Source organism: Sivoneniella epilithica UHCC 1019 (assembly GCF_040830845.1).
Classification (GTDB): Bacteria; Cyanobacteriota; Cyanobacteriia; order Leptolyngbyales; family Leptolyngbyaceae; genus ULC077BIN1.
Map to the genome: position 1 here is coordinate 1 of NZ_JBFPDP010000025.1, position 57,671 is coordinate 57,671.

Annotated in this window: 50 protein-coding genes and 1 pseudogene (1 of these 51 running past the window's edge); 19 read left to right on the forward strand and 32 right to left on the reverse strand. The window is 48.0% G+C overall.

Features of this window, described 5'->3' with window-relative positions; translation table 11 throughout:
• Positions 1-30 precede the first annotated feature (30 nt).
• Entirely contained in the window at positions 31-1,017 is a 987-nt protein-coding gene (locus tag AB3R30_RS15555; protein ID WP_458650118.1) for a filamentous hemagglutinin N-terminal domain-containing protein, read from the reverse strand.
• 137 nt (positions 1,018-1,154) lie between these two features.
• Between AB3R30_RS15555 and AB3R30_RS15560 the strand changes: the two genes are divergently transcribed.
• Entirely contained in the window at positions 1,155-1,670 is a 516-nt protein-coding gene (locus tag AB3R30_RS15560; protein ID WP_458650119.1) for a Uma2 family endonuclease, read from the forward strand.
• Between the two features lie 241 nt (positions 1,671-1,911).
• Here AB3R30_RS15560 and glgX read toward each other — a convergent pair whose 3' ends face one another.
• Positions 1,912-3,999, reverse strand: coding sequence for a glycogen debranching protein GlgX (gene glgX, locus AB3R30_RS15565; protein WP_458650120.1), 2,088 nt, complete (start codon positions 3,997-3,999; stop codon positions 1,912-1,914).
• A gap of 162 nt (positions 4,000-4,161) precedes the next feature.
• Between glgX and AB3R30_RS15570 the strand changes: the two genes are divergently transcribed.
• Positions 4,162-5,010, forward strand: a complete 849-nt coding sequence (locus tag AB3R30_RS15570; RefSeq protein ID WP_458650121.1) for a glycosyltransferase family 2 protein — start codon at positions 4,162-4,164, stop codon at positions 5,008-5,010.
• Between the two features lie 39 nt (positions 5,011-5,049).
• Here the strand turns inward: AB3R30_RS15570 and AB3R30_RS15575 are convergent, their stop codons facing one another.
• The 3 genes from AB3R30_RS15575 to groL form a co-directional block, all read right to left on the reverse strand.
• Entirely contained in the window at positions 5,050-6,159 is a 1,110-nt protein-coding gene (locus AB3R30_RS15575) for a hypothetical protein (protein ID WP_458650122.1), read from the reverse strand.
• A gap of 232 nt (positions 6,160-6,391) precedes the next feature.
• Positions 6,392-7,174 (reverse strand): ABC transporter permease, encoded by a 783-nt coding sequence (locus tag AB3R30_RS15580; RefSeq protein ID WP_458650123.1) that lies wholly within the window; start codon positions 7,172-7,174, stop codon positions 6,392-6,394.
• A 265-nt stretch (positions 7,175-7,439) separates the two neighbouring features.
• On the reverse strand, positions 7,440-9,128 hold the full coding sequence (gene groL / locus AB3R30_RS15585; protein WP_458650124.1) for a chaperonin GroEL: 1,689 nt from the start codon (positions 9,126-9,128) through the stop codon (positions 7,440-7,442).
• A 146-nt stretch (positions 9,129-9,274) separates the two neighbouring features.
• On the opposite strand from groL, the gene AB3R30_RS15590 reads away from it, so the two are divergent.
• Positions 9,275-10,465 carry an aminotransferase class V-fold PLP-dependent enzyme gene (locus tag AB3R30_RS15590; protein WP_458650125.1) on the forward strand — a complete coding sequence of 397 codons (1,191 nt, stop codon included), beginning with the start codon at positions 9,275-9,277 and terminating at the stop codon, positions 10,463-10,465.
• A 29-nt stretch (positions 10,466-10,494) separates the two neighbouring features.
• On the opposite strand, the gene AB3R30_RS15595 is transcribed toward AB3R30_RS15590, so the two are convergent.
• Both AB3R30_RS15595 and AB3R30_RS15600 read right to left on the reverse strand, forming a co-directional pair.
• Entirely contained in the window at positions 10,495-11,265 is a 771-nt protein-coding gene (locus AB3R30_RS15595) for a TIGR03943 family putative permease subunit (RefSeq protein ID WP_458650126.1), read from the reverse strand.
• Between the two features lie 97 nt (positions 11,266-11,362).
• Positions 11,363-12,394 carry a permease gene (locus AB3R30_RS15600; protein ID WP_458650127.1) on the reverse strand — a complete coding sequence of 344 codons (1,032 nt, stop codon included), beginning with the start codon at positions 12,392-12,394 and terminating at the stop codon, positions 11,363-11,365.
• A 218-nt stretch (positions 12,395-12,612) separates the two neighbouring features.
• Between AB3R30_RS15600 and AB3R30_RS15605 the strand changes: the two genes are divergently transcribed.
• Positions 12,613-12,858 (forward strand): hypothetical protein, encoded by a 246-nt coding sequence (locus tag AB3R30_RS15605; RefSeq protein ID WP_458650128.1) that lies wholly within the window; start codon positions 12,613-12,615, stop codon positions 12,856-12,858.
• Positions 12,859-12,874: 16 nt separating this feature from the next.
• Here AB3R30_RS15605 and AB3R30_RS15610 read toward each other — a convergent pair whose 3' ends face one another.
• The gene (locus AB3R30_RS15610; protein WP_458650182.1) at positions 12,875-13,552 is read right to left on the reverse strand and encodes a TVP38/TMEM64 family protein; all 678 of its coding nucleotides are present in this window, start codon (positions 13,550-13,552) and stop codon (positions 12,875-12,877) included.
• A gap of 223 nt (positions 13,553-13,775) precedes the next feature.
• Between AB3R30_RS15610 and AB3R30_RS15615 the strand changes: the two genes are divergently transcribed.
• Positions 13,776-15,368 carry a M16 family metallopeptidase gene (locus tag AB3R30_RS15615; protein WP_458650129.1) on the forward strand — a complete coding sequence of 531 codons (1,593 nt, stop codon included), beginning with the start codon at positions 13,776-13,778 and terminating at the stop codon, positions 15,366-15,368.
• 131 nt (positions 15,369-15,499) lie between these two features.
• Entirely contained in the window at positions 15,500-16,573 is a 1,074-nt protein-coding gene (locus tag AB3R30_RS15620) for a fatty acid desaturase (RefSeq protein WP_458650130.1), read from the forward strand.
• A gap of 158 nt (positions 16,574-16,731) precedes the next feature.
• Here the strand turns inward: AB3R30_RS15620 and AB3R30_RS15625 are convergent, their stop codons facing one another.
• From AB3R30_RS15625 to rseP, 7 genes are all read right to left on the reverse strand, one after another.
• On the reverse strand, positions 16,732-17,166 hold the full coding sequence (locus tag AB3R30_RS15625; RefSeq protein ID WP_458650131.1) for a DUF29 domain-containing protein: 435 nt from the start codon (positions 17,164-17,166) through the stop codon (positions 16,732-16,734).
• A 119-nt stretch (positions 17,167-17,285) separates the two neighbouring features.
• Positions 17,286-17,408: a hypothetical protein gene (locus AB3R30_RS15630; protein WP_458650132.1), complete on the reverse strand. Its 123-nt coding sequence runs from the start codon at positions 17,406-17,408 to the stop codon at positions 17,286-17,288.
• Positions 17,405-17,626 (reverse strand): Nif11-like leader peptide family natural product precursor, encoded by a 222-nt coding sequence (locus tag AB3R30_RS15635; RefSeq protein WP_171575679.1) that lies wholly within the window; start codon positions 17,624-17,626, stop codon positions 17,405-17,407. The genes AB3R30_RS15630 and AB3R30_RS15635 overlap by 4 nt, the downstream gene beginning before the upstream one ends.
• 801 nt (positions 17,627-18,427) lie before the next feature.
• The gene (locus AB3R30_RS15640) at positions 18,428-18,937 is read right to left on the reverse strand and encodes a DUF1993 domain-containing protein (RefSeq protein ID WP_458650133.1); all 510 of its coding nucleotides are present in this window, start codon (positions 18,935-18,937) and stop codon (positions 18,428-18,430) included.
• A 296-nt stretch (positions 18,938-19,233) separates the two neighbouring features.
• Positions 19,234-19,536, reverse strand: a complete 303-nt coding sequence (rpsN, locus tag AB3R30_RS15645) for a 30S ribosomal protein S14 (RefSeq protein WP_458650134.1) — start codon at positions 19,534-19,536, stop codon at positions 19,234-19,236.
• A gap of 36 nt (positions 19,537-19,572) precedes the next feature.
• Entirely contained in the window at positions 19,573-20,349 is a 777-nt protein-coding gene (nth, locus tag AB3R30_RS15650; protein ID WP_458650135.1) for an endonuclease III, read from the reverse strand.
• A gap of 10 nt (positions 20,350-20,359) precedes the next feature.
• On the reverse strand, positions 20,360-21,682 hold the full coding sequence (gene rseP, locus AB3R30_RS15655) for an RIP metalloprotease RseP (protein WP_458650136.1): 1,323 nt from the start codon (positions 21,680-21,682) through the stop codon (positions 20,360-20,362).
• Between the two features lie 119 nt (positions 21,683-21,801).
• Here rseP and AB3R30_RS15660 point away from each other — a divergent pair, with 119 nt between their 5' ends.
• Positions 21,802-22,929 carry an aldo/keto reductase gene (locus AB3R30_RS15660; RefSeq protein ID WP_458650137.1) on the forward strand — a complete coding sequence of 376 codons (1,128 nt, stop codon included), beginning with the start codon at positions 21,802-21,804 and terminating at the stop codon, positions 22,927-22,929.
• Between the two features lie 69 nt (positions 22,930-22,998).
• On the opposite strand, the gene AB3R30_RS15665 is transcribed toward AB3R30_RS15660, so the two are convergent.
• The 4 genes from AB3R30_RS15665 to fabG form a co-directional block, all read right to left on the reverse strand.
• On the reverse strand, positions 22,999-23,955 hold the full coding sequence (locus tag AB3R30_RS15665) for an RNA polymerase sigma factor, RpoD/SigA family (RefSeq protein WP_458650138.1): 957 nt from the start codon (positions 23,953-23,955) through the stop codon (positions 22,999-23,001).
• A 754-nt stretch (positions 23,956-24,709) separates the two neighbouring features.
• Positions 24,710-27,970, reverse strand: coding sequence for a carbamoyl-phosphate synthase large subunit (gene carB, locus AB3R30_RS15670; protein ID WP_458650139.1), 3,261 nt, complete (start codon positions 27,968-27,970; stop codon positions 24,710-24,712).
• Positions 27,971-28,096: 126 nt separating this feature from the next.
• On the reverse strand, positions 28,097-28,855 hold the full coding sequence (locus AB3R30_RS15675; protein ID WP_458650140.1) for an ABC transporter permease: 759 nt from the start codon (positions 28,853-28,855) through the stop codon (positions 28,097-28,099).
• Between the two features lie 27 nt (positions 28,856-28,882).
• Positions 28,883-29,647, reverse strand: a complete 765-nt coding sequence (fabG, locus tag AB3R30_RS15680) for a 3-oxoacyl-[acyl-carrier-protein] reductase (protein ID WP_458650141.1) — start codon at positions 29,645-29,647, stop codon at positions 28,883-28,885.
• Positions 29,648-29,860: 213 nt separating this feature from the next.
• On the opposite strand from fabG, the gene trxA reads away from it, so the two are divergent.
• The 4 genes from trxA (at position 29,861) to cobD (ending at position 32,148) form a co-directional block, all read left to right on the forward strand.
• Positions 29,861-30,178: a thioredoxin gene (gene trxA, locus AB3R30_RS15685; RefSeq protein ID WP_458650142.1), complete on the forward strand. Its 318-nt coding sequence runs from the start codon at positions 29,861-29,863 to the stop codon at positions 30,176-30,178.
• 38 nt (positions 30,179-30,216) lie between these two features.
• The gene (locus AB3R30_RS15690; RefSeq protein ID WP_458650143.1) at positions 30,217-30,456 is read left to right on the forward strand and encodes a hypothetical protein; all 240 of its coding nucleotides are present in this window, start codon (positions 30,217-30,219) and stop codon (positions 30,454-30,456) included.
• A gap of 269 nt (positions 30,457-30,725) precedes the next feature.
• Positions 30,726-31,016, forward strand: coding sequence for an HU family DNA-binding protein (locus tag AB3R30_RS15695; RefSeq protein ID WP_458650144.1), 291 nt, complete (start codon positions 30,726-30,728; stop codon positions 31,014-31,016).
• 4 nt (positions 31,017-31,020) lie between these two features.
• Entirely contained in the window at positions 31,021-32,148 is a 1,128-nt protein-coding gene (gene cobD / locus AB3R30_RS15700; RefSeq protein ID WP_458650145.1) for a threonine-phosphate decarboxylase CobD, read from the forward strand.
• A gap of 62 nt (positions 32,149-32,210) precedes the next feature.
• Here cobD and AB3R30_RS15705 read toward each other — a convergent pair whose 3' ends face one another.
• A complete protein-coding gene (locus AB3R30_RS15705; RefSeq protein ID WP_458650146.1) occupies positions 32,211-33,197 on the reverse strand; it encodes an XdhC family protein in 987 nt (328 codons plus the stop codon).
• Between the two features lie 91 nt (positions 33,198-33,288).
• A complete protein-coding gene (locus AB3R30_RS15710) occupies positions 33,289-34,275 on the reverse strand; it encodes an Npun_R2479 family HD domain-containing metalloprotein (protein WP_458650147.1) in 987 nt (328 codons plus the stop codon).
• Positions 34,276-34,797: 522 nt separating this feature from the next.
• On the opposite strand from AB3R30_RS15710, the gene AB3R30_RS15715 reads away from it, so the two are divergent.
• Entirely contained in the window at positions 34,798-36,714 is a 1,917-nt protein-coding gene (locus AB3R30_RS15715) for an AAA-like domain-containing protein (protein ID WP_458650148.1), read from the forward strand.
• Between the two features lie 121 nt (positions 36,715-36,835).
• On the forward strand, positions 36,836-40,291 hold the full coding sequence (locus AB3R30_RS15720) for a GAF domain-containing protein (RefSeq protein ID WP_458650149.1): 3,456 nt from the start codon (positions 36,836-36,838) through the stop codon (positions 40,289-40,291).
• A 13-nt stretch (positions 40,292-40,304) separates the two neighbouring features.
• On the opposite strand, the gene AB3R30_RS15725 is transcribed toward AB3R30_RS15720, so the two are convergent.
• Positions 40,305-41,210 carry an alpha/beta fold hydrolase gene (locus AB3R30_RS15725; protein WP_458650150.1) on the reverse strand — a complete coding sequence of 302 codons (906 nt, stop codon included), beginning with the start codon at positions 41,208-41,210 and terminating at the stop codon, positions 40,305-40,307.
• A gap of 96 nt (positions 41,211-41,306) precedes the next feature.
• On the opposite strand from AB3R30_RS15725, the gene AB3R30_RS15730 reads away from it, so the two are divergent.
• A complete protein-coding gene (locus tag AB3R30_RS15730) occupies positions 41,307-41,762 on the forward strand; it encodes an MEKHLA domain-containing protein (RefSeq protein ID WP_458650151.1) in 456 nt (151 codons plus the stop codon).
• Between the two features lie 2 nt (positions 41,763-41,764).
• Positions 41,765-42,682, forward strand: a complete 918-nt coding sequence (locus AB3R30_RS15735) for a histone deacetylase family protein (protein WP_458650152.1) — start codon at positions 41,765-41,767, stop codon at positions 42,680-42,682.
• A gap of 29 nt (positions 42,683-42,711) precedes the next feature.
• Here AB3R30_RS15735 and AB3R30_RS15740 read toward each other — a convergent pair whose 3' ends face one another.
• The gene (locus AB3R30_RS15740; RefSeq protein WP_458650153.1) at positions 42,712-43,803 is read right to left on the reverse strand and encodes a tetratricopeptide repeat protein; all 1,092 of its coding nucleotides are present in this window, start codon (positions 43,801-43,803) and stop codon (positions 42,712-42,714) included.
• A 465-nt stretch (positions 43,804-44,268) separates the two neighbouring features.
• Between AB3R30_RS15740 and AB3R30_RS15745 the strand changes: the two genes are divergently transcribed.
• Positions 44,269-44,721 carry a peroxiredoxin gene (locus tag AB3R30_RS15745; RefSeq protein ID WP_458650154.1) on the forward strand — a complete coding sequence of 151 codons (453 nt, stop codon included), beginning with the start codon at positions 44,269-44,271 and terminating at the stop codon, positions 44,719-44,721.
• Positions 44,722-44,729: 8 nt separating this feature from the next.
• On the opposite strand, the gene AB3R30_RS15750 is transcribed toward AB3R30_RS15745, so the two are convergent.
• A complete protein-coding gene (locus AB3R30_RS15750; RefSeq protein WP_458650155.1) occupies positions 44,730-45,098 on the reverse strand; it encodes a hypothetical protein in 369 nt (122 codons plus the stop codon).
• A 312-nt stretch (positions 45,099-45,410) separates the two neighbouring features.
• On the opposite strand from AB3R30_RS15750, the gene AB3R30_RS15755 reads away from it, so the two are divergent.
• Positions 45,411-45,980, forward strand: coding sequence for a DUF3124 domain-containing protein (locus AB3R30_RS15755; RefSeq protein WP_458650156.1), 570 nt, complete (start codon positions 45,411-45,413; stop codon positions 45,978-45,980).
• A gap of 101 nt (positions 45,981-46,081) precedes the next feature.
• Here AB3R30_RS15755 and AB3R30_RS15760 read toward each other — a convergent pair.
• From AB3R30_RS15760 to AB3R30_RS15790, 7 genes and pseudogenes are all read right to left on the reverse strand, one after another.
• Positions 46,082-46,279 (reverse strand): annotated as a pseudogene (locus AB3R30_RS15760) (IS5/IS1182 family transposase); the annotation flags it as partial.
• A gap of 187 nt (positions 46,280-46,466) precedes the next feature.
• A complete protein-coding gene (locus AB3R30_RS15765; RefSeq protein WP_458650157.1) occupies positions 46,467-47,879 on the reverse strand; it encodes a DUF4335 domain-containing protein in 1,413 nt (470 codons plus the stop codon).
• A gap of 64 nt (positions 47,880-47,943) precedes the next feature.
• A complete protein-coding gene (locus tag AB3R30_RS15770) occupies positions 47,944-48,534 on the reverse strand; it encodes a DUF3038 domain-containing protein (protein WP_458650158.1) in 591 nt (196 codons plus the stop codon).
• 116 nt (positions 48,535-48,650) lie between these two features.
• Positions 48,651-49,352, reverse strand: a complete 702-nt coding sequence (locus AB3R30_RS15775) for a diacylglycerol/polyprenol kinase family protein (protein WP_458650183.1) — start codon at positions 49,350-49,352, stop codon at positions 48,651-48,653.
• A gap of 119 nt (positions 49,353-49,471) precedes the next feature.
• Complete coding sequence (locus AB3R30_RS15780; RefSeq protein ID WP_458650159.1) at positions 49,472-49,864, reverse strand: surface-adhesin E family protein; 393 nt, start codon at positions 49,862-49,864, stop codon at positions 49,472-49,474.
• Between the two features lie 203 nt (positions 49,865-50,067).
• On the reverse strand, positions 50,068-50,487 hold the full coding sequence (locus tag AB3R30_RS15785; RefSeq protein ID WP_458650160.1) for a GFA family protein: 420 nt from the start codon (positions 50,485-50,487) through the stop codon (positions 50,068-50,070).
• Positions 50,488-50,849: 362 nt separating this feature from the next.
• A complete protein-coding gene (locus AB3R30_RS15790) occupies positions 50,850-51,806 on the reverse strand; it encodes a protochlorophyllide reductase (RefSeq protein WP_458650161.1) in 957 nt (318 codons plus the stop codon).
• 271 nt (positions 51,807-52,077) lie between these two features.
• Between AB3R30_RS15790 and AB3R30_RS15795 the strand changes: the two genes are divergently transcribed.
• On the forward strand, positions 52,078-53,376 hold the full coding sequence (locus AB3R30_RS15795) for a Glu/Leu/Phe/Val family dehydrogenase (RefSeq protein WP_458650162.1): 1,299 nt from the start codon (positions 52,078-52,080) through the stop codon (positions 53,374-53,376).
• Positions 53,377-53,510: 134 nt separating this feature from the next.
• Here AB3R30_RS15795 and AB3R30_RS15800 read toward each other — a convergent pair whose 3' ends face one another.
• Positions 53,511-56,192 carry a DUF4912 domain-containing protein gene (locus AB3R30_RS15800; RefSeq protein WP_458650163.1) on the reverse strand — a complete coding sequence of 894 codons (2,682 nt, stop codon included), beginning with the start codon at positions 56,190-56,192 and terminating at the stop codon, positions 53,511-53,513.
• Between the two features lie 367 nt (positions 56,193-56,559).
• Here AB3R30_RS15800 and AB3R30_RS15805 point away from each other — a divergent pair, with 367 nt between their 5' ends.
• A protein-coding gene (locus AB3R30_RS15805; protein ID WP_458650164.1) for a mechanosensitive ion channel family protein crosses the window boundary here: on the forward strand, positions 56,560-57,671 show its 5' portion. 613 nt of this gene lie beyond the right edge of the window; the window shows 1,112 of its 1,725 coding nt (coding positions 1-1,112); it begins with the start codon at positions 56,560-56,562; its stop codon lies off the right edge, out of view.

Consider the following 57,671-nt stretch of genomic DNA (forward strand, 5'->3'; position numbering starts at 1 on the left):
GGCATGATTGGTTCAGAGGTAGCTGCCGCTCTATTCTCTCCCATCTATCCACCAAAATAAAGTTGACAGCCTACTAGCGATCGCAGAAATCGCAATATTGCCCGCTTGATTGGTAACAGCGTTGTCGATTCCAGGAAGGATTCCCGTAAAAATAGAACTTGCATAAAGACTAATATTCCGCCCCATCAGTACTACCTCACCGCTGCCAGTGCTTGCTCCTGCGTCAAGGGTCGAACCATTGGTTAAAGTAATATCCCGACGGGGTGTACTTGCAGCTAAGCTCAAACTCAGGCGATCGCCATTTTGCCGCAGTCCCACCGTGCCATTTTCGCCCACTCCGCCTAACTCTATTCGTCCTCCCGGTGCAGAGACACGCGAATCATCCAGCGTAACATTGCCTCCTACCAAGGCAATGTCAGTCAAGCGACTATTAAAACCCGCGACAATTTGCATTCCAGATCGAATCTCGCCCGGTGTTTGTCCAAACTGTAAGCCCGTAGGCACACTGACTGTCAACAACGGTCTTAGGGTCTGATCGCGAGTGTCAAACACGGTGCCATCCTGAAACAGCATTCGCTCGGCTGTGCTTGCCAGAAACGAACCGCCGACGAAGATTCGGGCACCGGAACCAAAGACGATGCCATTTGGGTTGAGTAAGAAGAAGTTGGTGGGAATGATGTTGGTAAGGGTTGGATCAGTGGTCGCGATCGTGCCGTTAATATTGGAAATGTCCGCTCCAGTGACGCGCACAATCACATTTTGAATTGCAGGATTGGTGATGAATGCAGCAAAATCGCCATTGGGCAAGGAGAACTGCTGGAGGCTATGAAATAGGTTGCTACCTCGCGTTGTACCGTTGATGATTCCGCAAGCGCCACCTGTTCCAGCACAAGCACCGATCGCCTGAGTGCCCAAGGTTCCATCCGGCACAATTTGAGCTTGACCAGATAGAGAAAAGAGAATAGTGGAAACAGCAGCGCTGGCAAGGGCGAAGCGGTACGGCAGGCTCAGCGGCATGGTAGGTGACGGGGGTAGAGTTGCGGTTATTCTACCAGCAGAATCAAGGAGCGATTACCAAAATTTTGGGTGGTGGCAGACGTAGATCCGATCGCCCACTAAACTAGGACTTAGCACCCGATCGCAAGGATAGTGCCATGACTACCGCCACTCAAAACCCACTTCCACGCCTAAACTCAACCCGATTTGTCTTCCCCTATTTTATGACCTGGGCTGAGTTTCAAGCATTGGACAGCGCTCTATCAGGTCGGCGTAGTGTCCGGCTATCCTATCTGGACGGTCACGTAGAAATCATGCCCATCTCCACCGATCGCGAAACATTCAAATGCTTACTTGCCGGGTTACTGATCCTTTTCTTTATGGAAAAAGACCTTGATTTCACCCCAACGGGAAGCGCAACGCTGCTTTCAGAAGTTCAAGGAGCCAGTAAAGAACCGGATTTATCCTATCGATTTGGCGAAAATCGGCGGCAAAAAGAGTTTCCAGACTTGGCGATAGAGATTGTGTTTACGAGCGGCGATGCCAAAGTGTTGGAGTATTATCGACGGTTTGAAATTCCAGAGATCTGGTTTTGGGAAGATGGCGTGTTTTCGCTTTACCAGTTGCAGGGCGATCGCTATGGAGCGATCAAAGCCAGTGCTTACCAGACCTAGATTTCAGCGTGTTGTCTCGCTGTTTGCAAATGACCGAGGAAAAAGAAGCGCTGAAGGTATTTCGGCAAGCAATGCAGCCAAAAAACATCCAGGGGTAAGGATACTTGCGGCGTTGGTGAATGCAAGTATGATTTCTGACTGTAGGGGTAGATCTTGTGCCTACCCTGTCGGAGATCAAGGGCAACCACAAGGGATTGCCCCTACAAATTTCATCCCCAGATTCAGCAATATCACCTGCATATCATCTTCGCCCCTTTTGGGTCGGCAAAGACATTAACACAATTGAAGACCGAGCTTCCGCAGGATAGGTGGCTTTCTGAAAGCGTTGTGCGTTCTGAGGGTGTTGAAAGTCCTCTGGGGATGGCAGGCTAGTATCCACAATTCGATGCCAGCCATGACCCGGTTCCAACGTGGGCAGTTCAAAGGTCAAGGGTTTCCAATCTGCATTAAAAATGACATAGAGATGTTCTTGGGCAGTGGGATGATACAGGCTAAAGGCAAGGCTATGGGAGTTTTCGCCCCAATCTGGTTTCCCAAGTTTAAGCCCATGCCAGAGAAGGTAGGGCTTGTGATCATCAGCCGAAAGTTCTAGCAAACGCTCCTGTTGATACAACTCAAGGGATTGATTTAGGGTGATCATGCCCCGCACAAACCTGAGCAAATCGGCGTTTTTGTCGATCAGGCTCCAGTCAAACCAACTGAGTTCGTTATTTTGGCAGTAGGCGTTGTTGTTGCCCATTTGAGTTCGCCGGACTTCATCCCCCATCAATAGCATGGGTGTTCCTTGAGACAAAAGCAGCGTCGTTAAAAAATTTCTAATTTGCCGATCGCGCAATCGCGCAATAGTAACCTCTTTCGTGTCTCCCTCAGTGCCGCAATTCCAACTGTGATTATCATTCGCACCATCGCGGCTTTGTTCGCCATTGTCTTCATTGTGTTTGTCATTGTAGGAAACCAGATCATTCAGCGTAAAGCCATCGTGACAGGTAACAAAGTTGATGCTGCGATTGGTTTCGCGATCGGGCTGCGAAAAAATATCGGGACTGCCCAAAATCCGTAAGGCAAACTCGTTAATTGCGCCAGAATCACTTTTAATAAAGCGCCGCACATCATCGCGAAACGGTCCATTCCATTCAGCAAAGCGATCGCCAATAAACGACCCCACCTGATACAAGCCCCCCGCATCCCACGCCTCCGCAATGATCTTAACCCCAGCTAACACCGGATCGGATTCAATCGACCAGAGCAGCGGCGGATCTTCCATCGGATGCCCCAACTTGCCGCGTGATAGGCACGAAGCTAAATCAAACCGAAATCCATCCACATGCATCACATCCACCCAATAGCGCAAACAATCCAGAATTAATCGAGTCACCACTTCATGATTGGCTCTGACCGTGTTGCCACAGCCTGTGTAATTGCTGTAATAGGTTGGGTCTTTTTCCAGAATGTAATACGCGCGGTTTTCCAGACCTCGAAACGACAGGGTTGGACCTTCCTCATTCCCTTCTGCCGTATGGTTAAACACTACATCTAAAATTACCTCAATCCCCGCCTTGTGAAAGGCTTTCACCATGTCTCGAAATTCATTGACTGGACCCAGCGGATCTTTGGAGTAGCTATAGGCACGATGGGGCGCAAAGAATGCCAGAGTGCTGTATCCCCAATAATTTCTTAAACCCGGTCGAGCGTCTTGCTCATCAAATTCATGAATTGGCATCAACTCCACCGCCGTAATGCCTAATTGCTTCAGATAGGGGATTTTTTCAATTAGTCCCGCATAGGTGCCGCGTTTTGCCGGAGCAACTCCAGAGTTGGGATGACGAGTAAAGCCAGCAACGTGCAATTCATAAATGATGGTGTTGGCATAGGGAGTATGCAGCGGGATATCCCCCTCCCAGTCATAGGTCGTCGGATCAAGAACCACGCTTCTCAGCGCTTGCGGACAATTATCTCCAGGCGCAATTGCCGCTTCCCGGCTGTAATGCTCCCATCCCACTACTGCGGTTGTGTAGGGGTCTAACAGAACTTTATTGCCATCAAACCGATGCCCTTGATCGGGTAGATAAGGACCATAAACTCGATAGGCATAAACCTGCCCTGCGGCAAGGTGAGGCACAAACACATGCCAGTAGTAAAAGGTTTTGTTGTGCTTTGGATCAAGCGTAATCACTTGACTGGGCTGTGGGTCATCGGGGGCGGCAAACAGCAAAAGCTCTACGGCAGTGCTGCTTTTAGAAAAAATAGAAAAGTTTACGCCATCGGGATAAACGGTTGCGCCTAAGGGAAAACTTCGACCGGGTAAACTTTCCTGATTGATCGCATCCATTGCCTTATGCTCCCAGGTAGATCATTGCTGAGGGCTATCATAGCTTTTCCCGGCGATCGCATTCGTCACAGCCAATCATTAAGTCATACCCCAAAGGCTTGATGAGTCAATGGTCGTTGAAGGTCAGGTTACTATTTACTTGCACTAAAAGCCGCACCGCATTTGATTTATCTGATTACCGTTAACTATTACTCAGCAGCGTTGATCGCTCAGTTGTTGGCATCGGTGCGGGCTGAAGCGAACGTCGATTACCAGTTCATTATTGTGAACAATTCCGCCGCAGAAGACTGTTCCAATCTGGCGGGCGATCGCGTGCTGATTTTGGAGGCTCCAGAAAACTTGGGTTTTGGCGGCGGCTGCAACGTGGGTTTGAATTGGGTCTATGAGCGCGATCGCGCTGCAACAGTCTGGTTAATTAACCCCGATACCACGCTGCCCGAAGATGCCCTTAACCATGCCGCGCAGTTTTGCAGTGCCCATTCATCGCTGTCTATCATTGGCACCATTATTGCTGAACCATCGGGAAAAATTTGGTTTGCAGGCGGTGAGTTTGTTCCAGAAACAGGCAGAATTGTTGCCAGCACGGAACTATCGACCCACGAAAAACCCAATTACGTTGAAACAATCTGGGTGACGGGCTGTAGCCTGTTGCTCAACTTGCAAAATTTTGATTCCTGCCCTCAATTTGATTCTGCCTACTTCCTGTATTACGAAGACTTTGATTTTTGTCGGCGCTATGCTCAACAAGGGCATTCAATCGGGATTACCAAGCAAATTTATGTGATCCATCATCCGTCTTCGATTACCAGCCGCAATCCTTCATTAACGTTGCAACACAGCACTTTTAGCTATTTGCTGGCGCTGAAGCGGCATACTAGCCCACCCGTCTTTTGGTATCGACTGAGCCGGATTCTGTTTCATGCTGTGCGAGTGGGTGTGGTGCATCCTCAACACGCGATCGCAATTCTCAACGGTGTTCGCCATTTTTGGCAGCGATCGCGGTTCTGCTAACACCCAAAAAGTTGAACAGCGATCCAAAACCAGTAATAATTATTTCCCTTCCTCAAAGCCAGCGCTATTGGACATTGGCGATTCAATCGTGCTAGAGGTTGAATTTAATGGAGGCGGCTCGGTTGCTGGAATCGTCGGTTCAGCCTTAGATGGCTTGGGTTCTGTTGGCTGATTTTCTGTCTGCGGCGGAGTTGCCGGGGAAGATTCAGAGCTAGGTTGGGCAGGGGGTAAGGGCAGCGGCTTGGGCAGAGCTGCTGCGGGTTGAGCCGGGGCGACTGGCGTAGGGATAGCAACGGTAGACTGTCCAGATTGCCCAGATTGCCCGGAGTTGATCTGTTCTGGAGCCGCGATCGCCGCAGGAATTGTTTCACGAATCGCAGCAGGCGGAGAATTAAGCGCAGTGAGGGGAGTTTGGGGCGGACGCTGTAGATCTGGCAAATCTTGATAAGCAGGACGCACTAGCGGCTTCATGCCAGCGGGAGCCGGAGCGCCTGTCACCGTGCGTTTAGGGGGTAAACTACGACTGACGGGTAATAGTTCTGGCACAGCAGCAAGCGTCACACTGGGTAGCAAGGGGGCAAAGCTTTGGGGAGCCGCCCGATCAACTGAATTTTGGCGGGGGGCTGCCGCTGATTGTGGAACTGCTGGGGGCTGCGATTCCCTTTGGGATCGTGAAACAAATCGCGGAGCTTTCAATTTTTCGGGAGCTACTGAAGTCGGACGAGGCAACAATACCGCTACTCTTTGCTTGGGTTTAAGCGGAGGTATTGTTGCATTTGGAGGGGCAGTGGGTTTCAGCGCATCGCCAATCAACAGCCCGGATACTACAGTTGCCGCCACAAATCCTGTACTCAGCAAGGCAGTGGTAGACATTGGTTGCCGTTTTTCAGCCGACTCAACCACATTCGCAGATTGCACCACCTCATCTAGATAAAAGTGGAAATAGGGAAGAGAACCATTGGGATGAACATTGTCGGGAACGGGTCGCTTTTCTGGGCTATCTTTTTCTGGGCTGTCTAAAGCGGGCACTTGTTGATCATTTTGAAAGTTCATCGGTTGCCGCTTTTCGCCTGCTGCGATGTAACTCTTGGCAGTGGCTAGTTTAATCATCTGCTGCTTTCGTTCTTGATAGTTCAATGACCCGGTCATACAGTGAAAACTCCTGGAACGAATGCAGTGGGAAAGTATGAATGCGCTTGATGCTGCCACGAGATAATGTGAGCAGGCAAAACAACTTTCTTAGCTATTCAACGGTTTAATGGGTCATCAGGATCTTCCATCACAACTTTGCATTTCTTTGGTTTATCGAGCTACTTTATCGAGAAAAGCTTTCTGAAATATTGCGGGTTTTGTTGGCTGATGGCGATCGCTACCTAATCATTTAACTAGATGCGCTCGTGTAAAAGCGCAACGCGAACCGCCAAAAGGCACTAGAACTCCACAAAAGCGATGCTCCAAGTACGCCAGCCGCCAGCACCCAACCTAAGTTTCCTCGTCCTAAAAAGGCTTCGGCTGGAACGGTTGTCAAAAAAGTGACTGGAACGATGAAGGTGAAAAAGAAGCGGTAGGCGGTGGGATAGGCGACCATTGGAAATCGCCCTGCCTCTAATAAGCCCCTCAGCACTTCTGTGACGTTATAAATTTTCACAAACCAAATGCTCATGGCTCCCAACATGAACCACAGGCTATAGAGAATGACAAATCCAAATAAGAGCGGCACAATTCCTAGCAGATAAAAGTAGAGCGGCAATCCTAAGCGATCGCCGGCATATCCAATCATCAATCCTCCAAATAATAAATCTGGTAATCCCCAAGGTGAGAGCGTATTGGCGGATAACCAAAACTGAGAACTGATGGGTTTTAGTAGGACAAAATCTAATGTGCCTTGCTGAATATGGCGCACAATCCGATTTAAGTTTGGGGCTAAAAACGTCGTAGAAAATCCTTGAAGCACGGTGAATACTCCCAGCACAATCAGGCTTTGATTCCAATTCCATCCTGGAAAGGTGTAGTCGTTTTGATAAAACAAAAACAAGCCGAATATGCTGCCAATTAAGCCACCAAAACTACTGAGTGCGGAAATTAAAAAATTAACTCGATATTCTAATTCTGCGGCTAAAGCAGTTGCCCAAAATAATTTTAGAACTTTGAAATAACGTCCCATTGTGAACCGTAAAAATAGAGTGAGCGATGTCAGTTGCTGTAACCAAATCAGTGATGGATGAACACTTAGCCATAAGCATTGTGGAGCGATCGCGTAGCGTCTCCTCAGGAGAATCGATAAGATACATCCCTATGATAATGATCAAAAGACTTCAAGGTGCTGCCCTCATCCAAGCCTGAGTCGCACAACGAGACCTCAACAAGAAACCCCAGACATGTCTGGGGTTTCTTGTTATGAACTATGCCGATTGAGGATTATGCAGATATTACATCATGCCCATGCCGCCCATGCCGCCCATGCCACCCATGCCACCCATGCCGCCCATGCCACCCATGCCGCCCATGCCGCCATCGGGAGCGCCGCCGCCTGCTGATTTTTTCTCTGGTTTTTCGACAATCAGGGCTTCTGTTGTGATTACCATGCCTGCGATCGATCCAGCATCTTGTAACGCAGAACGCACCACTTTTGCCGGGTCTACAATTCCAGCCGCAATCAGATCCTCAAAGGAATTTGTTAAGGCGTTATAGCCAATAGGAAAGGTCATTTCACGCACTTTCTCAACAATCACGGAGCCTTCTACCCCAGAGTTATCAGCAATTTGGCGTAACGGAGCTTCTAATGCTTTGCTGACAATATCTGCACCGATTTGCTCTTCTGCGGTTAGGCTGTCCTTAATCTCATTGATTTTGGAAGCAAGGTGGATCAAGGTCACGCCGCCGCCGGGAACGATGCCTTCTTCTACTGCTGCTTTAGTGGCGTTGAGCGCGTCTTCAATTCGGAGTTTGCGATCCTTAAGTTCAGTTTCGGTTGCGGCACCGACTTTGATAACTGCAACGCCGCCGGATAGTTTGGCGATGCGCTCTTGGGTTTTCTCTTTGTCATAGTCTGAATCAGTCCGCTCTAGTTCTTGGCGCAGTTGAGCAACCCGCTTATCAATATCAGCCGAGTTTGCCACATCTGACACGATGGTGGTGGTGTCTTTGGTGATGGTGATTTTGCGGGCTTTCCCCAACATTTCAATGGTGGCGGTGTCGAGGTTTAAGCCAATTTCTTCAGAAATCAACTGACCGCCCGTGAGGACAGCGATGTCTTGCAGCATGGCTTTACGCCGATCGCCAAATCCAGGTGCCTTAATTGCCGCGATCGACAACACACCGCGCAAACGATTGACGACTAGGGTTGCGAGGGCTTCACCTTCAATATCTTCAGCAATGATCAATAAAGGCTGTCCGGTGCGTGCCACTTTTTCTAGGACGGGCACCAGTTCTTGGACTGAGCTAATTTTCTTGTCTACGAGCAGAATCAGCATGTTCTCATATTCGGTGATCATGCGTTCTGAGTCGGTGACGAAATAGGGCGAAAGGTAGCCGCGATCAATTTGCATTCCTTCCACAATTTCCATCTCGGTTGCCAGAGATTTCGATTCTTCCACGGTGATCACGCCATCCTTGCCCACTTTTTCCATAGCGGCAGCAATCATGGTTCCTACTTCTTCGTCATTTCCCGAAGAAACGGTGGCAACTTGGGCGATTTCCTTGCCTTCAACTGGCTTGGCGATCGCTTTAATTTCTTCCAACAATTTGGCAACTGCCTTTTCAATGCCGCGTCTCAAAGCAACCGGATTGGTGCCAGCGGCAACGTTTTTCAAACCTTCGTGGATCATTGCTTGCGCCAACACCGTCGCAGTAGTAGTGCCATCGCCTGCCAGATCTTTCGTTTTGGAGGCAACTTCTTGAAGCAACCGTGCGCCTGTGTTTTCCAATGGATCTTCTAATTCGATTTCTTTGGCGATCGTGATGCCATCATTCACAATCTGAGGTGCGCCATACTTTTTCTCTAGCAGCACATTACGCCCCTTTGGACCCAAGGTAACGCGCACTGCATCCGCCAGTGCATTCACGCCACGCTCTAACGCTTGCCGAGATTCTTCATTAAAGACAACGATCTTTACCATAATCACCTTCACAGTTCTTTAAGTTGAATTTAGCACTCTAAGCTAGAGAGTGCTAAAAAATCTTAGGATTTCTCCCGACTCTTTCATTTCTCCTCCCTCCCTGCCTGTACCATGAATAAGCAGTAGCTCTTCCCTAACAGCACCTTATGACGGGCATTTCCAATTCTTCAGTGTCGATTGAAGCCCTAAGACAGGGTCTTCCCGCTCTCCATAATAAATCCTATTTTAATTACGGTGGGCAGGGGGCAATGCCGCAAATTGCGCTGGAGTCCATTGTCCGGTCTTATCAAAAAATTCAAGCGGTCGGACCTTTTTCCAACAGTGCAAGCGCCTGGGTAACCCATGAGGGGGAGGCAACCCGACGGGCGATCGCTCAAGAATTAGGGGCGACTCCAGCAACCATCACCTTGACCGAAAATGTGTCTGCGGGCTGCAATATTGCCTTGTGGGGTATTGATTGGCGATTAGGCGATCACCTGCTTTTATCCGATTGTGAACATCCCGGCATTATTGCGGCTACTCAAGAAATTGCTCGGCGCTTTGGGGTCGAGGTGACAACCTGTCCATTGCAGGCGACTTTGAACCACGGCGATCCGGTTGCAGTGATTGCCAGCCACTTACGACCCAGCACTCGGCTTGTGGTGCTAAGCCACATTCTTTGGAACACAGGACAAGTGTTGCCCCTCGCAGAAATTGTTGCCGCCTGCCATAGTTACTCCCGCGATCGCCCAGTGCGCGTGTTAGTTGATGCGGCGCAATCGGTCGGCGTGTTGCCCTTAAACCTGCCAGAGACACACGTAGATTTTTATGCCTTTACCGGTCATAAATGGTGGTGTGGACCCGAAGGATTAGGTGGGCTATACATCAGCCCCGAAGCTATGAAAACCCTGCATCCCACGTTTATTGGCTGGCGCAGTATCACGAATGATGCCACTGGAATGCCTGCTGGCTGGAAGCCCGATGGACGGCGCTATGAAGTGGCAACCTCAGCCTATCCACTGTATGCAGGACTTAGAGAATCGATCTCCATGCATCATCAGTTTGGCACCTCCCGCGATCGCTACCAGCGAATTCGCACCTTAAGCCAATCGCTTTGGCAAAAATTGACCGAAACGCCAGGAGTAGTTTGCTTACAAAACAGCCCACCCCAAGCAGGCTTAGTCTCTTTTCAGCTACCGGGCAAATCCCATAGCCAACTGGTTCGGTTTCTGGAATCCCGTGCAATTGTACTTCGGAGCATTCCCAATCCTGACTGTGTGCGGGCTTGTGTCCACTACTTCACGTTGGAATCAGAAGTGAATCACCTGGTTGAAGCCATTCAACAATTTGAAAGCTAGTGTTGAAAGCTAGTGTTGAAAGCAACTGCTCATAAATCGTAAGGATTTTTGGGTTCATCGATCGGCTTAATCGATTTAGCAACCAAAGTAAGCTGACGTTTACCTGCCAAGGTTTCTGTTGCCATTTCCCCTTCAATTTCCAACCAGCTATCCGGCTTGTAGGCATCACGGGTTTTAGCCAACTTAACAGGTAGCCCCACTGGATATACATCGGCAGCGCAGCAAGTAATGATAAAGCGAGAGATTAGAAGGTACTGGTTGGGTAAGTTGGGTGGGTGGATGACAAAACCTTGAACCTTCGCTTTTTGACCGACATAAGCATCGGGTTCAGGATACACCGTGAGAGTTCTAATCCAATCGATAATGGATTTATCTTGGGTATTGGAAGACGCACGAAATGCTTGGGGTTTTACTCGCGTTAGGGTCACTGGTGCATCGATCGCGCCGCGTTGAATTGCCGTTTGGCTGGCAAATGCACGGGGCTGAATCAATAATCCCAACAGTGCTGCTCCCAGAAGCAACGTGACGCTCCAGCCATTGGGCAACAGTGTAATGTGCTGTTCAGCAGCCGTTACAGCCGTGCGATTTTGCGAGCGACGTTTGAGAAGAGCGATCGCCCGCCAACCCGCCAAAAACAAAAAAGCGACTCCCGTTGCCACCGTCAGCCCCATGTAATTTGGGTGAATCAGCAGATACAGCTTACCCGTCAGCCAATACTTTAAAAACAGCAAGCCCCACGCCGCGATCGCAAACACTTCAAGCCAAGGAGTAACAGAGCGAAAACGAAACCGGGAAGCCATAGGAAGAAGTGTGAAGGACAGAGTACGAAGAAAGCAATTCAAAACTCAAAACTCAAAATTCAAAATTCAAAACTCAAAACTTTCCCCTCCCTTCGTCTTAACTCACATACAAATTGATGAACAATGCGAATAGAAAGGTGAGTGAGCCAGCCAAGGAAAATAGGTAGAAAACGGCTCTGGGTTTGAAGATAGATAGCATTAAGCCAATGCCTTTCAGGTCAATCATCGGACCAAAAACTAGAAAGGCAAGTAGTGAGCCAGTGGTGAAAGTAGAAGAAAAAGACAAGGCGAAAAATGCATCGACCGTGGAGCAGATAGACACGATCGCCGCTAACAGCATCATGGCAACAATGGAACTGACCGGACCTTGCCCTAAAGCCAGCACAACTTCTCTTGGAATAAAAACTTGGACTGCCGCCGCGATCGCGCTTCCCAAAATCAGCACCCCGCCCAACTCGCGCATCTCTTGCAGCATGGCATCAAGCATCAGATTGAGCTTATACCCCAGGGGTTTGTCGGCGATCGCGGCTGCTGCCGTCTGCTGAAACTCAACTAGATCGATCGGTTGACTAGACTGCCCCAGAAAGTAGGTTCCCGACTGCAATAGCGACGGAGTTGGCTGAGATTTTACACTCTTTGCACCCTTTGGTTCTCGACTTTTGATGGGCATCGCCAATGCGACCGCAGGCTGTAAAAGTGGGCGCAAATCTCGCTGGAAGCTAAACACCCAACCAATTAGGGTGGCAATTGCTAAAGAACATCCAATTCGCAGAAAGGCGATTTCTGGCTGATCACGAAATGCCGTCCAGGTTGCCCAAAACACAATCGGGTTAATGGTGGGAGCGCCTAACAAAAAGCCGATCGCCACCGAAGAAGGTGCGCCTTGCATCAATAGCCGCCGCGCTACTGGCACATTTCCACACTCACAAACCGGAAACAGAAAACCAATACAGCTTCCAAATAAAGCGCCCATCAATGCGCCACGGGGCATCCATTGCACGAGCTTGCGTTCATCTACAAAAAATTGCAGCAGCCCAGAGAACAACACTCCTAGCAACAAAAAGGGAAATGCTTCCACGAGCAAACTGAGGAACAAGGTAAAACCGCTATTTAGCTGAACAAGATTCATGCGCGTGTGCGAGGAGTCAAGATAGCTTCGACATTCTACTGTAATTGCTTTGAGTTTTGAGTAGACCTGCGCGATCGCCTTTTTGCATCCTTCAGTACTATTACTTGCGACATATGGCAAGAACTAAAAATACTTTTTAATATACAGACACAAAAGAAGCGCAAGTTCTTAACAAGACTGTTTCCCCAATAGGTCAACCTTAACCAGAGACTACTCTCATGAATCAAAAACTATTGAATAATCTTGATCCTTTTTCGATGAATCTAAAGCAGGGCATCTGGTTTTTTGGCGTTTCCTCGTGGCTGTTTGGCATCACCGATCGCAGCATTGCCTGCTTCTCCGACGGTTATCTTTCCGCGTTAGATATTACCCAACTTTTCACCGCCTCTTTCTTCTTCGTTAGCTGGCTTTTCCTGAAACCTTTGTCTCCATTAGACAAAAGGGATAATGAGCTTAAGCTTTAGAACTCAAACGGGCTATCTATCCTAATTCCTGTCGCCTACCCCCTAACTTTTTGGGCAACATCGGCAGCAAAGATAGGATAGTCAGTAGGCTCAGGGCGAATATCACTGGAACGCGATCGCCGCCATTGAGGGCAGTATGTCCAGTAATCCCTAGCCAACTATAGGCAAAGGTGAGGGGAATCAACCCTAAGAAAGTGCCCCAAGTGTAGGTCTTTAGGTCAATTGGGGTTAAGCCAAACAGAAAGTTAAGTAGGCTAAAGGGCGACAACGGGGTAAATCGGCTTGCCAACACTAAGGTAAAGGGATGTTCAGCGATCGCGTGATTAAGCCGCTGTAGTAAGCTGAGGTGTCCAAATTGGCGGATAAACCATTTGTGCAACAGCGATCGTGCGAGTAGAAATGCGCCGATTGCGCCAAACGTAGCTCCTAGTAATGACCAGACTGTTCCCCAAACTAGTCCAAAAACTGCCCCGCCAACCAGGGACATCACATTACCAGGAAATCCTAAGCTGGTGGCTACCGTAAACAATAGCACAAAGAAAAAGGGGGCATATTGTCCCTGCTGGCGCACTAGATCCACTAGCACAGCTTCGTTGCAAAGCACTAGCACCTGACTAAAAAAGTAGATGGCTAATGGTATTCCAGTCCCAAAAGCTGCCCATATCCATCGCTTTTGCGATCGCCGAATTTGCATAGTCACTAAAAATCCTCACTCCACCGATCTGTACACTTTAATACGACAAGCCACGGGATTCATACCTTTACGCAGCATGGGGCTGAAAACCAGAAGAAACTGAAATTTCCAAGGATAAGCTTTTGGTGAGACTGTCAACGAGTCCGAATAAGTTCTCCGTTTTAGTCTTCATTAAGATGGAAGAGTTCGCTATTCTGAAGCAGTGCCATTGTTGAGTGTAACTATGAGTTTATTGTTGCGATCGCGTTGGGCTTCCCTTGCCTCGTCCCACCTTCGGCTAGTGCGTCATTGCTGCATCCTATTATTAGTGGGCTTTTTGAATTGGGGAATCGCACCCAAACCGGCGATCGCGCTGACCGAAACTCCGGCTGCAAATTCTACGGCTGCTTCGATTCAGCCTTATCTCGATCGCGTGATTCAAAAAGTAACCGAGTTTCGCTTGGCAAATGGCATGAAATTTTTGGTGCTAGAACGACATCAAGCCCCCGTTGTTTCTTTCGTCACCTATGCTGATGTGGGCGGCGCAGATGAACCCGATGGTAAAACTGGTGTTGCCCATTTTCTAGAACATCTCGCTTTCAAAGGCACAAGTCGAATCGGCACCACAGACGCGATCGCCGAAAAACCTTTATTAGACAAACTCGATCAACTTTCAGAGCAAATCCAGACGGCGACTGCCAAAAGTGAGACGCAAACAGCCCAAACCCTCAAAGCAGAATTTGCCAAAGTTGAAGCGGAAGCAGTCAAACTGGTGAAGCAAAACGAAATGGGGCGGATTGTCGAGCAGGCAGGCGGTGTTGGGCTAAATGCAAACACGTCCACCGATGCTACTCGCTACTTATTTAGTTTTCCATCTAACAAGCTGGAACTGTGGATGTCTTTAGAATCAGAGCGGTTTTTAGATCCGGTCTTTCGTGAATTTTACAAAGAACAAAACGTCATTCTAGAAGAGCGCCGCCTTCGTACCGACAATTCTCCGATTGGGCAAATGGTCGAAGCTTTTTTAGGAACAGCGTTCAAAAAGCATCCTTACCAGCGCCCGGTGATTGGCTATAACAAAGATATTCGTGGCTTAACTCGGCAAGATGTCACCCAGTTTTTTGACCAATATTATGTGCCCAATAATTTGACGATCGCGATCGTCGGTGATGTCAATCCAGCCGAAGTGAAGCGATTGGCAACCACCTATTTTGGGCGCTATAAAGCTCAGCCCAAGCCGCCTCAAGTCACTGTAGTAGAGCCACCTCAAACTGCGACTCGTGAAGTCACTATCAACCTCAAGTCTCAGCCTTGGTATCTGGAAGGCTATCATGCGCCTGCATTCCGCGATCCAGACTATGTGATTTATGACATGATTGGCAGCATTCTTAGCAGTGGGCGGACTTCCCGCCTGTATAAAACCCTAGTCGAACAGCAGCAAATTGCCTTGACTGCCCAAGGGTTTACAGGATTTCCGGGCAACAAATTTCCTAGCCTGATGCTGTTCTATGCGCTGACGGCTCCGGGACACACGGTGGATGAGGTGGCAGCATCCCTTCGCAGTGAAATCGATCGCCTGAAAACTGAACTGGTTTCTGCTGAGGAACTGGAGCGCGTCAAAACTCAGGCACGAGCCGGATTGCTGCGATCGCTCAACTCAAACATGGGTATGGCGCAAGCGCTATTGGAATATGACGTGAAAACAGATAGCTGGCGGAACTTGTTTAAGGAACCGGATCGGATTGCTGCCATTAGCGCGATCGATATTCAACGGGTTGCCAAAACCACCTTCACCGCCCAAAATCGCACCATTGGCAAATTGTTACCGAAAGAATAGCTTGAAGATTTCAGTAACGATCCCGTAACATTTGGCATCATAAAGAAGGTAAGATGACTCCGCCTACATTTTGTGCTGCTAATCACTAGTGACTCGGCATAGGCTACCCATTCAGACATATTGGAAACTACGTGCAATCAAATTCTGTTCTTGCTCCAGCGCCTTCTAAAGTCTCTACTTCTCGCACTCCCGATTTGCCATTTACGCTTCAAGACTTAAAAGTTGCGATTCCGGCTTACTGTTTTGAACCGTCTATTAGCAAATCCCTCGCTTACTTTTTTCTGGATATTGGCATGATTGCAGGACTATACGCGATCGCCTATCATCTCGATTCCTGGTTTTTCTTTCCGTTCTTTTGGCTCATGCAAGGCACCCTATTTTGGGCGCTGTTCGTCGTTGGGCACGATTGCGGACATGGATCTTTTTCTAAAATCAAATGGCTCAATAGCTTCATTGGACACCTTGCCCACACACCAATTTTGGTGCCCTATCACGGCTGGCGCATTAGTCACCGCACCCACCACGCCAACACAGGCAACATTGATACTGACGAAAGCTGGTATCCCACTTCACAATCGACCTATGAGCAGATGACCTGGTACGAAAAGCTGTTTCGGTTTAACTTGCCGCTAATCGCTTATCCGATCTACCTGTTTCGGCGATCGCCCGATCGGGAAGGCGGCTCCCACTTTTTACCCGGCAGTTCCCTATTTCGTCCCTCAGAAAAATGGGATGTGTTAACCAGCACCGCAGCCATCCTAGGCATGGTGTTTTTTTTAGGCTGGCTCACCTACACGTTTGGCTGGCTAGTTTTAATTCAGTACTACGTGATGCCCTATGTCGTGTTTGTCATGTGGCTAGATCTGGTCACCTTCCTGCACCACACCGAATCCGATATTCCTTGGTATCGTGGTGACGACTGGCATTTCCTTAAAGGTGCCCTTTCCACCATCGATCGCGATTATGGGTTCATTAACTCCATTCACCACGACATTGGCACCCATGTGGCGCACCATATCTTCTTAAACATGCCCCACTACCACTTGAAAACAGCAACGGAAGCCATCAAACCTATCCTAGGCGATTATTACCGCAAATCCGATCAGCCAATCTGGAAAAGCTTTTTCCGCTCCCAAAAAGAGTGTCAGTTTGTCCCGGATGAAGGCTCTGGCGTGTATTATCAACCCAACCTCAAAACCCGTTAAAGATAAACGCTGAACTTTTACTAAAGAAGCGACTGGGAAGGTAGCCAAAATCTCTCCCAGTCGCTTTCTTGGATTAATCCTTGAACAGATTTTTTGGGGAGCGATCGCTAAGAGCGAGTTTTTGCTAGGAGCTTTTGTCCTTTCGCTACAGTGGGTTGCTAGCTCTCCGGCAACCAATCTTCCGCCAATACTAGCTCTAGAGGATATGGACATACCTCTGGAAACATCAAAATTTCCATACTGGTTTGCTTAGCCGCTTGACGACGCGATCGTTGATAACTCTCTTCAAGCTGCTCGGCGGGGTAATATTTCAGGCTAGGACTATCCTCAATAGCTAATTCAATCTGAGTACGCGCATCGGTGATGGAATCCAGCCAACTATCTGAGCGGCGCTGAGGTTGATATTGCCACTTGAGCAAATGCAGTAAAAGACGAGTTAGCTGACTGGCAATCCCTCGTCGTTCACTCTTGCCCAAATCCTCAACCTCTTCAATCAAATGCGGTACATCAATCTCATGCCAACGACTCTCCCGCAGCAGTTGGGCTGTTTGGTTAATCCACAAACTAAAATCTGCTAAATACTGTTCGCTCATGTTTCAACTCATGACTCTAGCAGCCTTCATTACAAGCTTATGAAGCAGCCTAGCAGATAACCTCTGTACCATAACAGAAAGAGCGATCGCTTAATCTCAAGAATACTTTGTCTAATAATTCACGCTGACGCTGTAACCATTTCAGCCTTTGCATTGGGTGGTGCTGGCTCAAAATGCAGAACCATAATTTGCTCTGGGCGCAACCCTAAAGACTCGTAAGTACGCCCGTTGCGATCGCTCAATTCCCCCAGTACTCTCCAGGAAGATCCTTTCTTTTAACAGTAACCCTGCCAACTTTCTTACCTGACATTCTCAATAATTCATCCCCTGAAAATTCAAAACCAAGCTTTAGTGCTATTTGTGCAACTTCATCTGCTGTTGATGAAGCAAGCACCTCATTTTTAAGTGCAGGTTCAGACTGCATTTTCTTTAAAAATGCCTCGAGTTGATCTAAAGCCATATTTGAAACTCCTATTCTCGCTCTTTGGTGTTGCGAACTTGTGATCAGACTTATATAGCAGTCCTAAATCATTTGTAAAAAATCTAACGACCGAAACCGTTGACCGATAAGCATTCCAGGATTGAAAGGGGATCCCAAAATTCATGAATCATTAAGGATTGCTATAGTAGATCATCTTAAATACTCTACGTTGAATATTCATGACCGCAAAATTTTAACCTCCACACTCCCTACTGCATACTGCCCTTTCAAAAGTGAGATCGCAACCAGACAATCTCAAGGGACTCAATTGGCGTATCGGTTACGTATAACGGTGAAGATGAGCGGTTGTCAATAACCTCTGCTACCACACCGACCAACTCTATCAATCCGCTCCAACCGGGTTGTTAGGCTGGGCGTTGCTGAATCGAGGTATGAATATCAAAATTCGCCCTCACCCTAGCCCTCTCCAGCGGGAGAGGGAACAAGACTTCTAGCTCCCTTCTCCCGCTGGGAGAAGGGTTGGGGATGAGGGCAAATCATGCTTGCATTCAGCAACACCTTAGGCTGCGACTTCGCGATCGACCTACCGCTATCCGCGCACCCAAATCGATCGCTTAAACTCTGACGAAATGGAAGCAACAACTTCAACGCCTAGCGACAAAACACGGATCTCTCAAACTCAGCTAGGGGAACGAAGTAACTCCGACACTTTGCGCCCCCTCGCGAGAGCAGCCTAACGTTCCCAATCAGCGGCTGTAAGTAACCTTTTCAATACCACCAAGATCTCTCAACAGTCCGCTCCAACCGGGTTGTTAGGCTTCATTCCTTTCTTATCAATGGCACCAAGTGCATCATATAATCTCGTTTTCCAATTGGTACACCAGCCATACGAAGAATGTCATAAGCCGTGACCATATGGAAGTAAAAGTTTGGAATTAGAAATTCATTTACATAGGCATTACCAGACAACTCGACGTAGAGGCTCTGTCCCAAGTCAATGCGCGTCACCTCAACTAGCTTTGTACCTTCAACGTTAATACCCAAAAGCAGTTCCCTAGTATCTGCTATATGCCCGTATGTCTGTACGAGAGATATAACATCTGGATCTAGATTATTCGCAGGTTGATCATCACACCAGAGAGCAAAGTTGCGTGGTTGATTGCAAGTGAAAGCAATCTGTGTACCGAAGGGAAACATATCAGCAGCAATACGCTTTTGAAGGAACGACTCATCACCAAAATAAGCCTGAGCCGACTTCAAGAGATGCTCAAGAGTCTCTAGGCGACTTAGGAAGAGGGTTCGGATCAGATCTACATTCTGACTTTGCATTTTGCGATCCCTCAAAACTTACTCTATGTATCCTAGCTGTATCCAGAACGAATTTCAGCCTAACTATTAAATCATTGGATTGTTTCCGTATATTACCCTCAGTAGAAGAATTATCAGGAAAGTTTCCGTATATTTCCTACGCATTAGCCCGAAACTTCCTGAATATCCTATGTGTAGGGGCGATCGCACAAAAGCTTCTAATTACTGCACAGTCCTTTGTAATTAGCTAGCAAAAAGCGTTAGAGATTCACAAGTTATCTCTAACGCCATCATTGCAAATTATTGAAAAGTCTAAACTACCAACTGGATTTAACCACACCAGGAAGCAGCCCTTGGTGTGCCATTTCTCGGAACACATGACGAGACAAGCCAAAGTCGCTGTAGTACCCTCTGGGACGACCGGTTGCCCAGCAGCGATTGCGGTGACGGGTGGGAGCGCTATTGCGGGGAAGCTGCTGGATTTGACGGTGGATAATCAACTTTGCTTGCTGATTGGGTGCCGCTGCAAATTGCTCTTTTAGCTCTGCTCTCTTGGCGGCGTATTTTGCGATTAGTCTCGTGCGCTTTTTCTCGCGCTCAATCATGCTTTTCTTAGCCATGGATCATCCCAACACTTTTCCGAATAACACAGTCTTTCATGTTACCTGACTATCACCTTCTAACGCTACTGATTTGAGAAGTTTTTCAGAAGGTTTTTTGGAAGCTGCGGTATCTTGAATGCTCGTTTTGCTCAATTTCTTTGCGGGACTGTGGGCAGCGGGATTGAAGGCAGACGGACACAGATCGGCAAGCAGGCAGAGATCGCAGGCAGGTTTACGGGCATTACAAACCGCGCGACCATGATAGATCAGCCGAATTGACCAGTTTTCCCAATCGGGGCGCGGCAACAGCTTGATCAGATCTTGCTCGACGCGAACCGGATCAAGATGTTTTGTCAAACCCAGCCGATAGCTTAAACGTTTGACGTGAGTATCCACCGTCACGCCCATATGGATACCAAAAGCATTTGCTAGCACCACATTGGCGGTTTTTCGGGCAACTCCTGGCAGCCGCAGCAATTCTGCCATTGTCTGGGGCACTTCACCGCCAAACTCAGTCATGATCAAGCGACAAGCACCTTGAATATTTTTCGCTTTATTCCGAAAAAAGCCCGTGGACTTGACCAAAGTGATGATGTCGTCCAATTCAGCAGCAGCGATCGCGGCAGCATCGGGATAGCGCCGAAAGAGTTCGGGAGTCACCTTATTCACCCGTTCATCGGTGCATTGAGCAGACAAAATTGTTGCAATCAACAACTGAACGGGCGTTTCATAATCTAACGAACAGGTTGCATCGGGATAGAGTGCTTTGATCCGTCGTAAAATCTCCAGCGCCCGTTGCTTAGTTGAAAGTTTCCGAGCCTTAATGTTCACTCTTTAATGGTTACTGAGGAATTAGGTTTGCGGTATCGCGAATGATCAAGAAAATACCTAAGCCCAAGAGCAACATTAATCCAGTTTGCATTACGCCATCTTGAATTTTGCTGGGAACAGGCTTACCGCGCAACCCTTCTAACAAGAGAAACGCCAAGTGTCCGCCATCCAAAGCAGGTAGTGGCAAAATGTTGATGATCGCCAAGTTCACGCTAATTAAAGCGGCAAAGTAAAACAGATTGGCTGCGTCAGATTGGGTAATGCGAGAGCCTGCTGCCACGATCGCCACGGGTCCTGCGACCTGACTTGCCACCGTATTAAAGCGGCTGACCAACATGCCAAAGCCTGCGATTGTGTCGTAAACAATTTTTTGGAATTCATTGGCAGCGGCACTAAACACGGTCAAGCCGCCCACCCGCTTTCGTGCTAGAGTCCCGTTGGCATCCAGTCCAGCCCCAATTCGACCCTCACCCGACGCGATCGCCTCTGGAGTGACGGCTACCGTTAACAGTTGGTCGCCACGCTGCACGGATAAATCAATCGGCTTACCTGGATTGACTTCAATAATTTTTCGCAGCATTCCTTGTTCGTCTACCGCTTGACCAAAGGTGCGCCCATTGGCTGAGACAATCACGTCCCCTGGCTTCAGACCATAGCGCATCGCTGCTGTAGGCTTTAACTCAATCGAGACGGCGGCATCTTGAGGTAAGGCTATCTTGGCTAATTCTGGCTTACTGCCCTCACTTTTATGTTGAACCGGGAGTTGCACCGTTTGCTCAGAAGGCTTGACGACTAAATTGGCAGTATTCGCTGACGCATTATAGGTGTAATCAAACTTCTGATCGAAAAAGACCGTATCTCCAACTTTGATGCCCAAATCAGCGACGTTAGGACTGGCTGCGGTCACTTCTGCCACAATGCGCGACACCAAAACCCCTGGTTTCTCAGCTTGAGGTGCGCCTACGGTTGCCATCTGCAACACCAAAACGAAATACGCAAATATGAGGTTAGCAATCACGCCAGCACTCATGACGATCGCCCGATCCAAAATAGGACGGTTCTTCAGCAAATTGGGATCTTTTGGATCAATCGTGTTTTCTTCCGGGTCTTCTTCTGGAAAGCCAACAAATCCACCCAGGGGAAACGCGCGCAGGGCATATTCGGTTTCAGGTCCTTGATACTTCCACAAAACAGGACCAAACCCAATGGAAAACTTGTTCGCGTAAATTCCCTGGAGACGGGCTGCCATAAAGTGCCCCAGTTCATGAACAATGATCAGAAGCGCCAGAACTGCGATCGCTGGCAAAGCAAACAGAATTCCCGAAATTGACATAGAAGTTTACAACACGTTAATTTGCGATTTATCTATTCTAAAGGGTGTTCCAAGGTTCATGCCTAAATCCAAATTCCTCAGAATAGTTCAGCACCCTTATATAAACCACCAGTAAAGCCATGCGCTATCGCCGATTTGGCAAAACCGATTTGCCCTTATCCGTTTTTTCGTTGGGAACGATGCGCTTAGCGTCAGAATCAGCGGCAATCCAAACCGTGCAGCGAGCGATCGCGCTGGGCATCAATCATCTGGAAACCGCCACGGGCTATGGAGCAAGCGAACAATACTTGGGGGCAGCGTTGCGATCTAGCTTATCCATACCTCGCACTCAGCTTTACCTGACTAGCAAAATTCCGCCGACTGCAAGTGCTGATGATATGGAGCGCACAATTGACCAGTCTCTAGAGCGCTTGGGCGTGGATTACCTGGATGCTCTGGCAATTCACGGCTTAAACACGGAGGAACATTTGGCTTGGGTCACTGCCTCTAATGGCTGTATGAAAGCAGTCCGAAAAGCGTTGGATGATGGACGGGTGAAGCACATTGGCTTTTCAACCCATGGGTTTTTAGAATTGATTTTGCAGGCGATCGCCACGGATCAGTTCAAGTTCATTAACCTGCACTACACGCTCTTTTTTCAGCGCAATCATGCCGCGCTTGACCTCGCCCAACAAAAAGATATGGGCGTTTTTATCATTTCTCCTGCTGATAAAGGCGGCTTACTCTACACGCCATCTCCAATGCTGGAAGCTCTGTGTCAACCTATGTCACCTTTGGCGCTAAATTATCGCTTTTTGCTCAGCGATCCGCGAATCACAACCCTCAGCGTTGGGGCGGCGAACCCGGCAGAACTGGATCTGCCCTTAGCGCTGGCGGATCAGGATGGAGAGCTATCAGTGATGGAGTTAGAAATACTGGAGCGATTGCACAGACAACAAGAAATGGTATTGGGGAGCGATCGCTGTAGTCAGTGCTATGAGTGCTTGCCTTGCCCGGAAGGAATTCATATTCCGGAAGTATTGCGACTGCGAAATTTAGCCACCGCCTACGACATGACTCGATATGGAGAATATCGCTATCGCATGTTTGAAAACGCCGGACATTGGTTTCCTGGCAATAAAGGAAATCGCTGTACAACCTGTGGTGACTGCCTTCCCCGCTGTCCAGAAGCTCTGAATATTCCCGCCTTATTGCAAGAGACTCACGAAAAACTCAATGGTGCAGCAAGACGTAGACTTTGGGAATGAAAAAAAGGATGACACCAGTCATCCCTTTTCTATAAATTAGGTTTTGCTTAAACGAACTGAATTTAAGTGTTAGCTGGCTAAGTACTCTCCAATTGTGGCTTTGCGCTTGCGTAGCTTACTTAAGGCTTCCCGTTCAATCTGACGAACTCGCTCACGGCTAATGTTGAGATAGTCACCAATTTTCGCCAGAGTCAATGCCTGACCATCTTCTAGACCAAAGCGCATTGTTAGCACTTGACGCTGTTGGGGAGTCAAATCCGACATTAAGCGCTCCAAATCCATTCGTAAAGAAGCCTGAAGCGTAAATTCTTCAGGGGATGCGCCTGTATCTTCCAGCAACTCACCTAGTTCGGTATCTTGGTTGTCGCCCACTCTCAAATCTAGCGATAAAGGGACACGGGCTTGCTCCAAATAATCACGGACTTGCTTCGGAGTTAGCTCTAACTCAGTGGCGAGTTCAGTGGCGGTCGCTGCTCTGCCTAACTGCTGAGATAACTGACGCTGAGCTTTTTTGATCTTGTTGAGTTTTTCGGTGATGTGAATTGGTAAGCGAATGGTGCGCCCTTTTTCAGCGATCGCGCGGGTAATTGCCTGCCGAATCCACCAATAGGCATAGGTTGAGAACCGATAGCCTTTGGTCGGATCAAACTTTTCAACCCCACGCTGCATCCCAATTGTGCCTTCCTGAATCAGATCCAGTAAGTCCACATTCCGCTTCGTGTATTTTTTGGCAACCGAAACCACGAGCCGAAGATTGGCTTCTACCATTTTACGTTTGGCAGCTTCACCCTCCGCGATCGCCTGTTTAAGCTCTGCTTCAGGTAAGTTCGCTTCCTGCGCCCACTCCACCACAGTAGGTTCGCATTCCAAACGAATGGCTAAGGCTTCTTTAATGCCGTGCAATGCGACTAAACGTTGTACTTGCTTACCCAACACAACTTCCTGTTCATGAGTTAACAGAGGAACACGACCGATTTCTCGTAAGTAAGTGCGGACTAAGTCAGATGATGTCTGAGCGGTTTTCATAACGCTACCTGAAACGGATGAGAAGAGTAGATAGGAACTGAATCATGGGAGCGACAAGACCCACTAGGAAGAACAGGTGCCAAATGGCACCCCGCTCAACAACAGGTGGTTTGGCAAAGCAAATCGCCATAAGACATCTCTTTATATGACATCTATTTTTGGTTAGATCGAATGGGAATAGGAATCGCGATCGGGGCGGACTGTCGATTTGCCAACATACGCAAAGAGATTAGGATTAAAGCAGTTACAGTCAATTCCAAAGCAGAGTTGAAAGCGAGAGTAGATAAAGTTTCCATAAAATTTAAGCAGTTTTGTAATTGAGTATATTAACTATTGTATCTTTTCTGAGCAACATTCTTCTACCAAATGAGAGATAGTTTTTAATTTAAATAAAAATCTAAGAAAACAAAGTGCAGCAGCTATGTAGAAAGATTACCCGCAATCCTCTCTTATAAATGCATCCTGGGCAACAAAATATGCCAACTTGCAGCCATGTATTTCGGGGTGTTTATATTACATTCGGCGATCGCAACCAAGCCTTCATAAAAATCAATCTTCTCTCAGGTAGGTTTATGCTTCCCGTTAGCAGTTACTCTGATTTGCTGCTACTTGAGTCAGTTTAGAGTTGCTTCAATAGTCTATGACTATCAGCAGTTTTACCTCATCCTTTGAATAGATCTCGGTGGGACTCCTGAGAGAGATGTGCAAAATGAGAAAACCGACTTAGAAGTGGATACTTATCCTAGCGCGATCGTCAATCTTTGCGAAGATATTCTTGCAACGCTTTAACTGAGAGGGGTTGAGATTGTAACGATTGAATTGCAGCCGTGGTTGCTTTCGCTCCTGCCATCGTCGTAACAATCGGAATTTTATAAGTAAGCGCAGTGCGACGAATGGTGCGACCATCGGCTCTAGCCTCTTCGCCAGTGGGAATATTCATGATCAATTGAATTTGCCCGTTTTTAATCCAATCCACAATGTTAGGTCGTCCTTCATGTAGCTTAAACACGAGGTCAACGGCTAATCCATGCTCCATGAGTACCCGTCGAGTGCCTTCGGTAGCGACGATATGAAATCCTAAACTGATTAGATCTTTGACAATTGGCACTACTGCATTTTTGTCGCGATCGCTCATCGATACAAATACCGTGCCCTTCAATGGGAGTCGCTGACCGGCAGCCAGTTCTGCTTTGGCGTAAGCGGTGCCAAAATCTGCATCAATGCCCATCACTTCCCCCGTTGAGCGCATTTCTGGTCCTAAAATGGGGTCGGTGCCAGAGAATTTTTCAAAGGGCAACACCGCTTCCTTGACTGAAATGTGGCTCGGAATCACTTCTTGGGTGTAGTTGAGTTCTGCGAGTGTTTTGCCAGACATAATTCGGGCAGCCATTTTTGCTAAGGGCACCCCAATCGCTTTCGAGACAAAAGGCACGGTTCGCGATGCGCGCGGATTTGCTTCTAGGATGAAAACCGTTTCGCCTTGGCAAGCAAACTGAATATTCATTAGCCCAATCACCTTCAGCGCTTTTGCTAGGGCGATCGTCCAAGTGCGAATTTGCTCCAGTACCGCAGGGCTAAGAGAAACAGAGGGCAAAGAACAGGCAGAGTCGCCAGAGTGAATCCCGGCTTGCTCAATGTGTTCCATGATGCCGCCAATCACGACATTTCCGGTGGCATCGGCGATCGCGTCCACATCAACCTCGATCGCGTTTTCTAGGTATTGGTCAATCAAAATCGGGTGATCCGGCTCCACCTGCACTGCATAAGTCATATAGTGTTTCAGTTCGGCATCAGAGTAGACGATCTCCATCGCACGACCGCCTAACACATAGCTAGGGCGCACCACGACGGGATAATTAATTCGACGAGCCACAGCCAGCGCTTCTTCAGTGCTGCGGGCAAGCCCATTATCTGGTTGGCGAATCTCAAGCTGGCGCAGAATTTTTTCAAAACGCTCCCGGTCTTCTGCCACATCGATCGAGTCGGGCGAAGTTCCCCAAATTTTGGTTTCAGGGAGGGATGCATCGTGATCCGCTCCGATAGATTCCAAATATTTTTGCAGCGGCAGCGCCAATTTCAGCGGAGTTTGTCCGCCAAACTGAATGATGATGCCTTCGGGATTTTCGGCTTCAATGATGTTCAGCACATCTTCTTTAGTCAGCGGCTCAAAGTAAAGGCGATCGCTGGTGTCATAATCGGTGGAAACAGTTTCAGGATTGGAGTTGACCATAATGGTTTCAAAGCCATCTTCTTGCAGCGAAAAAGAGGCATGACAGCAGCAATAGTCAAACTCAATGCCTTGACCAATCCGGTTTGGACCGCCGCCTAGGATAATCACTTTACGTTTCGTAGAGGGTAGAATTTCGTTCTCCTCTTCATAAGTAGAGTAATAGTAAGGAGTCAAGGCTTCAAACTCAGCCGCGCAGGTATCCACAGTTTTATAAACGGGAATCACGCTCAGGCTCTTACGATAAGCGCGTACTTCGTCTTCGGTAGTTTTGGTGGCAAAGGCAATTTGGCGATCGCTAAAACCTTGCCGTTTCACATCCAACAGTTGCTCTTTGGTTAAACTTTTGAGCGCAGTCCGCTTGAGAAATTTCTCGGTTTCTAATAGCGCCTGTAGCTTATCCAAAAACCAGGGATCGATCGCGCTTAGCTCATAGATTTCTTCCCCGGTCATGCCCATCAAAAAGGCGTGGCGCACCGTAAAGATTCGGTCTGGATGAGGCGTTCTGAGTCCGGCTCGAATGTGTTCCAAACTAGGCACTTTTTCTGGCTTGTCGCAGCCCCACCCCGCACGACCCGTCTCCAGCGATCGCAGTGCCTTTTGAAACGACTCTTGAAACGTACGCCCGATCGCCATCGCTTCACCCACGGATTTCATCTGTGTGGTTAAAGTCGGTGTGGCATCGGGAAATTTTTCAAAGGCAAAGCGAGGAATTTTGGTGACGACATAATCGATCGAGGGTTCAAAGCTAGCAGGCGTTTTCTTGGTGATGTCATTGGGAATTTCATCTAAGGAGTAGCCCACCGCTAGTTTTGCGGCAATTTTGGCGATCGGGAACCCCGTTGCCTTCGATGCCAGCGCCGAACTGCGAGACACACGCGGATTCATCTCAATCACGATAAAATCGCCCGTATCGGGATTGACCGCAAACTGAATATTGGAACCGCCTGTTTCTACGCCAATCTCCCGAATGATTTTGATCGAGGCATCGCGCAACCGCTGATATTCCTTGTCAGTCAAGGTTTGGGCAGGCGCAACTGTAATCGAATCGCCCGTGTGAACCCCCATTGGATCTAAGTTTTCGATCGAGCAAATAATCACCACGTTATCTGCCAAATCCCGCATCACCTCTAGCTCATACTCTTTCCAGCCAAGTAAAGATTTCTCAATCAAAATTTGAGATACCGGACTGGCATCAATCCCCGATGTGGCAATCTCCTCAAATTCTTCCTGGTTATACGCAATGCCGCCACCCGTACCACCCATGGTAAAAGCTGGACGAATAATCAGCGGATAGCTGCCAATTTGGCGACCAATTTCACGCGATTCTTCTAGCGTGGTTGCTAAACCCGACGGACAAACGGGCACCTCAATTCGCGCCATTGCTTCTTTAAATAGCTTGCGATCTTCCGCCATTTCGATCGCGGGTAGTTTTGCCCCGATCAGTTCCACGTTATATTTTTCTAACGCGCCGCTCTTTGCCAATGCCACTGCCAAGTTGAGCGCCGTTTGTCCGCCCATCGTGGGCAATAGTGCATCAGGACGCTCTTTTTCAATAATCTTCTCCACAATTTCTGGGGTTAATGGCTCAATGTAGGTGCGGTCTGCCGTATCTGGGTCAGTCATGATTGTGGCGGGGTTGGAGTTGACCAACACCACTTCATAGCCTTCATCTCGCAGCGCTTTACACGCTTGAGTGCCGGAGTAGTCAAACTCGCAGGCTTGCCCAATCACAATTGGACCAGAGCCAATCAGCAGAATTTTGTGGAGATCATTACGGCGCGGCATAGTCAAACAGTCCAGGAAATTCCCACACATTGTAAAGGAAAGCTCACACTACATTGGTAGTGATTTAACTAATCCCAAGGTTTTTTGACAAATTGCTCTAATTTTCTGGTCAACAAACTGGCAAACTTAGGTTAACTGCGCGTCTTTAGTGAAATGTTGGCGGCAGATGCCCCAAGTGATCAGCAGAATGATCATGAGCGTGGCAAGAATGATCATAAACAGCACCACAATTTGATAAGCCGTGGCGGTTAGGGGAGGAACGCCGCCAAGGAGTTGAGCCGCCATAAAGGTAGGGACAGTGGACAGCCCAATGATCGTGGCAGTATTAATGGTGGGAAGCAGACCAGCACGGATGGCATCGCGACGGTATGAGGCGATCGCCTGCTCTGGTGTTGCACCCAAACTCAGGTGCGTTTCAATTTCCAGCGGGTTCGCGTTGAGGGAATTGACCAATCGTTCTCCGGCGATCGCGGCTCCATTCATGGCATTTCCTAGAATGATGCCTGTTAGCGGAATCAAGTATCGCGGATCAAGCCAACTGCGCGGTTGGATGACGAACAAACTGGTATAAACCAGGGTTAACGCAACCCCAATGAACAGCGATGCTGCCACGATTGGCACTAAATAAGGAATCTTTTGGCTAATGCGGTTGCGGGTGACGATCGCAGTGACCACAAGCATGACACCCACAACACAAAGTCCAAACCAGGGATTGTTGACTTCAAAGGCAATGGCGATCGCATAACCCAACACGACCAGTTGCAGCACACTGCGCCCCGTTGCCAATGCCAGATTCCACTCTAAACCCAGCTTTTGCCAGGCGGAAAGAGCGATCGCGATCGCCATTAATCCCAATGCCAGCGCCAACTGCAACAATGAATCCATCAGACCTACTTAAAGAAAAGATTACTTTTACGCCATCACCATACCGCCATCCACATTCATCACTTGTCCGGTAATGTAAGCAGCGGCGGGATCGGCGGCTAAAAAGCGAATCATCCCCGCCACTTCTTCGGCTTGTCCATAGCGATTCAGCGGGATGAATTTCAAAATCTCGTCCGACTTTACGTCCGCAGTCATGTCTGTGGTGATGAAACCTGGAGCCACTGCATTCACGGTAATCCCCCGGCTTGCCAGTTCTTTTGCCACCGTTTTTGTAAATCCGATCACGCCTGCTTTAGCGGCGCTATAGTTTGCCTGCCCCGGATTGCCCATTTGTCCCGCAACCGAAGTGATGTTAATCATGCGCCCTGATTTTTGTTTCAGCATGATTTTACTCACCGCACGAGTACAGAGAAACACGCCTGTGAGGTTGAGATCAATCACCGCTTGCCAGTCTTCTAATTTCATTCGCAATAGCAACGTGTCGCGGGTAATGCCAGCATTGTTGACCAGCACATCAACTCGCCCAAATTTTTCCATGACCGCAGTAATCAAGCCGTCTACCTGATCAGCTTTGGACACGTCGGCAGGCAGGGCGATCGCTGGACTGCCCAAACCTATAATATCCGCCACAACCTGCTCAGCAGCCTCTTTAGAATTAGCATAGTTCACCACCACACTGGCTCCCTCACTTGCCAATGCCAGCGCCGTAGCCCGCCCAATTCCGCGTGAGGCTCCTGTGACGATCGCCACTTTTCCTTTTAACCGCTGTAACCCTTCTGGCAGTGCTTCCATTATTATTTCTCCCAACGCCCACATTCAAACCGAGGCTAAACTAATCGCCCAATGATCATAAAGGAAAAGGCGAAAGGGAAAAGGCGAAAGATAAGAAATTGGGAAGAAAGTGAGGAAATTAAGCCTCTAGCCTTTATTGTTGCCTTGGAGATGAAGCCTTAGACAAAACAAATTTCTATCTTATATATAGATGGATCGCAAGAGGATAACAGCATGACCACGAAAAAAGAATTTACGAGCTTTGATGAGATGATTGCAGGATCAGAGTTACCTGTTTTGGTTGATTTTTATGCGACGTGGTGTGGTCCTTGCCAGATCATGGCGAAGATTTTGGAACAGGTGAATGCTCAAATGAAAGACCGCCTAAAAATTGTCAAAGTTGACACAGATAAATATCCTCACATCGCATCTCAACATCAAATTCAGGCATTGCCCACCTTGGTTCTATTTAAACAAGGGCAACCCGTGGATCGAATTGAAGGAGTTTTGCAAGCCGATCAACTAGTTCAACGGTTGCAAGGGGTGATTTAAGCGAGTTTCAGGGGTCAGGCACGTAAAGTTTTAAAACAATGCTTTTGGTAAATTCGGCTTATGGATGGAGTCGGAATCTAGCGCGATCGCCCGATGGCTTAGTCTGCTTGAAAATCCCACTTTTGTCTCTTTCAAAGCAGCGTTTACCCAAAAAATGGCTCACGTTTTATTGGCAAAGCCTCTGCCTACTCAGCTTTTCGAGCGTTGAGACTGTTTTAGAAAAAAGAGATGAGCGATCGCATTTAACTAAGCAGGGCGATCGCGGTTACTTGGAATGAAAGCGCTTAGAAGTTGCTTTGATCCGTATTGGGAGAGCTATTTGATAGGAGTGGCTTATACGCCTAAAATGCGGAATTTTGGAAAAAACGCCCGAAAGCCAAATAACTTAAAGGTTTTGGGGATGCGGATTTAAGAAGCAGCCCCTAGAATAGGGCATTGAAAACTTTAGTCAGTATGAGTTTCAGCGTTTTGGCAAAACTCTTTCCAACAATGGGTTTTTTGTAATGAGATCCCGTTTCCAATTTGTCCTGTAGTAGAAGGAATTCCCATGAACAAAGGCGAATTAGTGGATGCAGTGGCTGATAAAGCCAGCGTGACTAAAAAACAAGCGGATGCCGTTCTGTCGGCGGTGCTAGATGCTATTGTTGAAGCCGTTGGCAGCGGTGACAAGGTGACATTGGTTGGGTTTGGTTCATTTGAGCCGCGAGAACGAAAAGCACGAGAGGGGCGCAACCCTAAAACTGGCGCTAAGATGGACATCCCAGCGACAAAAGTTCCTGCTTTTTCGGCTGGAAAGCTATTTAAGGAAAAAGTCGCTCCGGTTGGGAAGAAAAAGTAAAAATATGGCTGGGGCATCCATGCCTGTCTATCGTCCATCGCACGGGGGAAATCTAGTTTGGGCTGCATCGCTCGCTCACTGTTCCCCTGCTGCCATTCTTGACTTTTCGGCTAGCATCAATCCTTTAGGTCCTCCCCCATCGGCGATCGCTGCCATTCAAGCCGCATTAGGAGAGGTGAACGCCTACCCCGACCCGACCTATTCCCAGCTTTGTCATGCCATCAGCAACTTTCACCACATTCCACCAGAGTGGATTTTACCGGGTAACGGCTCTGCTGAACTGCTGACTTGGGCATGTCGAGAACTCGCAGACTTAGACAAAACTTACCTCCTCACTCCTGCCTTTAGCGACTATCAACGAGCATTAAAAGCTTTTGGAGCGGTCGTTGAAGAATGCCCTCTGGACGAGTTTCGAGTGCCGAGTGCCGAGTGCCGAGTGCCGAGTGCCGTAAGTCCTTTGGACTGGCTTCGCCATTCGCCATTCGCCATTCGTTCTGGTTTGCTGCTTAATAATCCTCACAACCCCACTGGGCAACTGTTGACACGAGAGGCGATCGCGCCCTACCTGGATCAGTTTGCACTGGTGGTGGTGGATGAAGCCTTTATGGATTTTTTGCCCCCCGGCGAGGATCACAGTGTGATCGATTGGGTGCAGCAGTATCCTAATTTGGTGGTGCTGCGATCGCTAACCAAGTTCTACAGCCTCCCCGGTTTACGGTTAGGCTACGCGATCGCCCATCCAGAGCGAATTCAGCGCTGGCAGCAGTGGCGCGATCCCTGGTCGGTCAACTCGCTGGCGGCAGCCGTGGGCAGTGTTGTTTTGCAAGATACCGCCTTCCAGCAACAGACTTGGGATTGGCTGGCAACCATGCGCCCAAAATTTGAACACCAACTTGCTAGGATTCCCGGCTTACAACCGCTGACCAGTGCCGCAAATTTCTTCCTGGTACAGAGCGATCGCAGCGTACCGGAACTGCAAGCAACCCTACTAAAACACGATCAAATATTGATTCGAGACTGTATGAGTTTTCCCGAACTGGGCGATCGCTATTTCCGAGTTGCCGTCCGTACTGCTGAAGAAAATCAACGACTAATCGATGCTTTGAGTCAGAGAATAGGAAATAGGGAATAGGGAATAGGAGTCAGAGGTTCCTGAAACTCAAAACTCAAAACTCAAAACTCAAAACTCAAAACTCAAAACTCAAAACTCAAAACTCCTACTTTCTTTGAAAGCGGCTTGCCACTGCCACCCCGACGCACCAAAATCAGTTCTGCGGCAATGCTAACAGCGATTTCTTCGGGAGTGAGCGCGCCGATATCCAAACCAATTGGCGCATACACCGTTGCTAGTCTTTCTGGAGAGACCTCTGTTGCAAGCGCTTGATAAACTTGCTTCACCCGCTTTTGGCTGCCAATCATGCCGATATAGTCACAGGCTAGTTCGCGATGGAGCAACGCTTGGAGGGCAGCGCGATCGCATTGATAGCCGCGAGTCACCAGTGTGGCAAACAGATGTAAATGGTGGGTGAGTTGCGCCAGAGTATCTGTGATTGACTCGTTAAAAATGTGAGCGGCTTGGGGATAGCGATCGCGGTTTGCCCACTCTGGGCGATCGTCTTGCACGGCAACTTGAAATCCAATTAAATCTGCAACTTTGGCAAGCTGTTCGCCCACATGTCCCGCGCCGACAATCAACAACAGGGGAGGAGGTTGGAGGGTTTCGGTGAATATGGAGTGCGGAGTGCGGGGTGCGGAGTTCGAGGTAATCAGGTGTGGCAGCGGGGCAGCAGTGAGCGGAGTAACTAGGGTTACGGGCTGTCCGGCTTCGAGATGGGTGAGGATCTGCTGGACAAGGGCGATCGCCCAGTCCCCTGTCCAGCGATCGACCAAAACCTGCATTATGCCACCACATACGCCCTGAGTCTCTCGTTGCGGAGAACCCGACAAATCAATTTCTACTAATTGCTTATCGCCTGTCGATAATACAACCCTCGCATGTTGAATGACTTTCGCTTCTCCAGCCCCACCGCCAATCGTGCCAATCGTGTGTCCATTCTCCAAAATCACCATCTTCGCTCCTATCTCGCGGGGAACAGAGCCTTTGATGGAAATGATAGTTGCCAAGGCGATCGGCTCAGTCTTTAAGAGTTGAATTACCTGACGATAAAAGTCACAAATCATAGTTCATCAATCCTATGTCACTGATGAGGTGCTAAATGAGTCCATTCGCCAAGCGACTCTCTTGAATAGGAATATCGCTGTCAGACAGAAATTAGGACAGAAGAGGCTCATTTGCCGAGGTAGATATGGACAAGGGGGCAGCGGCTAACAGATCACATTCATCCTGCAAATAATAGTGATAGCGCTGTTGATCAAAAATTGGGTTCTGTGGAGATGAGTCGTTTGCTTGCGAGATGTGCGATTGTTCAGCGATCGCCACATTGTTGAACAACTCTTGTACAATCTGCCGTCCGCGCTGGGTGGCTTGTAGGTGGCGCAATGCGGGTTGAATTAGAGGATAGACTACTGTGCGAAAAAAATCAGGAAAACTTGCCCGTAAATCATCCGGCGTTTGATAACCCATCGTTTTGTTGGTTCCAACTTCGGCAAATTCATGAAAGAGCGCAGGTAGTTTTTCTAGGTAGTGCGGGTCTGCTAATTGCCCAATCAAATCGGCTGCCCGTGCTAAACCAGGATAGGTGTCAGTGTCTTGATAGTCTGCCCGATCTGGAATTGGAAAGCGGGTTAGCTCAATCATGTGCTGGATAGTTTCCACCTGGATCAGATGATAGTTACGAAAGGTTTCTGCTACAAATTTTTGGCTGCGATCGACATGATAGGGTGTGAGGCTGGCATCAGTTGCACTCGGCGCGATCGCGACCTGTTCATTTCCAACACCCGTTGCATAGCAGTGTTGATCGGGTTGGTCATTGCGACAAATGCCCTTGAGATAACCCACATCATGACACAGCAAGGCAAGCACAAAATGGGTCCACTCTGAGGGAGTTACCGTACCTTCAAGCAGGTGCTTGCCGCGCAAAATTTCTTGCCCCACCATCGTCACCAAAATAGTGTGTTCCACATCGTGATACAGGGCATCGGTGTGGGCGATCGCGGTCAGGGTGATCATCGCGGCTTGCCCAATCAAATCGGCATCCTGTGGCTTGACTGAACCATAGGCTTGGCGGTAACTCCTTTGTAATTCTGCGATCGCACAGCGAATCATGGTTTCGGTTGGATTGAATGTGGGGGTAAACATAGTGACGTTCCTCTGGCAGATTGAACCAACTCAAGCTGAAAATAAATGCGTAAAAACCTTAAAAGGTAAATGCTTGTTGTGAATAGCTTCGCGAATTTTTAACAAAATGAGAACCAGAAAAGCTCAGTTTTTAAGTGATCTTGATCAACAATTAGAGTGATTACAAAAACTCATAAAAAGTTGTTACTTAATTCATTCAATAGAACCTCATGAAATCTCCTAAAAATCTCAGTATTGATATTTATTTGAACGGTAATAAGCACCCTTTAATGGTTGGCAAGATATTGTGTTAAAAGATAAAAGACATCTTGCACTAGAAGGAAAAGCTTATTCATTCAGGATCTAACCGTCTGGCAACTCAGAGAAAAATCGACTCAGTGTGATCTCGATCAAGGTATCAAATTTTGTTTCAACTAGAATTAAGCAGCATGAAATCAACTGCAAATGCTCCTTCCTTTTCAAATTAGTGCTATCTACTTCGTTAAAATCACCTACCAAAAGTGACCATAGTGGTTACTAAAAATGGACATTAAAGAAGCTCTAGAAATTGCCGACAGTCTGCTTTATCTTCATACCGGAAAATATCTGACTGACTTAGAACGTGAGGTATTTATTGGTTCTTGGAATGGACAAACCTATGAGGAAATTTATCCGATTAATCCAGAATATGTTGAGAAATATGTTGGCTATAAATTATGGCGAAAACTCTCAAATGCCTGCGGCGAAAAAGTTACTAAAAAGCAATTTCGGGGAGCATTGGAACGAGCATTACAAAGCCAGTCGCCAGCTATGGCTACTTTAGTTCAGCCTGCTGTTCGCTCAGTTCAAAAAGTTTTTATTAGCCATCGTCATCAAGAGCCAGATGTGAGCTTAGCGCGAGAATTTTTTGAGGCGATCGCTGCGGCTGGACATATCCCCTTTATGACCGATACTCATCCGTCTGTCACTCCCTACAACAATCAAGATTGGCTCAAACAAATTGATCATCACCTCCAGCAGTGTGATTACTTTTTACTGCTACTTTCACCGCAAGCGGCTGTTAGCGAAATGGTGATAGAAGAACTAGAGCGTGCCAAACACCTCCAAGGCATTCGTAGAAATGGCAAACCTGCTGTATTGTCTATTCGAGTGAATTGTCAACCCCACACGCTGCTGAATCACGACTTGCAAGCTTACCTAAAAGACAGTCCCCAACGAGAATGGCATACCTCGATCGATACGGCTGATCTCGCTCAAGCCATTGTTCGGTACGTCAATGGCACCGAGTCTTGGACACTGGGCGATCGCCCAATCCATCCTCAAGACCTTCACTTCCCCCAGCCCCCAGCCCACCCCTCACCTCAAAACTCAAAACTTAAAACTCAAAACTCTATTTCTTCCCTTCTGCCCACCCCATCTCCCACTGCCGACCCCGAAATTCCTCAAGGACAGGTTCGTCTCAACTCTGCCTTTTATATTGAGCGATCGCCCCACGAAGCCCAGTGCTATCGAGAAATCTTGCAGCCAGGAACCCTGATTCGGATCAAAGCACCGCGCCAAATGGGAAAAACGTCGCTGATGTCGCGAATTCTCTATCAGGCAAGAGAGCAGGGCTTTCAGACAGTGCCGCTGAGCTTTCAACATGCGGATGTGGGTATTTTTTCCAGCTTAAGCACCTTGCTCCAATGGTTTTGTGGCAAGGTCGCCCGTAAACTCCGCCTACCCCATCAAATCGATCAATACTGGACAGATACCTATGGCAGCAAAGACAACTGTACGCTCTACTTTGAAGATTGCCTCCTTTCCAAAATCGACAGTCCTTTGGTGCTGGGCTTGGATGAAGTCGATCGCATCTTTCAATATCCCAAAATTGCCGATGATTTCTTTGGCTTACTGCGTGCTTGGTATGAAGAGGCAGGATATGGCGGCAATGACAGCAGCCTGTGGGAAAAGTTGCGCTTAGTCGTGGTGCATTCCACCGAAGTTTATATTCCCCTAGATGTGAATCAATCGCCCTTTAACGTGGGCTTGCCGATTGAGCTATCGGAATTTAACCCTAGCCAAGTAGCAGATCTCGGACAACGACATGGCTTGGACTGGCAACAGACTGAGGTTGAGCAACTGATGGCGATCGCCGGAGGGCATCCCTACCTCGTTCGGCTGGCACTCTACCACCTTGCCCAACAGTCAATCACCCTCAGCGATCTAATCCAAACCGCTCCCACCGAAGCAGGCATCTATGGCGACCACCTGCGCCGCCACCTGTGGAACCTCAAACAACATCCCGAACTCGCCAATGCCTTTAACCGCGTCGTTGCGAACCTCGAACCCACGGAACTAGATTCTATCCTCGCCTTCAAACTACACAGCATGGGCTTAGTCCACCTTCAAGGCAACGAAGTCACTCCCCGCTTTGACCTCTACCGCCGCTACTTCAGCGATCGCCTAGAAAAAGAGTAGGAGAAAAGAGGAAAAAGTTTTGAGTTCTCAATTTTGAGTTTTGAATTCAAAACTTAAAACTCAAAATTCATAACTTAAAATTCCATACTCTACACTCCACCTTCCACAATCGAACTTGCCCATGCCCCCTTCCCCTTTCACCTACAAAGTCGGCGGACACCTCCCCCTCGATGCGCCGAGTTATGTCGTGCGGCAAGCCGATCGCGATTTATATGAAGGCTTAAAAGCAGGAGAGTTTTGCTATGTGTTGAATTCGCGGCAGATGGGCAAAACGAGTTTGCGGGTGCGGGCGCTGCATCACTTGCAGGCGGAAGGCATTGTCGGGGTGGCGATCGACCTAAACAAAATTGGGAGTCAAGAGATTACGCCCGATCAATGGTACGCAGGTTTGATGCGGCGATTGGTCACTAGTTTTAATCTGCCTGTAGAGTTGCGAAGTTGGCTGCGCGATCGCGAATATCTGCCGCCTGTGCAGCGATTGAGCGAATTTTTGGAACAAGAACTATTGGCAGCAGTGTCCGAAAAAGTAGTAATTTTCATTGATGAAATCGACAGTATTTTGAGTTTAGGATTTCGCACCGAAGACTTTTTTGCTTTCATTCGCGCCTGCAATGAATACAAGCAGTTGACTTTCGCATTACTCGGTGTTGCCACTCCTTCAGACTTGATTCAAGATAAGAATCGAACTCCCTTCAACATCGGTCGCGCCATTGAACTAGATGGCTTTAAACTCTCGGAATCGCAGCCCTTAGTCGATGGACTTATTGATAAAGCTGATCGCCCTTGGACAGTCCTAGAAGCAATCTTAGAATGGACGGGTGGGCAACCTTTTTTAACTCAAAAATTGTGTAAGTTAATCCATACCTCTGACCCAACAATTCCCCTCGGAAAAGAAGGCGCTTGGGTCGATCAATTTGTGCGATCGCGCTTGATTGATAATTGGGAGGCAACCGATGAACCACCCCACCTCAAAGCGATTCGCGATCGGTTACTCCGAATTGGACAGCGCAGTCGGGGCGTTGTCGATGTTTATCAACAGCTTTTGAAACAAGGCGAAGTGGAAGCCGTCAACACTCCCGAACATATCGAGTTGTGCCTTTCTGGATTGGTCGTCAAACAGGCTGGAAAAATCCGCATTAGCAACCAGCTTTATAGCACGGTTTTTAACTACGGTTGGGTGATTAAAGCGCTGACCGATTTGCAAGCAGACTTCATGCAAGTGGTTTCCAGCCAGGAACAAAAGCTGCTCTCCATGCTCAGCGTTATGGAAGGCAAAGATTTCGCCGATATTCTCTACGAAATTTTAGGATCGATTACGCTGCGAATGGGCGATTTGCTGGGTGCCGATCGCACCACTATCTTCTTTATTGATGAAGAAAAAAATGATATTTGGTCGATCATTGCTCGTCATGAAGGAGCCGATTTTCCTGACATTCAAATTATTGCCAATCAGGGTATGGAAGCTCAGATTACCAACATCAAAAAGATGGAGATGCGGGAAGAGTCGGAAACGAGCGACGGCTACCACATCTACAATGAAATGCTGCTGCCGTTGATGAACGATCATCGCAAGGTCGTTGCGGTGGTGCAGTTGGTCAACAAGCTAAAACGATCTGCGCCGTCGCACAGTCTGACCTCAATATCCAGTATCGCGATGCCCCTAAGCGATCGCGTCAATCCCCACGGCTTCACCCAATCAGAACACCACCAGCTAGAGGAATATTCCCCCGCTATTCTCCGCATTTTGGCACGCTGTCAAGACTGTTACAAACTAACTCAACGATTGCAGGCATCGGAAGCACTCACGGAAGCGACGCGATCGGTGTCTCAAAGCAGTCTCGATTCTGACGAAATTATTGGGCGGGTGATGGAAGCGGCAAAAAAACTGATGAACGCCGATCGCACGACCCTGTGGCTAATAGATCGCACCAGCAATCAGCTTTGGACGCGCATTCCGTTTCAGGATGGCACCTTCAAAGAATTGCGAATTCAAATTGGCGAAGGGTTTGCCGGAAAAGTCGCCGAAACAGGTGAACCGCTCAACATTCCCTTTGACCTTTATGACCATCCCGATTCCGACACCGCCAAACTCACCGATCAAAAAACCGGATATCGCACCTGTAGCCTGCTGTGTATGCCCGTTTGGAGTCCGGATGGAGCCTTGCTAGGCGTAACCCAACTGGTGAATAAGCGCCGCCAAGGGGAATTTTCTGATTACGATCCGGCTGGTTGGCCCGAAGCTCCAGACTGCTTTCAGGCAAGCTTTGACAATAACAGTCAGCGATACATGCAAATTTTTAACGCGCAGGTGGGCGTGGCGCTATACAACGCTCAGCAGTTTGCCGCCATGAAATATCAGGCAGAAAACCATCCCCAAAGTGTGGTGCTGCAAACCTTGTCGATGCTGAACCAGGTGATGGATAATCAGGGCTTTGATGACATTCTGGATACTACGCTGCGATCGATTACGTTGAAATTGGGCAAATCGCTGGGTGCCGATCGCAGCACTATCTTTTTGCTGGATGACGAACGCAATGAACTGTGGTCAATTGTGGCAGAGTCCGAGTCCGGCGATGCAACATCAGGCGGGCGATCGCTGGAAATTCGCATCTCGGCTGATCAGGGTATTGTGGGCGAAGTTGCCCGGTCTCAGCAGGCGATTCTGATTCCCTACGATTTTTACGACGATCCTCGATCCGTCACTGCCAAGGAGCAAGATCGACGTAATGGATATCGGACTTACACCATGCTGGCAATGCCGCTGATGAGCGATCGCGGCAAACTGATTGGCGTGATTCAACTGCTGAACAAACTCAAGCCGGATCATAACTCCAATACCGATCTGGCAACTCGCATCGATCCCCAAGGCTTCACTGATGAAGACAGGCAGCAATTTACTGCAAACACGCCTCTGATTCGGATGATTTTGGAAAGTTTTTGCTCCTATCACACCACTGCTAGAGGACAGCGAGTTGCCGCCGCGTTGATGGCAGCCACGCGATCGGTTAGCCAAAGCAGTTTGGAACCGGAAGAGATTTTGATACGGGTGATGCAGGCGGCTAGGGAACTGATGAATGCCGATCGCAGTACGCTTTGGCTGCTCGATCGCGCCACCGATGAACTCTATGCTGAGATTTTGTTGGCAAATGGCGATCGCCAAGAAATTCGAGTTCGTGTCGGAGAAGGGGAAATTGGGCAGGTTGCCGCAACGGGCAAAATCTTAAATATTCCCTTTGATGGCGGCGATCGCTTTGATTTAGACATCACTCAAAAAACTGATCTTCATAGTGGCGATCGCATCTATAGCTTACTTTGTGTTCCTATTCTCAATCCGGATGGAGAACTGATTGGAGTGACCCAATTGCTCAATAAAAAGAAACCTGGCATAGAATTAGACTCTCTGCCTAGCCACAGCAAAGATATTCCAGATTGCTTCCAAACGAGCTTCGATGAAACCGATCAAAGCTATATGCAGCTTTTCAATAATCAGGCAGGAATCATTTTACAAAATGCTGAATTGCTAGCTGCTGTGAAACAACAAGAACACAACCTTCGCACTAATTTAGAAATCAACTAATCTCATTTGATTCTCATTTGATAGACTCACTTTTACTCAGGTGGGCTAGCCAGTTCACAATCAAAGGATTCACTGCATCCGGGTTTTCGTCGTGGGGACAATGCCCCGTATTGGGAATGGGAATGAAGGTGAGGGGATTACTTTTGGCAAAGTCTTGATAAAGGGTGGCTCCGGCGATCGGAGTCCAGGGGTCGGCTTCGCCCCACAGCACGAGCAGCGGCGCTTTTACTTTGGGTAACAACTCCGTGGGAGACGGACCTGCGGCAGCGGTAAGAACCGAGGCAAACACCTGTTGGGCACCCGGATCACAGGAAGGATTGTAGAGTAGATCGATTAACTCATCGGTCACAGCCGCGCGATCGCGATAGACCTGATAGAGCGTCCGGCGTAGGCGAGATTTTTGACGGATGCGGTTAAACAAAAAGGGACCAATGAGTTTAGAACTGACTATTTTGGTAAAGCCACCCATGATTATTCGCAGCGGCAAATTAAATTCATCAGGGCGATGGTTCAATCCACCTGCACAATTGAGCAACACGCCACCTGCTGCCAATTCAGGATGTTCTGCCATCATGATCAAGCACAGCAAGCCGCCAATCGAATTTCCTACAAACACGGTGGGCTGTTGAATGTGGGCTGTCCAAAAATCTTTCAGTTGTTCTTGCCACAAATCGAGAGAATAGTCTAATGCGGGTTTATCGGAACCTCCAAAACCCAATAGGTCGATCGCATATACCCGATAGCCTGCGGCAGCTAACACTGGAATGTTTTTACGCCAATGTCCCAACGATGCGCCAAAGCCATGGACTAGCAGCAAGGGCTGTCCACTGCCCATGACCGCGTAAGGAATTTGGTAGCCTTTCCAAGTCCAGGTCTGAATTTCAAAGGGGCGATTGCTAACGAAGGGTTGGGTTAACACAGTATATAGATTGATAAGGGGCAGGTTCTTAACCTATCTTAATAATACAAGAATCTAGAAGATAGCGGCGAGAGGCGAAAGGCAAGAGGCGAGAGAATGAATAGGCAAAAAGAGGTAGTTCGTCATACTCAGCGGTTGCTCCACAGTTTTCATCAATGGACGGGAAAGCCTCTGTTAACCAGTCATGGAGATGAAAGTGAGATTGCCCAGACATTATTTGAAGCGCCTTTTGTGGTGGTATCTCACGGGACAGAAGCTGATCCAATTTTGAACTACGGCAATCGGCAAGCATTGCAACTATGGCGAATGGAGTGGAAGCAGTTTACTCAAACGCCGTCTCGTCTCACCGCTGAATCGATGGAACGGGCAGAGCGCGATCGCCTCTTGCAGCAAGCGAAAGCGAACGGTTTTATCAACAATTACCAGGGCGTGAGAATTGATAGCACAGGACAACGGTTTGCGATTCAGAATGTCATTTTGTGGACTGTGTTAGACGAAAGGGGGATCGGTTGCGGTCAAGCAGCCACCTTTGATTACTGGACATTTCTCTAATCATGGATTTGCCTATTGTCTATCATCCCGATTATGTGGCACCGCTGCCAGAGGGTCATCGGTTTCCCATGGCTAAATTTCGGCTGCTCTATGAACGATTGCTGGCGGATGGGGTGGCAACTCGATCGCAGTTTCATTTGCCGGAGCGATCGCCTTCCGCTTGGATTGAGCAAGTGCATACGCCAGAGTATGTGCAAGCTTACTGTGAAGGCACCTTAGATATAAAAGCGCAGCGGCGGATTGGCTTACCTTGGAGTGATGCCTTAGTCAACCGGACTTGTATGGCGGTGGGCGGGACAATCTTGACGGCACAACTCGCATTACAGCACGGATTGGCGTGCAATACGGCAGGCGGAACCCATCATGCTTTTCCAGCTTATGGATCGGGGTTTTGTATTTTTAATGACATGGCGATCGCGATTCGCTGCTTGCAAGATCAACGACTGATTCAAACTGCCCTCATCGTAGATTTGGATGTGCATCAGGGCGACGGCACCGCTTTTATTTTTCAATCAGATTCTAGTGTCTTCACCTTTTCAATGCACTGTGCTGTCAACTTCCCCGGCACCAAACAGCAAAGCGATCTCGATGTGCCTTTGGCTGAAGGGATGGAGGATGACGAATATTTACAAACTTTGGCTATCCATTTGCCTCATTTACTGGCTCAAGTCAAGCCCGATCTTGTCTTCTACGATGCTGGTGTTGATCCCCATGGGGGCGATCGCCTCGGTAAACTTGCCCTCACCGACACTGGGTTATTTCGCCGCGAGATGCAAGTATTAGATACCTGTTTGTCTCAAGGGTATGCCGTCGCCTGTGTGATTGGAGGTGGCTATGCAGAAGATATGCCAGCGTTAGTGTATCGTCACTCGTTGCTGCATCGTGCCGCGAGTGAACTATATCGCTACCATCGCCTTTAGAGATCGACCTTAAAAAAAACAAACCTAAACTAGCGAAAATTCTTTAGATCAGCAGGAACCATCTTGAAAATGGCTTGTGCTTTTGGACCAAAGACGATCGCATCCTCAGACTTCAAATCAGTTGAACGACACTTTTTACCATTAATCATTAAGCCATTCGTGCTAGGTTTCCCGCTCAAATCGCCGTCTGTAATTTGGTAAGCCACAATTTCGTTTTCAGGATTGACCCGTTCTAAAACTGCATGGTGTCGAGAAACAAACTGAGAATGTAAACAAATATCACTTTTAGGATCACGCCCGACTGAATAGCGATCGCGCTCTAGCAAAATTTCTCGTTTACCCCAATCATCTTCAATGATCAGTAGGGGTTGACCTTGAGGAACACGGAGAATTTCAGGCTCGACTCTAGAGGTAGAGGCAAACACAATGTTGGAATCTGTGTCGCCCTCAACAAAGGTTTGCTCATCATAGCCCGTGGTATAAACGGGGCTGGTGGTAGGTTGTTGATAGGGCAGTCCTGATTTGCCAGCCGCTAAATTCCGTGCCTCCCAACACACTGAGTCGTCGGGTTTCAATGCTAAAGCGCTATCATAGCTAGCGATCGCCGCATCATAGCACCGCAGTTCGGCTAAAGCATTTCCACGATTTCGCCAGCACAGTTCATAGTTTGGATTGATTGCTAAAGTGCGGTCATAGCAGGCGATCGCTTCCTCTGGAAGGCTCATACCATAGAGCAGCAAATTACCGCGATTGTGCCAAATGTGCTCATGGTCAGGAGCGAGTTTTAAGGCTTGGTCATAGCAAGAGAGAGCTTGAGTATAATCACCTATGCCATAGTGAAAGGCATTTCCGCGCTCATGCCAAATTTCGCAGGCAGAGGACGGATGGGGCTTTAAGCTTAAGGCGCGATCATAACTCGCGATCGCTTCAATGTAGTCACCACAACTTTCTAAGGCTAAACCGCGCTCATACCAGACTTCATAACAATCTGTTTGAATATCCAGTACATGGTCATAATAAGCAACTGCCTGGTCATAGTTAAAAGAAGAGGCAGCAGCAAGCCCCTGACGAAACAACATCAGAGCTTCCCTATTAAGCGCTATTTGACCGGTATCAAGCATGATTCTTATCCTGATGCACTGAGTATTCACTAGGGTGAATACCACACATAAAGCGAGTAGCTCAAAATATATCGCTGCTACTTCCCAAATTTTACCTATCCTCTATCAAGCTAGCGTGAAACCCATAGTTTCCTCACACTTTCTTTAAATAAGGACAGATAAATACAGATGGATAAAGTCATAGCATTTGAGCAGCCACTTTAAGTAGGCTCAAGAAATCAGGTTCGAGTCAAAATAAGCTCCTATAAACTTTTCAATTACCTCTCACGTAAAATAATGATTTGCTTTCAAGTGAAGATACGAAAATCTTTTAGATTTGGATCTCTGGTTTGCAATCTAGTTTGCGATCGCGCTCTTATCTTATTGGCATCGCTTGTAACGGGAAGTGCAGTGCAACTAGAGAGATCGCTGTACTATCTAGATGACAGTCATAGTTATTGAGTCGGGAGTTAATGCAATATGGTTATGCCAATTCGAGAGGGAGATACCGCTCCCAACTTCACACTGCCTTCCCAAACGGGACAGATGATTGAATTTAGACAGATTCTAGGTGAAAAAGCGATCGTGCTTTATTTTTATCCAAAAGATGACACACCCGGTTGCACAACGGAATCTTGCGCTTTTCGCGATAGTTATACCGTGTTTCAAAACGCAGGTGCAGAAGTGATTGGCATTAGCGCAGATTCTCCTGAATCCCATAGCAAGTTTGCCACAAAACATCAACTTCCCTTTATATTACTTAGCGATACAGGCAACAAAGTTCGCAAGCTATTTGGCGTTCCTTCTACCTTAGGAGTATTGCCCGGTCGCGTTACTTATGTGATTGATCCACAAGGCGTAGTCAGAAAAATCTTTAATTCTCAGCTTAATTTCAAAGGGCATGTAGAAGAAGCCCTGAAAGCTTTACAAGGCGGATAGCAAAAGTCCTAAAACAAATCTCGATACATCGCAATCTCATCAACCCGCAGTTCAAATGGAATCCCCATTCCGACTGGAGGGCAGATGCAGATCTTGGCGTTGGGAGTAAACCGCCCTAAAGACTGACCGATCGCGGCTAAATTGCTTAACACTCGCCAGTTGATCGTCATATTTGGGCAGGCAATCACTAGAGTTAATGCGTGTGCTTCAGTGGTTAAGTGCCACTCGCACGCCAACAGCAACGCTTGAATCACTCCACTGCACGCTTCATAAAAGCCCTTACTCAGAGCCTCTTTCAAGTGGCGATGCATCGCTTTATCATCCTTACCAAGCTGTACAGGAGCGCAATCATCTGAGGGTAGAGAAGATAGAGCCATGAACAAGTAAATGCATAAGCATTTTATGAATAATTTTCTTAGTGTAACTCTAGTGAGAGAGCAAGGTCAGTTTGCTTAAGCTTTGATACTGGATTGTGTAACAGTTGCGTCATGTTTAGAGTTCTGTCATGTTTTAGGGATTTTCTGTGGTCTATTAACGGTTTGACCTACAGCGGGGGGGTAACAGATTGACCAATCGGTTTCAGCGGAAAACGCGATCGCTTGAAAAAATCCCACAGTCCGTCGATATTTCGCTGGAAGTAGGCTGAAAATATACCATTTCGTCAGGAAAATAATGTGTTGCAAAAAACGATGATGAAGGGATTCAACCGCTGGATTCAAGTGAGCCTAGTGCTTGTTTTGATGCTTAGCATGGCTGCTTGCACAATGTTGGGTGCCCAAACGGGTCAATCACCTACGCCTCATATCGGAAAATCAGCTCTCAAACCCGTTGTCTTAGAGTCCAAAAAAATTCTGGCGGGTCAGACTATTTATGTCCCGGTTTATTCCTATATTTATCATTACGATACGCAAAATCAAGTGATCAACTTGGCTACTACTTTGAGCATCCGCAACACCGACTTAAAGCACCCCATAATCATTACAAAGATTGAATACTATGACACGGGCGGCAAGCTGATTAAAAATATTTTAGAGAACCCTTCAGAACTTTCTTCTATGGCATCTGCGGATTACTTTCTTCCTAGAAATGAAGTGAGTGGTGGGTTGGGTGCAAATTTTTTAGTGGAATGGGTGGCGGAACATTCAATATTTGAGCCAATTGTTGAGGCTGTGATGGTCAGCACTGAGTCTGGACGAGGCTTATCGTTTGTCAGTCCTGGCAAAGTGCTAAAGCGGATTGAAATGAAGCCCGTTTCTTAAATCTTAATCGCTTATTTTTGCATAAAACTATCTTTGCTCTCTGTAAAGTCAGTACATGATTCACTGATCCCAAAAGGGACACAGTAGACCTCCTGCATAAATCATGAGGCATGTGCCAGTTCGTAGTTCAACAAGCCAGCGATGAGATTTAAGCGTAAGCCAAACCGCTTTCTACGATTACGATAACGTCCCGAAAAGATGCGGAAGATTTTGAAGCGGCGAATCACATGTTCAATTCGCACCCGCAATCGTGCTTTTTCTTCCTTTAGCAACGACTGCTTACGAGGCTTTTTGGTTGGAGTACAAGCGCCGGCATTTTGAACTCAGCACCCGAAAGAGACTCTAACGCCCTATACGCCATGGCTATTCCTCCTAGACTTGATCTTTGCCTGCTTCTCTATCCTTGTCTAACGACACGATCGCTAACTGGCACACTGTTTTACTATTCGTGCAGGAGGTCTAAGTATTTTGTTTGCTAGAAATCACCTAGTTTGGTTCTAAGAAGGTTTGCACTTTGCCGTCGGTAGTAAGAACTAAACGAATTTTGGCGTTTCGATCGCTCGGTAGGGCAGATACAAATGGATCTCCGACTAGTGGCATTCCTGTGCGATCGATATAATCGCCTGATAACTGCCGCAGGGGAATGATGCTTTGAAGGCTGCCGTTGGGCGCAAGTAGGAGGCTGTACTCTAGGGTTTGAGTAAGTCCTTCAGGGGGTTTCCAGCGCTGTTGAAAATAAGTTCTCACTTCCGCCACTTGAGGAATGGTGTCAAAAGCGGTAGCGTTATTGGGGCGATCGCTCTCTCTTAAAGCGCTGCGTGATGCTGGAGAGCGCCCAATCGGTTCCACGGGTGCAGCCGCAACTTGTCCACTGGCTAAGGCAGCACTGTCTACATCGGCAGCGGATGGAGCAGTCTTGTTCGATTCTGCGGGTGAGTTAGTTTCCCCTAAAGTGATTGTGGGGCGACCTGGAACTCCTGCAACTTCTGGAATCGGCACTGTTGCGATCGAATTTTGAGGCAAGGTTTTAGAACTGGGTAAGGTTGGATTTGCCGAATCGTTGGGTGGAGGTGCAACCAGAGTAGGTGTACCAATTTTGGGCGTTGACCCGGCGGGTGGAATGGGCGGTAAGGTTTCAGTTGAAATCACTGGCGGAGTCGCTTTATCGACCACCGATGGAGAAATTTGGGTTGCAATGCGCTGATCGTTGCTGCTCGTTCTTTGGCTCAGGGTGGGTGCCATGGATGTAGGTGCAACAGAGCCATCCAAGAGTTTGAGCGCAGATGCAGATAAGCCCATCACTGCCACTGCGATCGCCGCGATCTGTGCCCAATTTCCCCGACCTCTCAACCAGCCTGTTTTAGGCAGGGTAGGCAGTTCCAACAGGTCGACAGAATAGTCATCTAGTGCGGTTGCCAAGTCAAAAAGCTGAAGCGTACTTAGACGAATCACTGCCCCTGATTCTTCTGTGGCTAAGTTGCCTAAACTCAAATTGTGTCCCATTAATCCATTGGGTTGCAAGCCGATCTCTACAGGGTTGCCATCACGATCGCTTGGAAGTGAGTGTTCGCTAGCGTCGATTGATGAAGGAATGGCAGGGGTAAGATTACCGGAGTCAGTTAAGGCAGGAGATTGGCTTAGAAAATCCTGAGATTGATCCAAAAAAGCTTGTACGTAAGTATTGACGGTGTGTCTTAGATCTTCTAGCTGGGCGCGATCGCCGTTCAACTCCACCCACCGATCTTGCGCCAAGGTTGGATCATCCAGCTTCAGGTGAAACCGCACATCCTTGACAACAGGCTGCTCTGCCCAGCGAGACAAAGAGGAATTCTCTGCCTTCACCTCTAAGGTGCAGGTAGGCGGGGTATAGCGACGCATGACGGATGGAGATCGGAGCATAGAGAAGAGGGGAAGAAGGGTGGATGAGGGGAAGAGTAGAAACTTGAAAATCAAATAGATGAATTTAGCGGGGTTTGGTGCGATCGAGCAGCGCTAGCCACATTCGGCGAAATCCATGGGGCGCGCTATAAAACAGCAAATCAATTAGTAGCTTCAATGCTAAATTCATCAGCGTTTCGGGAGAAACAGTATCTCCTGCTTCCATCCGTTCTTGATAGGTGTTGTTGAACTTGTCTAAGTAATCTCCTAAAAGAGCCGTTTGATGGGGCTGCCGTCGTTGTTCTGTCACCTGCTCTAATAGTGCCACTGCTCGTCGAATCAGTTCATGCTGCTGCTTTGCCAAATGACAACTAATCAAAACCAGCGCTCTCGCCTCTTCCACATCAAGCTTTTTACGTCCCCCTTGCCCTTTCCGTAAGGGGCTAGATTGGCGCAATCGCCATAACGCCACCCGATCTGACACCATGGATTCTAGATTGAGGTCGATCGCCGCTTGCAACATCGCCTCAGAGCCAATTCCAGTTAGCGCTTCCAATGCCAACAACACTAGATCAATTTGAGCCTTGATGTTGTCTAATTGCTCAGGCTGAGGCGTAGTCAGCGGAAACCCCTCGATAGGATTAGTGGATGTTAGCGATTTTAGGTCAGGGGGCATAACTTTTAGAATAGACGAGGAACTAAGCGCCAAAGAAGTGGTTACGAGTCTTGAAACACAACTTGCCAACGAACGAACGATACCATCCTGATTTTGCCACGATAAACCCTGATTCTCTATCCTAAAAACAACAGAGTGCTGAGAAGAAATGCTACGGCAGCACTGCCCAAAGGAACAGTCAGATTATCAATCCCAAATTTTGAAAAGGCTTCTAGCCCAGTTGCCCAAAGTGCTACTGCCAGAGAAATGATCCAGGATTGCCAGATATTACCCTGCACGTTGACCAAAATGCTGCTGCTGACAATAAAACTAGCGATCGCCATTGTGAAGGAGCCTTCCCAACTTTTTTGGATACCCCACAGCGTGTAAGGATGCTTGCCAAATCGTTGCCCAACCAGAGCCGCCAATCCATCGCCCCAAGTCATCACCAAAACGCCTAAAACAGCGTACTCAGGTTGCTCAATTGTCCAAAAGTAACCAATCAATAGACCAATACTGACGGCATAAAAAAAAGTGCCTAAACTTTTGCGTCCAACCCCATTGATACCGGGCAAAATGGGAAACCGATAGGACAGAAACGCGATCGCGCTAAAGGCGATCGAGGCACTAATGCCCAGCCATGCTGGAGTTTGCAGCCACCACGCCAGCAAAATCACATTCCCCACGCCAATGTGAACGACCTTCCGCACAACCTCTGGGCTTGCCAGCTTCGTTCGGTACAGCCACTCCGCAGATAGCCCGATCAGCCCGATCCAAGCTCCAACCAACCCAAGTTGGAGCCAAAGCGAAACCGGAGCCATCCACCAAGAAGACATCATCACAGGTAAGCCCAACCCAAGACTATAACCTTTTCACTTTACTGCTGATCTGACTCCAGGGCGATCGCCTCTAAACCTAACTTTGGCTTTCGAGTCTAACAATTCAGCGGTTCGCTTGATTATTGGGCTTTACAAACTTTTTGCAATATCAAATCATCTATAGAGTTTGCTTTAACTGATGCCCATGCAGTTGATTCCTTATAGACTCCCATAGATTGATTCTCAAGCAGAGAAATTACTTGCTTAACTCTAGATCTCTTCTCTTGACAGGAATACTCTCGCCTAACAAGGATTGCAATAGTTCCATCCTCTTCTGGCTCTTGATTTACTTCAAAAGTATTCACCCCGGAAACTTTTCCAGTGCGGGTAATTGAATCTCGATCAAGGAAAAATTTGATATCTGTATCACTTTCTACCATAAAAAACCAATCCTCAGCCTGAGCGGAAGATGCAAGAAAAATACCTGCGATCGCTGCTAGTAGAAACGAACTATAAATTTCCAAAGTTTTCATACTCTTAAGGCTTCTCTTAGTGAATGGTTCAGTAGAACATATTAAATTCAGGTATTAAGCTCAATTTGCATTCCTGCCAAACAATCAGCAACATAACCAAAATTTATGCAATTAGATAGGCTTTCTGCATATTTTCAGATGCGGATAGCTGATAGCGATAGCATCTAAACCTAACTTTGGCTTTAGAGTCTGACGAGCTACCGTTATGTGCCTTCAATATTCTCACTTGACGCAAATTTAGCGAATACTTCTGCTTCTGTCAGGTTCAAAGTTTGATTGGCAAATTCATAGTAACCAGGTTTCATATCTATAAAGATTTGCTCCTTGAACTCAAACTCAATTTCATTTTGAAAAAGACCTGCTGGGACAAAATATTCATTGGTAGGCAACAATCTGTAGAACAGATGCGTACCGCATTCACCACAAAAAGCTCTTTCAGCCCATTCTGAGGACTGATACACTTTCAGTCTATCAACGCCGTCTATCTGCACATCTGAGCCACACGCTATACCTAATGCCGGTCCACCTCCCCAGCGCCGACACATGCCGCAATGACAGGCATCGATGCTTTTCTTGTCTGGCGTTCGGACAATTATTGCACCGCAAAGACACTTACCATACATACTGATCTCCTCGATCTCTAGGTTTGCTGTCTGAATTTTGGCACTTAACTAGGCGGAAAGTTTCCGCATAACACTCCAAAACGGGTGAATAGACAAATATTGGCGTTGCTGATTGCAGCTATGATTTCCCTCATCCCCAACCCTTCTCCCCAAGGAGAAGGGAGCTAGAAATCTTATTCCCTCGCCCGTTGGTCGAGGGCTAGGGTGAGGGCAAATTTAGGCGTTCATAGATCAATTCAGCAACGCCGACAAATATTTTCTGTAATAACATCTCCAATCAGGTGAACAGACAGAAGCTTTTCGCAAGTCTTTAGATGAGTAGGGCTGACAGCGATCGCCCACTCGCCCGCTGGCCATACTGATCACGCCACGCCCACCAACTTGGCGCTTAGATCCCACATGTGCTGTCCTTTTTCCTCATCGCGAGCTTGGGGCGAAACCTGCCGAATAAACGACTTGCCATCTTTCTTTTGGCGATTGCCCCAGCTAAAGTAGGCACCCGATTGCTTATATTCTGGGTCGGCAACCACCATTGCCACCCGCTCACCCGATAGCTCTTGGGACACGTATCCGCCTGTAATGTTCTTTTGAAACCAGGGGAAGATTTTTTGGAACAGCGGATAGTGATTGCGGAATAGGGGTGTATCGGCGACGCAACCCGGATAGAGCGAGGTGAAGGTGATTCCCGTGGAATCGTGATAGCGGCGGTGCAGTTCGCGCATGGTCAACACATTGCAGACTTTGCTGTCTTTGTAGGCTTTGACGGGTTCAAACTGTTTACCATTGATCATCGTAATCGGCGCTTTGAAGCCTGCGGTAAATCCTTCAAAGTTGCCCAAATCGGGTTGGGGTGGAATCTTGCCGCCGAGTTCATCGGGGTTGTGGGTGACAGTACCCAAAATCACCAAGCGGGGATCAGCGGAGTGCTTCAAATCTTCCATCATCAAGTTGCACAGCAAAAAGTGACCGAGGTGATTGGTGGTGACGGTTAGTTCATAGCCTTCAGGACTATAGAGCGGTTCTTTGATCAGGGGCATATAGATGGCAGCGTTACATACCAATGCATCTAAGGATTTGCCCGTATTGCGAAAGGCTTGGACAAACTTGCGGACGCTTTCTAGGGAACCCAAATCAATGTGCAAGATGGTGTAGCGATCGCGTGCCATGCCGACGGATTCAGCCGCCTGTTTAGCTTTGGGCAAATCTCGGCAAGCCATGACCACATGCCACCCCTTTTCGGTAAGAGCTTTTGCGGCGTATAAACCTACTCCAGAGGAGGCACCTGTAATAATTACTGTTGAAGTTTTTTGCGGTTCCATTTTTTCCAAAGCTCCGTTGACCGTCGTGCTTATCCTCTAGGACGATCGCACACTCTTTATCTTACCGATGAGACTGTACCAGTTAAGCGGTTTAACCGTGAAGATGTTTTGCAGTCTGCGTTCTGCTTAACGCAACAAATTATGTTGTTTTATGTCTTTCTGAGGCTATCCCTGACTGAGGCTCGATTTGTTGGGCATTCTTAAAGAAAAGTATCGAAAGATACAAAATTATCCAGCATTCATTTATTTTCTAGACAAAAGACATACTACTATGGTGAACTCTTTGCTGTCGGATGCTAGCCAACGACTAGAAGAAGCGTTGAAGCACACTTCCATTTCTGAAGATGCGATCGAGTCGTTGAAATTTCCCAAAGCTAGCCTCAGTGTCTCGATTCCTGTGCGGATGGATGATGGGTCGCTTCAGGTGTTTCAGGGATATCGAGTCCGCTATGACGATACTCGCGGTCCGGGTAAAGGCGGAGTCCGCTATCACCCGAATGTGTCGATGGATGAGGTGCAGTCATTAGCATTTTGGATGACGTTTAAGTGTGCGGCGCTAGGATTGCCATTTGGCGGGGCAAAGGGGGGAATTACCGTGAATCCCAAGTTATTGTCGCGGCTGGAACTAGAGCGATTGAGCCGGGGCTATATTGACGCGATCGCCGACTTCATCGGGACTGATGTAGACATCCTCGCGCCCGACGTATATACCAACTCAATGATCATGGGCTGGATGATGGATCAATACAGCATCATTCGGCGCTGCATTTGTCCTGCTGTGGTCACCGGGAAGCCGATCAGCATGGGCGGCAGTCTGGGGCGAGAAGCTGCTACTGCTTTAGGAGCCTTTTTTGTGATTCAGGCAATGCTGCCTAAGTTTGATCAAACGCCGCAAGGAACGACCGTTGCCATTCAAGGATTTGGGAATGCGGGTGGTACTTTGGCAGAGCTATTGTTCCATGCTGGTTATCGCGTAGTCGCAGTCAGTGATTCTCAAGGCGCAATTTATGCCAAAAATGGATTAGATATTCCTGCCATTCGTAACAATAAAGAATCGACTCGTGGCATTCGAGCGCCTTACTGCGATGGCAGCGTTTGCACGACTCCAGAGCATGAAGTCCTCACAAATGAGGAGTTGCTGGCACTAGATGTGGATGTGCTAATTCCGGCAGCGCTGGAAAACCAAATTACGGAAACGAATGCTCACTCAATTAAAGCCAAACTCGTGTTTGAAGTCGCCAACGGACCCATTACCTCCGCTGCTGACAAAATTTTGGCAGAAAAAGGCATCTACGTTTTTCCAGATATTTTGGTGAACGCAGGCGGCGTTACGGTCAGCTATTTTGAATGGGTGCAAAACCGCAGTGGTTTGTATTGGACGCTGGATGAAGTCAACCAAAAGCTGAAAAGCCGGATTGTGGAAGAAGCCGATCGCATCTGGTCAGTCTCGCGTGAAATTGGCATCCCCCTCCGCACTGCGGCTTATGTTCATGCCATCAGCCGTTTAGGAGAAGCCATTAGCGCCAAGGGCACACGAGATTATTATGTGAATGGGCATGGAAAATCATAATGACGAGTGACGAAGTACAAGCTGCAAAGTACGAGTTTTGCATTCGCCATTCGCCATTCGTCATTCGCTTAAGTTAGAGCAGCACAAGAGAAAGTCAAAACAACTATTTCTTGTCTCTTAAGTATCCTTGTGTCCTAAACTATTCGTTCGTTCGTTTGAGGAATCCGCACATGCAGAGAGCGCACTATCGTTAGCCAGTGATTATCGTCGGTGAAATAGCCCAATTCAGCAAGATAATCGCGGTATCCCAACTCTTCATAGGAGGTTCCTCCTGTTGGAATGGGAATGTGTTTATCATGGTCGGTTTCCAGGCAGGGATAGGCTTCGGTGCTATGAGGAGGCTGATGATCAATATCGATATTGGTCACATCGTGAATCCTCAGTGTTAGCTGTTTTCCACCTTGTTGTCGCAAGGGTTCTTTTTGAGAATTGGCGACTTCCCAATAAGCATAGGCTTGATCTGAGGTGCGAGGCACTAGGATGATGCGGAGATCGGGAGCCAAGGTGTCAGACTCGGTTTCAACGCGATCGCTTTCCTGATCGCTTTCAACAGTTGAGCTTCCTTTCTCTAAAAAGGATTTTGCCATAGCCCCCACTCCCGCCACAGCAGCGGCTCCCCCGGCTAGCGCAGAAGCAATACCTTGGGGCGGCGCGGCGCGGTTTGTAGTGGGTAGTTTAGTTGAGGTTGCAGCAGCAGCGGCAGCAACAGCAAAGGCTCCAGGGGGTTTAGCAAGTTGAGCAGCAGGCACTCGAACCGCCTCAGATTTGGCAAGTTCAAGCCAGCGGTTATCTTGAGTCAGGTAGCCTAACTCTGCAATGTAATCGCGATCGCTGCGGGAAATGGGCACATGCTGATCGGTATCCAAGTCACTGCAAGAATGCTGTTGAGTGCTGTGCGCGGGATAGCGATCGAAATTTATATCGGTGATATCATGCACCCGCAAAGTCAAATTTTCGCCGCCCTGTTGCTTCAAGGCTGCCTTACTCTCTTCAGAAACCTCCCAATAGGCATAGGCGCTATCAGCGCTACGAGGCACCAGAATAATTTGGTTGGAGTCAACAGACTCGATCTCTGGAGGAACTGTTTCAGATGTCGCAGCGGGTGTGGATTGTCCAGCTAGGGCTGTACTGGCAGCGATCGCACCTGCTCCGGCTAAGCCCAACCCCGCGACACCTGCGACAGCGGCGGCTCCGGCTCCTGATGCGATCGCGGCTGTGCTAAGGGGCGGGGCGGTTGCGCCTGCCGCTGCGGTTGCGGCAAACCGAATCTTTTCAGCAGGAGTGCAAGCAGGAACCCGCACAGCCTCAGAACGGGCAATCTTAAGCCAGTCACCGTTTTCAGCTACAGACCCTAGTTCTACAACATAATCGCGATCGTCTAAAGTAAGGGGCAGATGATGATCCTGCTCATTCTCACGGAGATCAAATTGTTTCACGCTCTGGGCTGACTGCCGATTTAGGTCAGCACTGGTGACATCATAGAGACGTAGTGCTAGATTGTGCCCGGATTGACCGCCAAAAGCAGCTTTGTCTTTGTCAGACAGTTCCCAATAGGCATAAGCAGCGCGACAGGTTTTGGGAGTCAAAACGATCCGACTGCGATCGGGGTCTAAAGCCGCCAGTGGAACCGCCAGTGGAGCCGCAACTGGCACGGCTAAAGACCGCCCCTTCATCGCTGCCAATAAACCGCCTAATCCCACTAAAGGCAACACTAACCACCACCAGGGAAATGGACGAGTCTCAGTCGCGACCATGGCAGAGGAATCAGCGGTTTGAGTTTCAGCCGTGGGTGCCACAGTAGGAGACTCTGTGGCGGCAGGATCAACGGTGGGAGAAATGCTGGCAGAAGGTGCAACCGTTGAGGAGGCAGTTAGACTGGGAGAACCCATCGCACCTACAGCAGGATTGGTTTCAGCCGATTTAGCTTCAGTGGGTTTGGCGGCTTGAACGACTTCCTGTCCTGGTTTTGAAACCGCAATGCCCAAAAAAGCGAGTGTTGCAGGATCTGGTTCCCCCTGATAGACATAGCCACGGTGCTGAGAGAAGGGGTAGCGCGGGTCATCTGGCAGGGTTTCATGCAAAGGCAACACTTTGACAGTGGGTTGATCGACTACTTGATCTGCGATCGCATAACCAATACCGTCTTTACCGAGTTTTTGAATAACTGCTGCTGTACTATCTTCCGCAACAGTGGTGGCAGTACTACCCGTTTTAAAAGGTTTACCTTGAAATACTGTGTATTGGCTTAACGCCCTCCGAGTATCACTGAAGTCGGGGCGATCGACCATGCGAATCGGACCTGGTGCGCCGCCAAGCTGTGACCAGTCCGTGATTTCACCGCGATAAATTCTCGCAAATTGATCAAATGTAATGCTTTTATTAAATGAATTATTTGATCCAACAATAATAGCAACCTTCTCTCGACTCATTGGAGCTTCAATCAACCCTTGATCCTGTTCTGCTTGGGTGAGCGGACGACCCACGGCTGCTATATTTACCTTGCCATCAAGCAGAGACTTTATCGCTTTCTCAGTTCCAATCTCAGCTAGATTAACAGTCGCTCCTGGAAACTTATCTTGAAAACGTTTTTTCAACGCTTCGTTCATTAACATCATGCTACTGGAGCCATCCACCTTAACAGTGGTGCCGCTTGGAAGGGAATCGGGCAGCTTGAAGGTTGGCAAGGCTGGAGTAGTTTGTGCGGCGATCTTCTGCGGCTCTAACCCGATTAGTGAAGCGGAGAGGAGAACGGAGGTCGCTGCAATAGCAAGTAAGAATCTTAGGCGCGTTTGAAGAACACCCTCCCAGTTAGCCATAGGATCACTTCCTTTTTCCGTATAGATCTGACAGAGAATAATACTAGAGATAAATTGCTCATAACGCAATCATTAGCGATACAAACATAACAATGGCTTCGGCATTGACTCAATAGACCTTAAAAAGAAGACTTTACCAGCCTGTAGTCAGGCATTGCTGAATCTGGGGATGAAATTTGTAGGGGCAATCTCCTGTGGTTGCCCTCCATCTCCAGCAGGGTAGGCACAACCCTACAGTCAGAAATCATACTTGCATTCAGCAACGCCTTTAGTGAGGTTCTTTCCCAGTTTCAGGAGGCTGAAAGGACTAATATTTTGCCAAGCCGATGTTGATCAGTGTTTATAGTGATTAGTATTCAAATTATTCATGCTAACTGTGTTGTTTCTGCTGGATCGTTTTTCATTGCTGCTGACCAAAATCTTAATGGTTAGCGTTGTTTGTATCGTCGGATTGCACCTGATCGGAGCCACTCCAGCGCGATCGCAGTCACCTCTAGCCCCTGAAGTTCAGCAGGCGATTGGGGCTGAACCTGGCTCTGTAGTATTAGACGGTAAAACTCTATTTCAAATTCGCAGCAATTTTGGTCCACTTTCAGCACTACAACGGGCGAATCTGACCAATGAACAACTGTCAGCCGTCGCCAGTAACTTGCAAATTTCGCCTGAATCTGTTCGAGCAGAAAACGTTCAAGGAATTACGCTGATTGTGGCGGGTGAAAAAAATGTTCATATCACAACAATCACGCCAGAAGATGCCAAGGCTGAAGGAGCAACTCAGGAAACTCTGACCCAAAAATATGTGGCAACAATTCGGTCGTCTCTCATCACTTTTCGAGAACAACGCAGTATTGAAAAGATTGTGCGTGGAGTTGGATATGCGATTTTAGCAACCCTATTGTTTTGGCTGACGATTCGGCTTTTAAACAAATTGTTTGCAGTCACGTTAGATCGCTTAGGAAATTGGTTGGAACACTACAGCGATCGCCTCAAGGATGCCAATAGAGGAGTATTGCCAATTACTCCTTTTATCACCGTGATTCTACATTTTGCAGAACTAGGGCGCAGTGTGTTGTACCTATTTTTGGCTTGCGTCTACCTATTTATGATTTTTGGTTTTTTCCCTTGGACTCAAGGTTTAAGCAGTAATTTTTGGGCAATCATTGGCGCAACTTTGGCAGAGACTGAACGGGCAATTGTTGGATATTTGCCTAACCTGTTCACTCTCGTTTTAATTGTGTTTATTACCCGTGAAATTCTGGCATTTATTCACCTATTTTTCAAAGAAATCAAACTCGGTAGTATTTCATTGCCCTGGTTCTATGCGGATTGGGTACAGCCTACATTTCAACTGGTACGCTTTTTCGTTTTTGCACTGGCACTGGCGATCGCCATGCCTTTTATACCAGGGTTTAAATCACCTGCTTTCCAAGGAGTTTCACTTGTGCTTAGCGCGCTACTAACCCTAGGAGCCGCCAGTGC

Coding starts and splice junctions, on each gene's coding strand:
- AB3R30_RS15555 (WP_458650118.1), bottom strand. CDS start 1,017: ATGCCGCTGAGCCTGCCGTACCGCTTCGCCCTTGCCAGCGCTGCTGTT.
- AB3R30_RS15560 (WP_458650119.1), top strand. CDS start 1,155: ATGACTACCGCCACTCAAAACCCACTTCCACGCCTAAACTCAACCCGA.
- glgX (WP_458650120.1), bottom strand. CDS start 3,999: ATGGATGCGATCAATCAGGAAAGTTTACCCGGTCGAAGTTTTCCCTTA.
- AB3R30_RS15575 (WP_458650122.1), bottom strand. CDS start 6,159: ATGACCGGGTCATTGAACTATCAAGAACGAAAGCAGCAGATGATTAAA.
- AB3R30_RS15580 (WP_458650123.1), bottom strand. CDS start 7,174: ATGGGACGTTATTTCAAAGTTCTAAAATTATTTTGGGCAACTGCTTTA.
- groL (WP_458650124.1), bottom strand. CDS start 9,128: ATGGTAAAGATCGTTGTCTTTAATGAAGAATCTCGGCAAGCGTTAGAG.
- AB3R30_RS15590 (WP_458650125.1), top strand. CDS start 9,275: ATGACGGGCATTTCCAATTCTTCAGTGTCGATTGAAGCCCTAAGACAG.
- AB3R30_RS15595 (WP_458650126.1), bottom strand. CDS start 11,265: ATGGCTTCCCGGTTTCGTTTTCGCTCTGTTACTCCTTGGCTTGAAGTG.
- AB3R30_RS15600 (WP_458650127.1), bottom strand. CDS start 12,394: ATGAATCTTGTTCAGCTAAATAGCGGTTTTACCTTGTTCCTCAGTTTG.
- AB3R30_RS15605 (WP_458650128.1), top strand. CDS start 12,613: ATGAATCAAAAACTATTGAATAATCTTGATCCTTTTTCGATGAATCTA.
- AB3R30_RS15610 (WP_458650182.1), bottom strand. CDS start 13,552: ATGCAAATTCGGCGATCGCAAAAGCGATGGATATGGGCAGCTTTTGGG.
- AB3R30_RS15615 (WP_458650129.1), top strand. CDS start 13,776: ATGAGTTTATTGTTGCGATCGCGTTGGGCTTCCCTTGCCTCGTCCCAC.
- AB3R30_RS15625 (WP_458650131.1), bottom strand. CDS start 17,166: ATGAGCGAACAGTATTTAGCAGATTTTAGTTTGTGGATTAACCAAACA.
- AB3R30_RS15635 (WP_171575679.1), bottom strand. CDS start 17,626: ATGGCTTTAGATCAACTCGAGGCATTTTTAAAGAAAATGCAGTCTGAA.
- AB3R30_RS15640 (WP_458650133.1), bottom strand. CDS start 18,937: ATGCAAAGTCAGAATGTAGATCTGATCCGAACCCTCTTCCTAAGTCGC.
- rpsN (WP_458650134.1), bottom strand. CDS start 19,536: ATGGCTAAGAAAAGCATGATTGAGCGCGAGAAAAAGCGCACGAGACTA.
- rseP (WP_458650136.1), bottom strand. CDS start 21,682: ATGTCAATTTCGGGAATTCTGTTTGCTTTGCCAGCGATCGCAGTTCTG.
- AB3R30_RS15660 (WP_458650137.1), top strand. CDS start 21,802: ATGCGCTATCGCCGATTTGGCAAAACCGATTTGCCCTTATCCGTTTTT.
- AB3R30_RS15665 (WP_458650138.1), bottom strand. CDS start 23,955: ATGAAAACCGCTCAGACATCATCTGACTTAGTCCGCACTTACTTACGA.
- carB (WP_458650139.1), bottom strand. CDS start 27,970: ATGCCGCGCCGTAATGATCTCCACAAAATTCTGCTGATTGGCTCTGGT.
- AB3R30_RS15675 (WP_458650140.1), bottom strand. CDS start 28,855: ATGGATTCATTGTTGCAGTTGGCGCTGGCATTGGGATTAATGGCGATC.
- fabG (WP_458650141.1), bottom strand. CDS start 29,647: ATGGAAGCACTGCCAGAAGGGTTACAGCGGTTAAAAGGAAAAGTGGCG.
- trxA (WP_458650142.1), top strand. CDS start 29,861: ATGACCACGAAAAAAGAATTTACGAGCTTTGATGAGATGATTGCAGGA.
- AB3R30_RS15690 (WP_458650143.1), top strand. CDS start 30,217: ATGCTTTTGGTAAATTCGGCTTATGGATGGAGTCGGAATCTAGCGCGA.
- AB3R30_RS15695 (WP_458650144.1), top strand. CDS start 30,726: ATGAACAAAGGCGAATTAGTGGATGCAGTGGCTGATAAAGCCAGCGTG.
- cobD (WP_458650145.1), top strand. CDS start 31,021: ATGGCTGGGGCATCCATGCCTGTCTATCGTCCATCGCACGGGGGAAAT.
- AB3R30_RS15705 (WP_458650146.1), bottom strand. CDS start 33,197: ATGATTTGTGACTTTTATCGTCAGGTAATTCAACTCTTAAAGACTGAG.
- AB3R30_RS15710 (WP_458650147.1), bottom strand. CDS start 34,275: ATGTTTACCCCCACATTCAATCCAACCGAAACCATGATTCGCTGTGCG.
- AB3R30_RS15715 (WP_458650148.1), top strand. CDS start 34,798: ATGGACATTAAAGAAGCTCTAGAAATTGCCGACAGTCTGCTTTATCTT.
- AB3R30_RS15720 (WP_458650149.1), top strand. CDS start 36,836: ATGCCCCCTTCCCCTTTCACCTACAAAGTCGGCGGACACCTCCCCCTC.
- AB3R30_RS15730 (WP_458650151.1), top strand. CDS start 41,307: ATGAATAGGCAAAAAGAGGTAGTTCGTCATACTCAGCGGTTGCTCCAC.
- AB3R30_RS15735 (WP_458650152.1), top strand. CDS start 41,765: ATGGATTTGCCTATTGTCTATCATCCCGATTATGTGGCACCGCTGCCA.
- AB3R30_RS15740 (WP_458650153.1), bottom strand. CDS start 43,803: ATGCTTGATACCGGTCAAATAGCGCTTAATAGGGAAGCTCTGATGTTG.
- AB3R30_RS15745 (WP_458650154.1), top strand. CDS start 44,269: ATGCCAATTCGAGAGGGAGATACCGCTCCCAACTTCACACTGCCTTCC.
- AB3R30_RS15750 (WP_458650155.1), bottom strand. CDS start 45,098: ATGGCTCTATCTTCTCTACCCTCAGATGATTGCGCTCCTGTACAGCTT.
- AB3R30_RS15755 (WP_458650156.1), top strand. CDS start 45,411: ATGATGAAGGGATTCAACCGCTGGATTCAAGTGAGCCTAGTGCTTGTT.
- AB3R30_RS15765 (WP_458650157.1), bottom strand. CDS start 47,879: ATGCTCCGATCTCCATCCGTCATGCGTCGCTATACCCCGCCTACCTGC.
- AB3R30_RS15770 (WP_458650158.1), bottom strand. CDS start 48,534: ATGCCCCCTGACCTAAAATCGCTAACATCCACTAATCCTATCGAGGGG.
- AB3R30_RS15775 (WP_458650183.1), bottom strand. CDS start 49,352: ATGATGTCTTCTTGGTGGATGGCTCCGGTTTCGCTTTGGCTCCAACTT.
- AB3R30_RS15780 (WP_458650159.1), bottom strand. CDS start 49,864: ATGAAAACTTTGGAAATTTATAGTTCGTTTCTACTAGCAGCGATCGCA.
- AB3R30_RS15785 (WP_458650160.1), bottom strand. CDS start 50,487: ATGTATGGTAAGTGTCTTTGCGGTGCAATAATTGTCCGAACGCCAGAC.
- AB3R30_RS15790 (WP_458650161.1), bottom strand. CDS start 51,806: ATGGAACCGCAAAAAACTTCAACAGTAATTATTACAGGTGCCTCCTCT.
- AB3R30_RS15795 (WP_458650162.1), top strand. CDS start 52,078: ATGGTGAACTCTTTGCTGTCGGATGCTAGCCAACGACTAGAAGAAGCG.
- AB3R30_RS15800 (WP_458650163.1), bottom strand. CDS start 56,192: ATGGCTAACTGGGAGGGTGTTCTTCAAACGCGCCTAAGATTCTTACTT.